The following is a 57,671-nucleotide window of genomic DNA, read 5'->3' as shown; positions in this document are numbered from 1 at the left end:
ATCTTTTGCATGAATGGGCGTTCCCTGCAAGTACGACCCCGGCTACGACCCCAATGCCCAATATCCGACCCCGGTGAAAAAATCCTCTCAGCCCGCATTGCGGGTTGATGTTAGCCGAGTCGGGGAAGTTTTTGACCCCGGCTCTTTAACCTGCATCATTTTAATTACCATGGTTCACCTCTGTTTTAGTAGGAAAATAGAGTGAAAATCATCTGGTGTTAAATTTTAAAAATGGTTGCGATTGTGCGACTTTGAGAATATGAGAATCCGGCCTATATGCGACATTTTTCTGAAAAAACAACAGGATGACGAACAGGAGGCAACAGCAATCCAAACATTTATCAGGTACAAAGTAAGAAAGTCATCCTTTTTTATTTGCCCTACAAGGCTTTTTAATTGCTTGAATGGCATACATGTTCCACCATCAGTTTTAAAGGCCACACAGGGGCTATATTTTGCGACACAAGGCTAACCGGGAATTGGATACCGATTCTACATTGCCAGAAGTGAAAGATAACTGACTACCCCCATGGTTCATGGTGAACCATGGGATTTACAGGAAATTGATTCTATGGTAAACTGGAGCTGCCGGGGGTTACAGGGGGAGAAATACTCTTTCTTTAATTCCCTTTTTCATTCTTTTTTCTGTTGTTTCTTCTCCTGAAAATAAAACCAGAAATGACTTGCAATCCATTTGATACAGAGTTAACATCAACAACCAATAAAAGAAATAACTTGTTCTTCCACCTATTGGTTTGTTGTAGATTGGCTGTCGTCCCCTTGCGGACTCAATAAGAGTTAACGCTGTCATCTGAGGTTGCCAGTACGGGAACTGATAGGTTGGAAACAAGATCTGGAGGGAGAGAATTGCAGAGAAGAGAAAATCTGCTTTATGTGGGGATAGACCTGCATAAGGAAAGTCATACCGCTGTGATGGTGAACTGCTGGAATGAAAAGTACATGAAAAAAATAGTTATAAAGTTAGAGTATAAATGTTATCCAATGTGGATCTATGATAATAAATCTGTAGATAATCATTTGGTTGAAGAATTAATTAATGATAAAGTCATAGATAATAAATTAATGGATATTCAAAATAAATATGACGCTTTATTTATTGATGATGGGATTGAATTTTCTTTTAAAGGTTTTGCAAGTATTGAAGAAAAGATAATGTTTCAAAAACAAGTGAATGATGCTATAACATATGTAAAAGATAAAACAGGTGGTAAATATATCGTTGAAGATGGAATAAATTATGATGAACTCTAAAGAATGACGATAAATTATGAGGTATACCTGCACTGACACCTTAGAAAGCCTTGAATTTGGCTGATTTCAGAGTTGTTACAGCCACCTGAGGGGTGACTTTTGCCTTATTGACAGCCACCTGGTAAAAAAGAAGTGTTTTGACCAGAAATCCTTAAGCAGTCGGCATTGCCGGCTGCTGTGAATTGGCAGGAGCGTCGTAAGGTGCACCTGCCTTTAACCAGCATCATTTTAATTATCATGGTTCACCCTGTTTTGTTGTGCCATGTATTTCTGGGAGACATACCCGTCCCCTATACATTTGCTGGGAAAGACGGCAGACGAATTAACCGATGAATTTAAAGTAATATCTCCAATCATCAGAAAAGATAAAGCGGAATTAATTCTGGATTATGTCCAGAATGACGGAAATACCATAAGAGAATATCACTTTTGAAATTGGCGGGGTGGGGCTTTTTATTACCCAGATGGCATACTTGTTCCACCATCGGTTTACAAGACCGCAAAGGGGGATTTGTTATAGTAAAACTTTAATTGTTATATGCATACCTCGGAAGCCAGCAGACGTAAAAATCTACTGGCCTTTTTCTATACCCATAAATAAGCTCTTGCGCTCACAATTTTTCATACGGCCCCGTAACGGGGGACATTCTACTCTATTGAAAGCAAATTTTATGATATCCATACCAGTATAAAACAGTAAATAAGGTTAAATACTATTCTATAAAGGAAAAATTAATATATGGAGGCAGAATGAAAACTGAAAAACGGCTGACGAGAGCCTTTAAAAATGCCGATACGGTATCCTTTGATAAAAGCTCAAAATATATTTTCTTTAGTGATTGTCATAGAGGCGATGACAGTGTATCCGATGAATTTATACGGAATCAGAACATATTTTTGCATGCACTGAATTATTATTATAAAGAAGGCTATGTTTATGTTGAAGCAGGCGATGGCGATGAACTTTGGGAGTACAAGAATTTCAGTGTGATCCGGCTGGCTCACACCGATGTGTTTACCGTAATGAAAAAATTCTATGATGCGGACCGCTTTATCATGCTATATGGCAATCATAATATTTATTTAAAATCAAAGCGTTTTGTAAAAGAAAACTATTATCAATACTACGATGAATATAATCAAAAAAAGGTTGAACTGTTCAAAGGTTTAGAACCTAAGGAAGCCTTAGTCCTTAAATATAAGAATAGTAAGCAGAAGATCCTTGTGCTCCATGGTCACCAGGGTGACATTATGAACGATCAGCTCTGGTTTCTGTCCATGTTATTGCTCCGCTATTTTTGGAGATACCTGCATCTTGTTGGCTTCGATAATCCTACAAGCCCTGCCCGTAATTTATTTAAAAGGCATAAAGTAGAAAAGGTATACGATGAATGGATAGAAAGGCATAAAATGATGCTGATCTGCGGTCATACCCACAGACCCAAATACCCCAAAGCAGATGATCTTCCATATTTTAATACAGGGTGCTGCATTCGAACCCGCGGAATAACCGGCATTGAGATAATAAATGGTGAAATTTTAATGGTTGACTGGAGAATAGCTTCAGATGAAAACGGCAATCTGCGTGTTCTGCGTACTGTTGTCAGAGGTCCGAACCCCATTGAAAAATATGACAGAAAAAATAATCCCTATTCCAAACCTTGTAAAACATATGATGATGAATAAGAATTTAACCTTATCAAGGAAGTCCCCCCGCTTCTTAAAGCGGGGGTCCAAACTCCTGCGGAAATACCGCGAAGTGGTAATAAGGTTATGCATTCTATCACTGTATAAAGACAAAACATATTTATACTAAATATCATGAAACACAGGCTTCATTCTTTCGTAAGTGCAAAAACTATGAAATCCCAAATCCCGCAGTATCTCTTTTGTTTCTTGTATATATGCGCCTAAATGCTCTGGCTTATGGCTATCGCTGCCTATCGTAATTATTTTTCCTCCAAGATCACGGTATAATTTCATTATATCCCTGGAAGGTGTCATATCCCTTAAGCCATACCTATGGGATGAAGTATTTACTTCAATCCCTTTTCCGTCTTCTATGACAATCTTCAAAATTTTCTCAACATACGGTTTCACCTTCTCAAATGGATATATCCCAGCTTTGTCATAGCGCACGATCAAATCCATATGACCGAGTACACTGTAATTCTTATAATTTTTTACCAAATTAAGCATTTCCTTATAGTATCGCTCGTTGCACTCCTGCTGTGTCCTGTCTTTTTGAAAATCCTGTGTCCAGAACTCCTTATCCTCCACCTGATGAACAGAAAGTATAATAAAATCAAAAGGGTACCTTTGAAAGAGCTTTTCATACTGTTCCATTGTATGCATCTGCATTCCAAATTCCATTCCCATTTTAATTGAAATCCGATCTCCATATAAATATTGTAATTCCCTGATGCTCGCTTCATACATAGGATAATTTACGTTTGCAAGCGGCTCTTCGCCCCGATATTGGATTTCCTTCCCCGAATCCCAGTCAAGCTTTATGCCATAATCCACATGATCTGTAAAACAAATTTCATCCATATTCATGGCAATCGCATCCTTTACCACATCTTCCATTGGATAAATTGAGTCATCGCTAAATTCCGTATGCACATGATAATCTGCCAGCATTCTTCTCACCTCAAATCTCATATATTTTATGTAATTCTATCACAATTTTCTTTATTTATCTTCCATTATATTGTATTATTATATATCAATCTTCCATTTTCAGTATTAAAGGAGGCTTTTATGAAACCATGTTCTACACTCAACAGCGATTTATCCGAAAATGTGGCATATAACAATCCATCATTTCAAGTCTATGCAAGACGTGGTCTGTTATCCTCATATCCTAATTACTCTGCCATGAGTCACTGGCATGACGATTTAGAATTTATTGTTATCCTGGACGGAAGTATGACTTATAATGTGAATGGTGAATTGATTGAACTTACAAAAGGAAATGGTATTTTTGTCAATAGCCGCAATCTGCACTATGGTTTTTCAGAAGTTCATAATCAATGCGATTTTTTATGTGTACTATTACACCCTTCTCTCCTGCATGTGACCGATGATTTTTACAGTCGGTATGTGGAGCATATTTTATACGATAAAAATCATCCCTATATGCTGCTGAACAGTGATATATCCTGGCAAAGTCATTGTTTGGCACTGATTGCGGACATATATCAAAACATAGAAAAAGAATTGGCACCTTTTATGATAATGCGCCATTTCCTTGAAATTTTTGAGTATTTATTTTCTTATGTGTCACCTGATACACCAATAGACAGTACAAGCACTTCGGACCTTACCCCTTTAAAAAGCATGCTTCGCTACATACAGGGCAATTATCAGAATAAAATTACCTTAGTTGAAATTGCAAACTCTGGTTCCTGCTGCAAAAGTAAATGCGCTGCTTTTTTCAAGAAATACTTAAAAGAGTCTCCCATTACCTACCTGACCAGGTACAGGCTAAGTCAGAGCCTTAATTATTTAAACGCTACCGATAAGACTGTAACAGAAATTGCTTATGATTGCGGTTTTGGTGGTGCCAGTTATTATTGTGAAATATTTAACAAATATTACGGGATGACTCCGCTTGAATATAGGAGAAAACAACAACTTTCCTCCGCTTATAAATAAATTTCCTCTATTGCATAAACGAAGGGCGGTTCACTGAAATGCCAAAACTGCTTTTTCGTTTCCCAATCATTGATTCTAACCGAAAGAATTTATGGGGTATAGTAAAATCGGGGGAATTTGAAATTTTATTATTAAAATTAGCAGGTACCCCAAAAAAATTAATAAATTTACCGAATTAAAATATATAGTATAAAAAATATAAATCATCGGACCGATAGAGGGTATAAAAGGATATACAAGCAAAATTGGATAACAATGAAATCGTATAAGGAGGTATTGTCCTGAGAGAATTGGATTATCTGGCTTTGGAAGCAGCCCGGAATGAAAATACATTAAACCGTTTTATCGAACAGCATGAAACGGTCATTTTAAATATAGCATCAAAGGTTACGGGTCATTACATAACAAAGAGCGATGACGAGTGGTCGATTGCCTTAAGCGCTTTTGTCCAGGCAGTGAGTGATTATGATTTAACAAAAGGCAGTTTTTTTAGGTTTGCAAAATTAGTAGTACAAAGACGGTTAATTGACTATATCAGACAGCAGTATAAATACAAACAGGAGATAAGTGTGAATCCGATTGTATTTGATTTGGATTCGGATGAGGAAGAGGACAATCATATCCAATATGCAGTTACCAAAAAATCAATGGAGTCTCAAAAACAGGAAAGCCTTGCTTTTGAGATCAATGCGGTAAATGAAATTTTAAAGGAATATGGTTTTACCTTTTTTGATTTAACAAAATGTTCTCCCAAAGCGGCAAAAACAAAATCAGCCTGCGGGAAAATCATTCTCTTCTGCCTTGAGGATCCTGTGGCTATAAGTGTACTGAAAATCACGAAATTATTACCCGTAAAAATACTTGAAAAAAACACAAAAGTACCCCGGAAAATAATAGAGCGCCATCGAAAATATATAATAGCAGCCATAGTGATACTATCCGGAGAGTATCCAGAACTTGCAGAATATCTGCGACATATCAGGGAGGAGATGAGGCAATGAAATCAGTTGTAGTTGAAATAAAAGGGCGATTTGCAGCAGTACTGTCTGATGATGGCAGCATAAAAAAAATAAAAAATAAAAATTATGCGGTAGGTCAGGAGATTCAAATAACAGAAACAGTTTCCCCTGGTAAGATACCTGGCTTACTGATCCGACAAAGGGAAGATGGGATAAAAATGAAAAACTTAAAAAAATCAGTATTATGTACGGTGTGTGTGGCGGTCATGTTATTATGTTCCGGTGTAGGAGTATGGGCCTATGAAACTCCTTATTCCTATGTCAGTCTTGATGTGAATCCTTCTATTGAATACACATTGAACCGTTTTAAACGGGTAATCAGGGTTTATGCAGTAAACGATGACGGACAGGCCATATTAAATGAGATCGGTATTTCGGATTTAAATCATAAATCCATTGAAGATGCAATCATGGCAACGGTACGGCAGATCTCAAAAAAGGGTTATTTCACAGGGGGTAACGCCAGCCCGGTTACTGCCACAGCAAGTGAAGCGGCGGAGGACAGTCATACCGGGGAAGCTCCGGCTAATGATTCTGTAAAATATATGGCTGGAGGCATTGTTATTACAGTTTCAAGCGGTAATGCAGAATTGGCCGATGAATTTGTTATTGAAATACGTGAGGCGGTCAGTGAATTTGTAAATGAAAATGTTGAAGTTGAGGTTTCGAGTGTCGGATTAGAGCGGGTCGAAGAAGCAAGGGAGCTGGGAGTAACACCTGGAAAGCTGAATCTGGTTAAGAAGCTGAGAGCAGGTGCCAGTGATCCGGAAAGTATAGTAATTGAGGAGTGGCTTAATAAACCTGTAAAAGACATTATGAAAGAAATAAAAAAGAATAGAAAAGCAGCAGATACGGATCATTCCGAAATCCCATATGATAAAGCGACCGATTCTTCTGCAAAAGCCAAGGAACCGGCAGATGTCAGCACCCTTTCCGGCAAAGATGATGAAAGCACCGGTAAAACAAAGAAGGAAAAAGCCCCGGAGAAAGGCCAGGAAAAATCGGACAGTGCGGATAAAACCAACGGGAGTGCAAAGCCTGATTCGGAGATAAAAGTGCAGAACAAGGTAGAAAAGGGAGTGGAAAAGGCAGAATCCAAGGCTGAAAAAGCAGAAGCAAAAGAACAGTCAATGAATGAAAAAGAGAAGGAAAATGCCATAACAGAAACTCCGAGAAGTACCGAAAGTTCTGGGAAAGAGAGTAATGATAAAACTGGAAATAATAAAAATAATTCCGGCGCGGGAAAAGAAAAGCAGGAGTCATCCGTTAAAAAATCAAATTCGGGTAATTCAAAAAAAGATTCTTAAAAAAAGAATTTGAAATAAAAAATAATATATGCAAAGTAAGGATCCGGTAGACATAAATCTGCCGGATCCTTTTTTGCTTCCAATAAAATATTTGCTTATATCAGAGCGTAAAGTGCAAATTTTGGAACTCAAAGTGTATAATTTTGGCACTTGGGTTGAAATTTGTCAAATTTGAGTATATGCTGGAAGCGTTAGTAATAAAAAGGAATATTTTGCAGAAATTGCAGTAAAAGCTGTGATGCATGCAGAGAAAAGTACTTCTAATCCAATAGGAAAGTACGTTGAAAAATGAAATGAAATATCTTTAGCGATTGCATGATAGTGGGGGGAAGGCCATGTTAGAAATTGGAATTTGTGACGATGACCGTCTGCTGCTGTGGGAACTGGAAAAGCGTCTGTATGAATTGGGTTATGAAAATGGAGTAAACCTGGAGATTGATGTTTATACAGACGGGGAAGAGATCGTTAAGGCAGTGTATGAGGGAAAGCGTTTTGATATCATTTATATGGATATTGAGATGAACCATTTAAACGGTTTGACGGCAGCAGGAATGATTCGTGAAGCGGACCGGACCGTACAGATGGTTTTTGTGACGTCCTATGACAGTTATATGAAGGAGGCATTTAAAGCTGCTCCGATTGGTTTTATTGTTAAGCCCATAGAGAATAAAGAGTTTACTTCGACATTTAACCACATCTTAAAGCTGATCGGAAAGGAAGATCAATACTACCGTTTCCGTTATGACCGGTCGGATTATAAGGTATTGTTAAAAGATGTGATGTATTTTGAAAGCAAGCGCCGGATGACGGAGATCGCGTGGGAAGGCGGGCGCTATAAGCTGTATAAGAATCTGGAAACCGTAGAGGAAGAATTAAAAGTCCATAAAACGCGTTTTTTAAGAATCCATAAATCATACCTGGTCAATTACTGGTACATTGCCAGATTTTCGGCCGACATTGTGGAACTGATGAATGGGACCCGCCTTCCGGTCAGCCGGAGCCGGCGGAAAGAAGTGGAAGAGAATCTGTATGAGACAATGGAATGGTGTCATATATGAGATATGAGGTCAGGATCATAGTAAGTGCATGCACAACCCTGTACAGCATGGCACTTTTGAAATTATATCTGGAGCTGTTTTTAACAGAAATAAAAGGGAAGAGAAAGGCAGCAGGATGGCTGCTTTTCTTTTTCGGGCAGATGTACATGAACATGAACGCAGCCGGGCATATGTGGATAAGGAATCTGTTGATGACTCTGGTCGCGGCAGAGCTTGCGGGACTTTTGGGATATACAGCTCCTTTGTGGAAACGCTGTACTTTTTCCATGCTGTTTGCTGCCTTGTGGGGACTGGCGGAGCTGCTCGCTCTGCTGGGATTTGAAATATACACGGGTAAAGACGGTGCCGGCACAATAGCCCCATTGCTGCTGTCAAAAGCGGCAATGCTGCCGCTGGTTATGGGGATCCGGGCTTTTATGAAGAAGAAAGGGCTGGAAAAGGAGATTTGCGGGGAAGGTATCTCCATGATTTTACCCCTGATGGCTGCAATGACGGTATATTACTCTTTTTACATGACAGTGGAGCAGGCAGGGAGCCGGAGGGGGGAATTATCCTGGTGGCTGTTCTTAGGGACTGCAGCGATGATGATACTTCATTTAAGCGTTTATCCGTTTTATGTTCACAGGGCAGAAGATGCCCGGATAAAGAACAATGAACGTATATACATAAAACAGATGGAATTATACCGGAAACAGAGACAATTGGAAGAAGAGGAAGCGGTCGAGCTTCATACGAAGCGCCATGACTTAAAGCAGAAACTGATTTATATTCAGGAGCTTGCGAGGCATGAAGAGAAGGAAAAGCTGATGGAAATATTGGCTGAAATGATCGGAGAGACAGGAAAAAGGGAAAGGCTGGAGGGAAGAACCGGAAATCTGGTGGTAGATGCCCTTGTGAACAATTTAAGTACGGAAGCCCGGTTAAAGGGGATTCGCATGAACACAAGGATAAAGCTGCCGAGAGAACTGAATATTGATGACAGTGATCTGTGTGTTCTGCAGGGAAATGCGTTTGATAATGCAGTGGAAGCACTGGAGGAGGTGGAAGAAGAAAATCGGGAAATGTGGCTTGAAATGAAATATGAAAGGGGAAGCCTTTTATTCAATATCAAAAACCGGTATACGGGTGAACTGGAGCAGGTGGAAGGCGGAGGGTTCAAAAGCAGAAAAAAGGATGGCATACATGGTTTTGGATTACGCTCTATGAAAAAGGTGGCAGAAAAATACCATGGAATCCTGGCCGCAGAGGGGAAAAACGGGATTTTCACATTGAAGGTTATTTTGTATGAACGCTTTTAAAGTTAACTGTTAAATAGGATAAAACGTAGATCCCATGGCTAAACCGGCAATCTGGTTTTATGTTATAGCATAAAAAAAGATAAAAATGCAGAAATATTACCAAAAGTTACATATAAACCGTTATTTTTTACATGTTAAATTTTTCCGTCGAATTTTGGTGTATATTGTAATTAATAAAAGACAGAAACAAAGGTGTGTAAAAATCTATGAGAAGATTAAAAGCAGTTGTATTTGTACTATTTTGTTTTGTTTTTATTTCAAACTCCTTTGGAGTATCGGCGGAGGAAATTGCCAGTGAGAAGAATGGGCTGGATGTTACTTTTGTTATGGATTACAGCGGCTCTATGGCAGCCAACGATCCGGACCACACTGCAATTGGAATGGTAAAGGCATTTGTAGATACGGTTCATAGTGCTGATATCCGGATCGGTTTTGTGGCATATAATGACCACATCATGTCATCTGCGGCCCCTGTTTCTGTAAGAACCCAGGAAGAGCGGGACTCGTTAAAGGCACTGATGGATTCAACCGGTTATTCCGGTAATACAGATATTGGCTTGGGCTTAAGCTACGCATACGGATTGACAGGGCAGGAAAGCGGACGGAAACGTATGATTGTTTTAATTTCTGATGGAGAGTCGGATTTGAACGGATCTTCAACGGGAAGAACATTAGAAAGCTCCAACCTGGATTTAAAGAATACTGTAGAAGCCTGCCAGTCCCAGGGAATACCGGTTTATACCGTTGCATTCGGCAAATACGATGGAAACAAGGATGTTCTGAAGGAGATTTCCGGACAGACAAATGCCCGGAATTATACGGTTGAAAAGCCGGAAACATTAATTGAAGTTTTGTACGGGATATTTAATTCGAATATGGCCTACCGCATTCAGGAGATCACGAACAGTATTTATGCAGAAGGCAGCCAGAGTATCCGCATTAAATTAGATGATTCCTATCTGGATGAAATGGATGTATTGATGATTTCGGCGCAGCAGATCGGAGACACCACAGTATTCTACGGAGACCAGCAGATAAAGCCGGTCAATCTGGTCCATTATTCCGTGGCTAAGATATCAGAAGTAAAAAATGATATCAAGGAATTGACGATACAAACAAATACGCTGAAAAACCAGGAGCTAAAGATTTATCTGATCAGCTACAGAGGCTTAATTCCTGTTATGGAAATAGAAACGGCGGCGGGAAGAAACCAGCCATTGCCTTATCGGATTTATTTCAAAGATAAGAACGGAACTGTGATAACGGACGAAACGTTTTATAAAAATTTCACTCCCAAAATGGAAATTTATGCGGACGGGCAAGCGGAAAACGGCAGGAAAAGTCTGGAAACTGCCATAGAAGGCGGTGTAATTGCAGGACAGGTGGTTTTGCCCCAGTCAGGAACTTATTACATAGACTCCCGTTTGGATGACGTGATGGAATCCTGCGTTTTCGAAACGGCAAGAATTCAGGTTATTAATACTCCGCCGGCAGGAGAGCTTCCTGACCAGGTACGCTATAACCCTTTCAGCAAGGAAAAACAGTTTGTACTTGATGATTATTTTACCGATTTTGACGGAGATCCGCTTCTTTATACGTTGGACCAGGATGCGGGAGACTTAGCAGAAATCGGCTTGGAAGGCGGAGTCCTTACCATAAAACCATTGAAATCCGGTAACGGGAATATTCTGTTAAAAATCTCCGACGGAGAGGCAGCAATCTCTTATACCTACAGCATTACGGTAATGCCCTTATGGAAAGCATACTGGTGGGTCATTGTCCTGGTTCTTGCAGCGTTGGGTGCAGCTCTTTGGAGGATTTTCCATAAACCGAAACCCGAGCTGGAAGTAATAACCGAAAAGAAAGCCAGTAACCGTTTCCAGGGGAAAATGGATGCTTATTTTATTTCACAGCCGGAGGGAGAAGATGAGATCCCGCCGCTTACGTTTCCGATGTATAAAATCAAGGATAACCGGGTAAGCCTCGGCGATCTGATGAAAGAATATCCCAATGCGTCAGCCGCTTTAGGGCTGGATGGCATTTTCCTGATAGCCGATGAAGACAGGCGGATGATTTTGTATCATTCTTCGGACTCTTCGATCATGATCGGAAGTTCTATCGTATGCAGGAAGATCCAGTACAGCGTAAGCTTTGGTGACATCATTTCCATTACGTCACCGGATGGAGCTTATGACCTGGAGGTTCACTATATTTCAATGCTTCAGTAAAAGCGGGCATGACTGCCTGCGGCAATGATAACGTTGTTCACGTTTCTGATCCTTTTTACAGGGGAAGAACGAATGAATAAAAGTAAGAAAGAGGGAGTGGTGCCTATGGAAACTATCACACAAACGAACCGGACAATTCTATTTTCTGAAATTAATCCTGAAAAGCTGAACCTTCTGACCCTGATCGGGGATGTGAGAGGAAAGACCAGCTTGGATGATGACAAAATCAAGGAAATTAACGAAGTGCTTCTGGTAGAAAGTTTTGAAGAATTTTTAGAAAAATTCTCGCCGGTTGTTTACTCCTGGTGTGATGCTAAAACTGGAAGCATCCAGTACAGCCTGATCAAACCAGAGAATATACCGGATAACTGTATTACGGAAATACCGCTCAATGAAATGAATGACCTGCTGAATATGCTGATCACCTTACAGGATGCAAAAGGCGCCCTGGGAGTGGCAAATGTGGACTTTAAGTTCAGCAATGTCCTGGATATGATATCTCCGAAAAAGATTATGGAAGATATCCGCCAGGTGCGCAGAGAGATCCAGTATACTTATGGGAAATACATGGAGTTAGAGGAGGAAGATCCCAAGCGTCTTGACATGGGAGATAAGCTGAATTACCAGTTTGAACAGGCGAGCCATAATTATAATAATGTATTGGCCATGCTTCCGCTTGCAATCGAAGACATCAAGACCCGACTGCTATTAGGAAACGGTGAAACGGCTCAAAGCGGCCAGGAATTTAAGGCGGGGCTTTTAAGCATGGGGGATGACGGAGAACTGAAAATCCTGGAAATGAAACAGGAAGAAGGAACCCAGCTTGCCGTGGTGGACGATCACATTAATACAAGCCTGATCCAGACATTCCGGGATGACTACGATGCTCTGAATGAGAACCCGTCTGATTATGTCAGAGAACTGGTGGTCAGGACCTTCTGCCCGCTTACTTCCACAGTGGAAAGTACGGTGGACCGGGAGGTAGAAGTACATAATTACAATACCTATCTTGAATTTTATAAAAAAAGTAAAGATGATTTCGTAAAAGCGGTAAAGCCTCTGATTGAAAAGATTCTGGGGGTAAAGGCTTTCTTTGACCAGTATCAGGTAAAAGAAAAAGGGATGCAGCCAAAGCTTCTTATTACAAACACGCCTTTGGAAATGATGGTGAAATCAAGCAATCTGCCAAGACTTCTGACTTATTTAAATACGACAAATGATAAAAATGAGTTTGAAAATACTCTTTGGTTTGGAATCGTTCCGGATGTGGAACTGAACCAGTCCGGAGGCGGAAAACTTCAGAGAATGCGGTTTGCAGGCAATCAGAAGGAGAGGAAGCCGGGGACCAATTCCATGGAGAGCCTTGCTACGCTGATGAATGCGGTCAATCCGTATAAGATCACAACCTTTTTCAGCTTTTCCACCGGAGAGGAAAGCACATTCAGTTATGTGGCTACGGAAGGAATCGGTATTTTCAAAGACAAATGTACTCCGTTAATGAAGAAGGATTACAGTGAGTTTGTAGTCCCCTGCATTCCCAATGTTACCATTATACCAAAAGATAAATCCGGATTGATTCTGGATAAGCGTATGGTCATTGACAACGACGGAAATGTAGCTCTTTCGGAAGAAAAAGAAGACATTATGAAGATGTGGATTGAGGGAGTCTATGTGGGGGCTGCCTATGGTGCCGCAGGAATCGCTGCCGCATGGCAGTGTCCGGAATATTTAAAGCAGAGGTTCCCCAACACCACCAAGGAGTATCCGGGTGTGCGTTATGACATAGAGGCGGGCGACAACGCTCTTCTGGTCACCACCAGTATGACGAAGGAAATCTCCGGATTTACCAACGCCATTAAAAATTCCATTAACCACACAGGCTTCGGATTTGTTTTTACATCAGACAATGCCCAGCATAAGGGCCGCGATATTAAAAACATCATGGTTTATAAAGCGAGGAATCTATTAAGCAATGGCTCAGAATATGAACCTATTTATAAAACGCTTGTAGTTACTTACATCGAGCGGATGCTGCGGTTCTACAGCGGAGATTTCAAGCAGGATAAGATTTTGAAATTTTTCAGTAATAATCCGAACAGCCAGAAGAGCAAATGGGATGCAAACCGCCAGTATGTTAATTCCCTGCTTCAGGACGGAGATGAGCTGGATTTCGATATTGATGAGAAGAACGGTATCTGCAATGTACAGCTGACATTCAGCAATACCACCAGAAATCTTAAGGTGGAACTGACCAGAAAAGGGCAGACCGCATAGGTTATACCGGGTAGATTTTAAAAATCAGGTAACTGAAAGCCGGTAACAAACGGCTTATGGATTACAAAATTATTTATTAAGAATGGAGGATGAAATATGGGACTTAGAATGAAAATCACAGGTAGTGAATCGGTAGAACTGCGCGAAACAAGTATCACGAAAGTGGTATTTGGAGCAGATATTCCCCATGATTCCAATGCCAGATCAACAGATCTTGGTTCAACGGTCCTGGTAGAAGGAAAGATACTGGCTGCAGTCGGCGGGGAAACCGCAGATGACACCAGCAAGCTGGCCAGATGGGCTTTGGTCCCGGCAGAAAATTCGGACTGCTACCGGAATGTTCAGATCGATGTTGTAAGTGCATCTCAGGTGGTCAGACAGATCACTGTTCCCAATGCATTCGTAGTGGATTACACAGAGGATTTTACGGATGAAACCGGAGCCGGTGTATTTAAGCTTCTCCTGAAACAGAAGAAGGACAAGATGACTTCCCTGAAGTTTGAAGGCGGATTCAGCGGAGAATAATCAAAAACAATAAAAGAAAGGAAGGAACAGATTATGGGATTTACATTAAAAGTAGAAGGGCCGTCTACCATCGACCTGGGAACCATCAGCATTACAGGAGTAAAATTCAGGACAGATATTCCTCTTGATTCCAACGCGCGTTCCACCGATCTGGGAAGTACTGTTGAAATCTCAGGAAAGATTTTAACAGCAGTGGATGGAGATCCTTTTGATTCTACAAGGCAGTTGGGACTCTGGTCTCTGGTTCCTGCAGAAAAGTCAGACTGCTACCGGAAAGTAACCATTGAAGTGATCGCAGCCTCCCAGGTAGTACGTAAATATACATATCCCAATGCATTTATAGTGGACTATAAGGAAAACTATGGGGATACGGAAGGTGTCGGAACGTTCCGGCTGATCATCAAACAGAAAAAAGATAAAATGGCGCAGATCGCTGTGGAAGGCGGATACAGCGTATAAACATGCAGGGGCTGCCTAACTGGCAGCCCTTTTCTATAAGGGAAGAAAAAGATGCTCGATTACTACAGAATCCTCGGGGTAACTCCTCAGGCAACAGAAAAGGATATTAAGTCTGCCTATCGGAAGCTGGCAAAGAAATATCATCCGGATGTGGTCAAAGATGATCCGGACGGAAATAAAAAAATGTATGAAATCCAGGAAGCTTATGGGGTTCTGGGTGATGAAGAAAAAAGAAAGCAGTACGACTCCATCCTGGAGGCGGGACGGGAAAGAAGCAGGACCGGAAGCGGAACAGGGGATCCAGCCCCGGATATGAGCCGGTTTGAACGTTTTTTTGGATTTCAGCCGGGAAAAGGTATGGAGACGTACCGTGGAACCGGGGCCGGTTCCGGGAAAAGCACAGGGCCGGTAGATCCGGATGATTTGTTTGCTTCTTTCTTTGGTGTGAAAAAACGATAAAGGGGCAGATGAAACATGGAACGCAATAAAAAAATGAAAATAGGATTTGATATCGCGATTCTTATATGTGCGGCATTTTTAAGCCTGGGCTTCCTTTCCCTGAAAAACGGCCGGATGTGGATTTATGCCCTGGTTGCAGCAGCAGGGCTGGCGGCAGTGATTGATTTGATTTTGCAGCTGACTGCAAAAAATGCCGCGGCCAAAAAGAGTCCGGCAGTATTCCTGGAAGCAGCAAAAGTCCGGGAGCTCATGCTTTTAGACGAGCATGATAAACCATTAAAATCCTGGGATTTAGCGGGAAAAACAGCCCTTATTATAGGAAAGAAAAATGAAGATGAGGATGTAGATGTGGATCTTGAAGACTGCGAATACAGCACATTCATCGACGGTCAGCATGCTGTTTTAAATTATTGCCTGGATTCCTGGTATCTGGAGGATCTGGGGTCAAAAAACGGCGTAAAGATCAGAAAAGTGGAGGATGGCGGCTGCTATCAGGTGACCAACCGGCCATGCAGGCTTTCGGCGGGAGATGTAATTTACATTGCCAATACCCGCCTCTTATTGACATAAGAACAAAGATGGGAGATTGAGACATGAGTTTAGTGAGATGCCCCAATGGACATGTTTTTAACGCAAGGCGTTATGGGAATACCTGCCCCTACTGCCAGATGAAGCTAAAAGAGGAAACAGAGGATAAAAAACCTCTGGGATTCGAACCAACCGTAGAACTTTTGCAGGAAGAGATCAGGCCGGTCTGCGGCTGGCTCGTGTGTATATCCGGTGCAAGAGTCGGTATGGATTACAAGATCCACAGCGGTAAAAACTTTGTCGGACGCGGGGATGACATGGACATACAGATTTTAGGAGACAATGAAATTAACCGGAAGAATCATACCATCATTGTCTATGACCAGAAAAAAAGAAATACGGTCATACTGCCGGGAGATGCGGCAGGATTGGCATATTTAAATGAAGAGGCGGTCTATGTACCCACAGAATTAAAGCCTTATGATGTGATCGAACTGGGAAAAAGCCGGTTTCTGTTTGTACCTCTGTGCGGAGAAAATTTTGAATGGAATGATCAGAAATGACAATGACAATAATGGGTGGTCTGGGAATTCTTTTGTTTGCTTCTGTTGCAGGGAGAGTGGCTCTGCTTGCCGCAGACAAAAAAACGGAAGAAAAAAATGAGAGAGAAACAAAGGGCGGAGAGGCTGTCAGTCAGACTACGGGGAATCAGGAGATACAGGCGGATGTAGCCGGAATCCAGACAAGCAGTGCGGGAACTTTGGCTGTGCTGTCTGATGGAATCGGGAGAGCAAATACCGGAAGGGTATGCGCCGGGATTGCGGCAGACACTCTGCTTGATGCTTATCAGCCGTACCGGGTTTTGCATAATCCCGAATATTTTTTTAAAACTTCCTTTTATGAGGCGAACCGAAGGATTCAGAAAACCATAGGAGAACGGCGGGGAGGAGCCTGTCTGGCGGCTGTCTTTGTAAATGGAAGGACATTGCATTATGGCCTGGCCGGTGATATCCGTATCGCTTTACTGAGAAATCAGGAATTGATCCCCTTAAGCAAAGGGCAGACATTGGATGTTCTGGCTTTGAATGCTTATGAAGAGGGAATCCTGTCCAAAGCGGAAACAGTCTGGACCATGGAGGAAAAGCGGGTCTGGAATTACCTGGGGTTAGACGGATTCCATGAAATTGAAATCAGTGAAAAACCGATCCGCTTAAAACCCGGGGATGTGATCCTGCTTATGACGAAAGGAATTTTTGAAGTGCTGTCCTGGGCGGAAATAGAAGATATCCTGCTAAAGGATTTTACTTTAAAGGAAAAAGCAGACAGTATGGTCATGGAAGCGGAAAAGAAAACGGGTTTGGAGAAAGAAAATGGAAGCGTTCTGCTTCTGAGGGCGGAGGTGCTTTATGAGAAGAATGAATTCTGAATTCCGAACGCAATATATTTCAGAGGAAGGGCAGAAGCTTAAGAATCGGGATTATTTCGGCTTTGTAGAGATGGATGACTATGCCTGCTACGTACTTGCTGACAGTCTGGATGGAGAACTGGAGACAAACAGTGCAAGATTTGTGGTGGAAAGTCTGATCCGAAGCTTTGTAGAAGGCCCTTCCATGAGAGCAGGTAAGCTGAAACGCGACATGAACCGGGCTCACAGGGAGCTGTTAAAGCAGCGGGGCGGGATGCACTTAAAGGCTTCTGTCATCATGGTAGTTACGGATTATAAAAAGCTTCGGTACTGCTATGTGGGAAACAGCCGATTTTATCTGCTTCGTAACGCAAGGATCCTGATTAAGACAAGGGACCAGTCCCTGACCCAGAATTTGCTGGAGGAGGAGAAGGTCACGCTTGACCAGGCGGCCGCCCATGAGGAACGGAATAACCTCTATTCTTTTCTGGGGGAACGGGGGCAGCCGGAAATTCTTACGTCAAAAAGGCTGAAACTGGAAAACGGGGACAGCTTTGCCCTGTTGACCAGGGGAGCCTGGGAGAACTTAAACGAGGATGAATTCCTGGAAATTTCCGGGGAGGCCAAGGAACCGGGGGAGATTCTGGAAAAGGCGGAAGATATCATTTTAGGGAAACAGGAGACGGACGAGGTTGATAATTACAGCCTTGCAGTGACCTTTGTTGACAAGGTTTACCAGTCTCCCAAAAAGAAACTGTCCATAAAAACGATCCTTCTTATTGCGCTTCCCGTCGTTTTGGCAGTTGGGGGGATCAGTCTTGGCTTTTATCTGCGCCACAGGAGCATAAAAAACAAAGAAGAGAGTCTGGAAAAATACTTAAACAGCGGACAGGAATACCTAAAATATGATAATTATCAGAAAGCTTCCGAGGATTACGGAGAAGCAAAAAAACTGGCGGATAATCTAAAGAAAAAAGACGAGTCAAAAGAGGCGGACCAGTATAAAAAACTGGCGGAGCAGATTCTCTTAGCGGATGAGGCCATGACGGGAGGAGAGTACCAGAAGGCCCAGAGCCTTTATTTAAAGGCCAGGGAATTGTCCATGGATGCGGGGAACGTGGGAAAGCAGTATATAGACGCCCAGTTAAAGCAGACCAGGGATTACATCGATGTATTTGATTTGATCGAAATGGGTCAGCAGAAAGAGAATTACGGCGACATGGAAGGAGCCGTGGAATCCTACCGGCAGGCAAGGGACAAAGCGGCAGCCCTTTATTTCTCAGCGGGAAAGGACGAAGCCCTGGCAAAGCAGGCGGCAGCTGAGGAGAAGATGGAAAAGGACAGCCAGAAATCAGCGGAAGCGGCGGCAGCGGTCAACGAAGAATCTCAGGCGGCGAAGCAGGCGGAGGAGGAATCCAGGCAGGCCGATGAAGAGAAAACCAAAAAAGAGGAAGAAGAAAAACGGGAGCTGGAAAACCAGCAGAAGTTAAATGACCAGAAAAATGCCATTGATTTGGAGAATAAAGGAAATGAACTCCTGGCGGAGGGGAAATATGAGAGCGCCATTACCTATTACCAGACAGCTCAGGCGATTTATGTCCGCCTGGAAATGACCGAGCTGGCGGATGGGATCAACAGTAAGATTGCGGCAGCAAAGGCCGGGATTAAGGCAAAGAGTAAAGAGACGTCCGGGACAGACAGCGGGACGGAAACCGGAAATGGAAACACCGGGGAATTCGGCCCGGGAGTGAACCGTTAAGAGACCGGACAGTCATTTGTGGGAAATAAATAGCAAAGTGAGGAATGTACATGAGCCGATATACCTATACCTTACACCCGGGAAGGAAAGAACCGGAAAAGAATACCTATAAAAGAAGCAAACTTGAGAAAATGACAACATTCCAGCTGAAGGAGGTCTGCCGGAAGGAGAAGCTAGTCCTGCCTTCCGGAAATTCCATGGACCGGGAAGGACTTCTCCGGCTGATCATGCGATTCCGGGGACAGAAGGATTATCGGCATATCGATACAGAGTATGAAGGCGGGCTGGAGCGCCTTCAGGAGTTTTTTGACCGGAATCTGATAGACATCAGCTCCAGCCAGAATGTAAGGATTCCGGGAACGATCGTAATTTACCAGGGTACCGGTCTGAGTGAATTGGATCATTATAAGGTGGAATCGGATGTCCCGTTATACGAAGGGAATTTATTGCTTATAGACGAAAACTTTCAGGTTTATACCTGTTTTTACATAAAAGAAATAGATGATAAATGCTTTCTGTTTCAGGGAAAAGATATGCCCATCCTGCCGCTCGGAAAGCACCAGTATTTTATTCTGTATTTCCCGAATGAACGGGATTCAGAATTCCTTTATGACTGCTACCAGGGGACTTATTCCGCCATTCCGGGGCATATGGATGGAATCCGGATTCCGCTTCTCGATATAGAGGTCCGGGAAGTGACGGACACAGACCTTCCTCTGGTCATTGACTTCGGAAGCTCCAACACGACCATGGGCATATGTTTGCCTGACGGCACTACAAGAATTGCCAGGGCCGGGAATGGCCATATCATTCCCAGTGTGATTGGAGTGGAGGAAAGCAGGGAAGGCAGGCATGGATTTGTATTCGGGTATGAGGCGCTTACAATGGGCGGCCAGAATTATCAGGATGAGGATGTCCCTGTATTCTTCGACATCAAGCGGTGGATCAGCGATGCAGGGCGGCAGGAAGGCGTTATCTTAAAAAGCGGTTTTAAGTACCAGATTTCCCGCAGGGATATGTTGAAAGCCTTTTTGGAGTATTTGATCGATCTGGCAAAGCAGCAGTTTAAATGCCGGTTTAAAAATATCCAGTTCCTGGCGCCTATCCGGCAGAAGGAAAAGTTTCAGGAGCTGTTTAAAGAACTGCTTCCGGAATATAATGTCAGCTGCGAACTGGATGAAGGGATGGCTGTGCTTTTTAACAGCATTTACGGAATGATCAGCCAGAACCGGTATGAGAGGGAACGCTGGTACCATGCGCTGATCATTGACTGCGGAGGCGGAACCACGGATTTGACCTCCGGCAGGTTCTGCATTGACAACAGCCGGGTGTCCTATACCATTGATTTAGAGACAAGATATGAAAACGGAGATACGAATTTCGGAGGCAATAACCTGACTTTCCGTATTCTGCAGATGTTAAAAATCAAGATTGCAGCGGCATTGGGATATCTGGAAGAGGAGAATCTTGACATTCCATCAGAGGGAAACTACTGCCAGAGGCTAAACCAGGGATACGGAAAGGCGGAGGATTTTCTTCCGACCCGTTTTAAGGATTATGAGGAACGGAGCCGGGAGCAGTATTTTAATGTAAAGAACAACTATTATTATCTGTTCCAGCTGGCGGAAGAGGTGAAGAAGTCATTTTTCCAGACCAGGTTCCAGTATGAGCTTTGGATCGGTACCAGCAAGGAAACAGAAAGGAAGGGGATGTTTTTGGACAAATGGAAATTGTCGGTTCTTCAGGAAGGACATTTTACCCATATCGGCCAGGAGATCTGCTTTCCATTGTATTTAAATGAAATTGAGATGGTTTTAAGGCCGGATATTTACAACCTGATGGAGCGTTTTCTGGATCAGAAATTTGAACAGGGGGAGCTTCAGGAATATGAAATGATCAAGCTGACCGGGCAATCCTGTAAATCCAGTTTGTTTACCGAGGCTTTGAAACAATATGTCCCCGGAAAGCTGATCCAGAGCGCGAAGAGAGAAGCGGATGAGTCGGAGCTTAAAATGTGCTGCCTGGAAGGAGCGCTCGCTTATTTTATGAACTGTAAGCGCGGCTATATGAAGGTGAACCAGGATTATCAGGTGCGGACGCTTCCCTATGAGATCATGGCGTACACCCACGAAAACCAGGAAAAGATCCTGATCCGCAGCCTGGACCGGGAAGAGCATATCGGCTGTATTTCCCGTTTCATGGTCGGGAAGCAGCTGGATCTTTATTTAAATGATGAGAAGGGAAAACGCTTAAAAACCTATTATTTTGAATACGATACCGCAAAGTTTGAGCGGACCACCCAGGAGGAGATCGACGAAGAATACGCGGGAAGCGTGATTCAGGAGGAAACGGATACCATACTGGAAGGGGAAATGAAGTTCTTTGTATGGGTATCCAGAAAGCGCTGGGGCTTCCTCGTGCTTCCGGTGCTGCGGGAGAATGAAGTGCTTTACAAAGGAAGGGAGACCTTCTTTGATTTTGAGGATGATACGTGGGAAGAGAACTTTTTTGATGGAAGGAAGTAGGGATTCCATGGAAAGAATGGATATAGATTTATACTTGGCTGGTATTGAAAGGACAGAAGAAGCAAAGGATAGGGTTGAGGAAAGTACAGAGGATATTAAAAAAAATGCATTAAAGAAGCTGGAAAGAGTTCGAAAAGAAATCAATCAAGCTGTAAATTTGAATTTGGAGCGCAAAGATTTTTTTGATTTATTTTCAATGTGCCTTCCTTTAAATCTAATTCAAAATCAAATCAAAGAAGAAAACCTGATTATGTTTCGTTCTCAGTCAGAGCATCTGGCACTGGTGATTAAAGAGATTGATTATGATGAATCCATTGATCTGGAGTCCATTAAAAAATATTATCAGGAACAAATGCTGCGGTCGAAACAGCAAACACAATTTGACCAGTCTGGAAGCAGAAAAGTTAACGGGATCGAAGTTTTTTATTTTACGGCTGCTCATTCAATGCCAGAGCAAAAGCAGATTGATTATATTATTTTATTTACCATGTGCAGCAGGACAATCATCCTTGATTTTAATATGAGAGAAAGTAACTATTCATTTTGGAAAATTGTAATGAATGCAATGATCGGATCATTGCGGCAGGAGGGGAAACATGGAATGTGAAGGGATTATAAGCTGTGGCGAATTAAAGACAGAACCAGTTCATTTTATAGAAATAGATGAGATAGAAATCAACAGGAACATAAACGAACATATGCTTTTTGAAGTGGCGGGAAGGATCAATGAGGAGGAAAAAGGTCATTATACCAGAGAATTGAATTTTGGCACTGAAATGATAGTGAGATATAAAAACGGAAAAATTTTATTCAGAGGATTAATCACTGAAACAGAACTGAAGCACCAGGGAGAGTTTTACGTACTTCGGGTAAAGGGCTGTTCTCATACGGTTTTGCTGGACATGACCAAAAGGACCAGACCATTTCATAATACTGATGGTACATATACACAGATCTTTCAATCCATTGCTTCAGAATATACAGGAGCGAATGCTGTTATAAGTGATAATTATTTAACAAAGACAGACCAGTTTCTAATGCAGTATAGGGAAACGGACTGGGAATTTATGAAACGTCTGGCTTCCCATAAGCAGCAGGGGATCATTGCTGACTGTACAGTTGCCCATCCGGCATATTATGTTGGTACTCCGAAATTGTACACAGATGTGGAAAATTCAAAAGGCGGATATCAGATTAAAAAAGATTTAAAAGCGTATAAAAAAGCATTAGACGTTCCTGAATATAGAGCGGTTGATGCTGAATATATTACATATACCGTTTGCATGGATGAATGGCTCAATTTAGGGGAAGAAGTAATTTATAAAGGATTGAAATTGTGCGTAAAATCAGCCCATAGTGTATTGGAACATGCGGTTCTGGTTCATCGTTATGAGTTATGCGTAAAAGAAGGACTGAACCAAAGGAAAACATACAATGAGATGTTAGCGGGAAAATCCGTTATGGGAAAGGTTGAAGCTGTGAACAGGGATATCGTGAAAGTCCGGGTACAGGAGGAACAAAGTGGGCAGAATACTGACTCAAATACAGGCGTTGGAGAATCATGCCGGTTCCCATATTCTACCGTATATGCCACCAGAGACGGAAGCGGCTGGTATTGCATGCCGGAAACAGGAGATAAGGTAAGGATCATATTTCCTGATTCGGATGAGAAGAATGCCTATGCTTCCAGTTCTGTAAGCGAATATCAGCCGGGGCCGCAGGAAAAAGACAGGATGGCAGACTACAGAAGACGGTATATCCGTAATCCGCAGGGGATGGAAGTGGCCTGGACTCCGGAACAAATCAACATATCGGCGAATGGGGCCTGTGTTGCAACATTTGATCAGAAAGGAGTCCTGACTCTTTCCGCTAATTCGAAAATCATCCTTCATTCAGCCGGAGATATTTTTATAGAGGCCGGTAATCAGATAAAGATGAATGCGTCAGATTGTATCAATATGGTATGCGGAGGAAAAGGAGAGATCAATATCAGTCAGGATGGTGTGATTGAGCTGAAAGGAAATGAAGTTTATACAAATTAATGAAATGAGGATTACATATGGAACGGGAGAAGTTATTAAAGCAATTTGATTTTGGCAGTGTTCTTATCCAGGGGACAGAGAAGATGATGGAACTGGACCGGTTTTGCCGTGAAAACATGGATCCGCTGAGTAAAGAATTAAGCCGGTCATTTGAACGTTTAATAGAACGGATTGAAGAAGAACAGAGGAAGTATCCGGAAAGAAACATTTTTTGTATCAGCATATGTGTTTTAAGGAGCAGATACGTAAAGAGGGATGGACGAGTAAAAATCTATGCATATGATGAGAAGTTTTACCTTGATTCCAATGCAATATGGACAGAATGGGATGCTGAAGTTTTATTTAAATACCTGTGGGAATTAGAAGATAATCTACATCAATGTTTAAGAGATTTTAAAGGAGAAGTTACCGGCGCTGACTTAAAAAACATTATGTTGACTGAGTATATTCCATATATTATCCGGTATATAACAGAGATAGCCAGATTTGCAATAAGAAAAAAATATATCCATAAGCTGTCGAAGCTGAAGGTGATGGATGATTTTTGTATTACAGCCGGTGAGTATAAAGGAAGCTTTGATGAGGTTTATATAACAGAGAGGTTAAGTGATAATAACCAGGAACTGCAGAAACTTCTGGAAAATTACAGAGAAAGTAACATTCAATTTTATAGTAAGATATATGAAAACATGAAATTAAGGAATTTTCAGTTAATTGGAATAAATTTTACGAAAAGCAATTTTTATCGCATGGATATGTCGGATTCGAACTTTGATGGGGGCTTTTTTTTAAAAGCATGCTTCCATCATTGCGATCTGAAGAATACATCCTGGAAGGAAGCTTTGTTATTTGACGCAGATTTTTCGGACAGTGATTTATCAGAAGGAGACTTTACAAATTCAATGGCTTCTATTACACCTCCCAATTTGTTCAATTGTAATATTTTTAGCCTCATAGGAGCGGATTTTACGAATACAAATCTGACAAATGCAGATTTTACGGGAGCGGATTTTCGAGGGGCGGATTTCAGGGAAGCAATATTGAAAAATACAGTATTTGCAGAAACCAGATTGTCTGGTGCAAAGTTTAAGAAGGAGGAACTGCATCATCTGGCGCTTACGGAAGAACAGTTAAGCGGCATCCGGATATACGATTAGGGGGTGAGGGATTGGAATACTTCGTATTGTCACAAGATGAAACCTTTAAGAATACGGTTACTATTGATGAAGACCGATTACCTGAGGAGTTTAAAACTATCCGGTCTCCGGGACGGAAAATTAATCTGGATTTGCAGAATGTACCTTTTAAAGAGAGAAGCTTTAATTTTATGGTGAAAGGTAATGTTGATAATTACTATCCGGATTTAATTGAAATACCTCTTTTGTTGATTTCAGATCAGTTAAAAATGATATTTTGCAGTTATGAGACCAGGCTGCAATGTAATTGCACCATTCTAAGCGACAGGGTCAATAAGATACAGAAGGTTTACTGGCTTTGTGTACTGGAAAAGGTAGATTGCCTTGGAGAAGATACAGAATTTTATCCGGATCATTCACTGAAAAAACTGGTGTTGGATGAGGAGAAAATAGGGAACAGAAAGATTTTTCAGGTATCTGGGATAAGAGAGCGTAAGATTATTGTCAACCTTGATGTAGTGGAGAGCATATTGCGAAGACCGTTTACAGGGATACATATGGAAAAGGCATGTCTGGACTACGCAATTTGTACTGATGATTAAAAAATAAATTATGGATTTCGGGGGAGGTATGAATAAAAGCTTAGTTAATAGAGCGGTGGAATTTATGGTAAAGATGATGATTGGCTTTGCTATAATATTTGGGGTAATTGTTTTTTACTTATAGTGTTTTTTATAAAAGAATTAAGAGATGAAGCTGAGTTAGACCATAAGAACACAGGAATACATATGACGTATCCTGATGTTGTAAAAAATTATCTGGAGAGAAAGTATGGAAAAAAATTTATTGTTGATCCCAAGGACTACAGTTATGGAGGCTCACCAATTCCGTTCTATCATGGTTGTTATACAGCGACATATTATGTATATGAAAATGACGATCCAGATTATACATTTATTGTAGAGGTTACTCCTGTATCTGTGTCTGATGCCAGCATAAAAGAGATAAGAGATAGTTATTGCTGGAAATTTTTGCGTGAAAAGTTAAGAAGAAAGATTGAAAAGAAAATTGATGAGACATTGACTGAGGAGTATAAGGTATTTGTTAGTATATATGGGGGTACAACATTTGAAAATTACGTTACTCCTGATTCGCAAATAGAAGATAAACTTCAGCCAAGAATTAGTATATGCGTATTTGCATCTGAAAATAAAAAAGTGCAGAACAAAAAGTAAAAAATGATATAACCCAGCTATTAAAAGAGTTAAAAGAAAATAATAATAACGTAAGTATAAATTTTATTTATTATGTAACAAAAATAAAGAAGAATTTGCGTATATTGATGTGGAAAATGAAGAAAGAAAAGATTTTATAGTATATGAAGATGATAATCCTAAAGTATACAAGAAATCAATTTGGTCTATAGATATGGATGAAAAATTTGAGATAAAGATTGATACTGATGATAAATAATGAGTATGCATTGTTAGTAAATGAGGAAGGTGAAGTAGTTTGAGGAAATAAAAGATAAAGATGCAGCTAAGCTTGTTAGCTTAATATATGGAACAACAGCATATAATGATTGGAAGCAAATTTAAAAAATAATAAGAATGTTACAGTAATAAGATAAGTGGTATGGTTTCTATTATGGAGAATGACGTATCAAAATTAAGACATCAACGGAGTAACGACCTTCTAGCATAATAAAGATTGTTTATGGAAGGATGATTATAGATATGAATAAAGATTCTATTAATAATGCAGTAGAAATTATGGTAAAAGTACTCGTGGTAGTTGGGGCAGTAATTGGAGTGATTATTTTTATAATACTTTTATTTACAATAAAATATTTAAAAAATAATTTAAGAAATAAACCTGATAACGTACAAATACACGAAGGTTACTCTGATAAAGCTAAAAGTCATCTGGAAGGAAAATATGGTAAAAAATTTATAATTAATCCAAAAGGAGCCAATGATGGAGTATTGAAAAAGAAACAGAACGGAAGATTTATTTGCTTCTTAATGAGTTTAGAGAAAAAGCTAATAATATGAGTATGAAGTTTTCATATTATCTAGTTGAAGATAGAGAAAAGTTTCAACTTATTGATGTAAATGAGCTTGAGAAAAGAAGTTTGATAATATATGGAAGCAATTATCCTGAATCGATTCATCAAATGAAAAAAGAAAAGAAATTTCAAACAGAAATTAATACAAATGATAAGTAGAGTAGAGATAAGAATTTAATTTTAGTAAAAATTATAAATAAGAATAGTTGGTGAAAAAAATGAAAATATAAACGATAAAGACGGAGCAAAACTTGTCAGTTTAATATATGATCGCACCATATATCAAGATTGGGAAAAGTTAGGGAAAATCGGAACTGTAAGCGATTTAGTTGAAATGGTGGATGAACATATATTTAATTCAAATGTAACTGATACATTTGGCGGCGAAATGGCCAAAGAAGAGTTCCTATAAGCCATCTTTAAGCTGAAACTGGACTTAATAAAATTAAACTGAATATATAGAACAAATATATTGATAATCAGTACTAATTTTAAGAGAAAAGGAAGGTAAAAAATGTAATATGAATAAAAATTCAATTAATAATATGGTGGTATTTATGGTCAAAGTTCTGGTAATGGCAGGAATAGTTGTTGGTATAATCATTTTCACTTTAGTTATCTTATTTGTAAAAGAGGTAAGAGATTACCATAAAAGGGGTAAAGAAAAAGTACAAGTTATAACAGATCAGTATCCGAATGCAATTAAGAAACATCTGGAAGAAAAGTATGGAAAGAAGTTTAACATAAATCCAAATTGGAAGAATACTGGCGGAGGATCACCCATCCCCTTTTCGGAAGATGGTTCTTCTATTTATTATGAAGTTTATGCAGAAGATGCCTCGGATTTCCCATTTCGTGTTTATGTATATCCGATATCTGAAAAAGACCGCAGCATAGAGGAAATACGCGACAGTTATTGTTGGAAATTTCTTCGAGAAGAATTAAGAAAAAGGTTCAAGGATAGGTTAGACGGAGTATTACCAGAGGGATACAAGTTATCAATTGAAACCGTTGGAAACATAACATTTGAAAATTATGTTACTCCGGCTTCATCAATAGAGGAATATTTTAAGAGTTATAGGTTTCAACCAACAATATATATATACATATATACACATAACAGTGAAAAAACAGTAGAACAAAAATCAGAAGAAAGTGCTTTTTTACTACTTAATGAATTTAAAGATAATATTGATAATATAAGTATGAAGTTTATCTACTATGTCATAGAAAACAAAGACGATTTTGATTCTATTGATGTGATAAGAGAAGAAAAAAAGAATTTGGCGGTATATTCGGATGATACCGAAACATCATACAAACGAATTCGATCAATGGAAAAGGAAGAAAAATTTAAAATAGAAATTAACAGTAATGATAAGGGAAATTAAGGATATATATTCTGTCAGGTGAAGCCTGAGATCAATAAATAATAATTTACTTATGAAAAAATTTGATTACAAAACAAAAGGAGAAAAAATTTGGCAGAAATAACAAATAAAGATGCAGCAAAACTTGTTAGTTTAATATATGGAACCACTATGAATGAAAATTATGAAGAACTAAAAAGTAATAAGTTGAGTGATTTAGTAGATTTAATGGAGAGTAATGTATCAAGCTTAGATGTAGAAGAAAAAATCGGCGGTGAAATGACCAAAGAAGAATTCCTGGATGTCATCGACCAAATCAAAGATTCCGATACATTAATGCGAATGGAAATCAAAGATTTTAGTAATAATGAAAAAACCGATTTCCGGGCCATGACGCTTGTAGATCCGGAAAATGAGGTAAATCCCACCATCGTATTCCGTGGTACTGCAGGTGACAGTCAATGGGATGACAATCTTGCAGCTATTTTTTCCTCCCAAACTCCATCACAAAAAGAAGCAGCAGCTTACGTGATAAAATCCGGGTTGGATCACATAACTTTAGCCGGTCATTCAAAAGGCGGAAATATGGCTGCTTCCTGTGCCTATCTGCTGCCGGAGGGTCTCATTGATAAGGTATATTCTTATGACGGACAGGGAGAATCACAAACTTTCCTGAGTGAAATATCAGCCGGAAAACAAAAATATGCCAAGAGTATCATTTACAACATTAATGAATACAGAGATCCTGTAAGCCAGCTCTTGGCTAAAACAGGACTTGATAAAAATTCAATTTATTTTGACTCCGGTGTAGATTATATAAATGCGGATCTGCAAGATAAAAATTTTAATTTCAAAATGTATTTTTTTCATGTCCATAAGCCCAACTACTATTTAAAATCTGAAGTTAAAGTAGTAAACCGTACCTTTGTTCCATCCAGGATAGCAAATAAGATTTCAATGATGAATGAGATTGATGCGTTGCCGGAAGGAGTGAAAAGAACCATTGCCCAGAAAATATCTGGACTTTTGTATGCAAAAGACGGAAGTAATTCAACTAAGTGGAATGACCATTACTGGGATTGTGTTCTTGAGGCGGAGGAAGTCTACTCCAGAGTAAATAAGAGCAGAGAAGATGCCATATGCAGAAAACTTTCAGAAATGTACCATGTGGATTTTTCAAAATTTAAACTGGATCAGGAGGATACCAGTTTTGTGGTGGAGGGAGCCATCCTGATGTGTCCTTACTGCGGTGGTTTAGGAGATTTAAAAAACATAGAGAACCATGGAAACATGATCCAGCACAAAGCAGTCGCTTCCAAAAAAGACAACAAACCGGGGGAAAATATTGCTATGCAGGATTGTGAGTGTTCTGCCGATGCGCCTGGTTTGATCATGGATGACAGTGAATCAGGCGGAGTAGAACCATGTATGCCGGAAATCTATCATGAATGGGTAATTACTGAACCGGATAAGGTATTATACATTGATGGAGAAAAGGTAGAGGCAGTTTTAAAAAAATCGGTGTTAGGCTGTTGCCGGGGCGGAATCATCACTGTGGAAGATAACGGTCAGATGGATTTAAGTGCGGTTAAGAAGCTTTCACTTGCAGAGAGAGTAAAAAAGGCTGTAGAAAATAATAAAATCATTCAGTCTAAACCAGCAAAGTATTGGATCAATTCCCAAAAAGGACTGTTTGATAAGACCTTTATGGATAATAAGCTGAAAAAAATGGCAGATCAGATTAATCTGAATATAGATCTGGCTGAAACGGCTATTAACGGGGTAACGTATTCCTTAGGTAAAGCAAAAGAAAGTGCAGACAAATTTATTGATAAAACAATGGATAGTATAAAACAGGAAACTGATTCTATAATCAACCGGTTAGAAGATGAGAAAGATAAATGGATTGAGGATGTTATCAATTACCAATTGCAGTTTAAATGATAAACAGGTTCATTTTTAGGACCAGAGAGGAAGCCTATGGACTATACATACAAAGAGTTTACAATATCACTGGAAATGGAATTGACCAATATTTATGATTTAATAATCATGGAAGAAATCAATCAGCATGCACATCTGACGTTAAATGGGATTTGTCAGGAAGAACGTTTTAACCAACTGGTATCACAATTAGACGAAAAGAAAAAGGTAATAGTTAAGGATCAAAACCAACATTTGATTTTTTGCGGACTGATCACCGATTTGCATTTGGAAGAAAGAATGCAGGTTTGTTATTTTTATCTGGAAGCGCTTACGGTTACCTACCATATGGATATGATAAAACGCAAAAGAGTATTTCAAAACCTGGATATGACATATCAGGAGGTTATCGGCACAATTCTAAAAGAATATCCAAATTCCTCATTTATAGATAAAGTGACAGAAAATAAAAAAATCCCTCACCTCTTAATTCAGTATGATGAAACGGACTGGGAGTTTATAAAAAGGCTTGCTTCTCACTTTCACGATGGGATTAATCCTGATCCTGCTGGCGAGACAATTCAATTTTCATTTGGCAGACCCCTTCATGAGGAAATCCATGAGATAAACAAACAACCGGAAACAATAAAAATTAACCTTTTAAAGAAGCAGGAAACAGATTGGATCAGTTCTTATTTAAAATATAAAATCGGTGATACGGTAAAAAATCAAAGTAGAACATGTTTTGTTAAATCCGTCAGTCTGGTTACGAATCGAGAAGATATTCAGTACAATATGCAGCTGATCTACAGCAAGGAAGCAGAATTTTCATATTTACCAAATTACCATATAGCCCATGCAAGGGAGTGGGCATCGATTATTGATATTGAGCGTAACAAACTAAAGCTTCATTTTTTAATGGAAGACATCACTGGTCAAAATATGCCATATTTTCCATTTGAAGCAGGAGAAAATAATGAGATAGGTTATTATATGTCTGAGGTAGGGGCAAAAGTTGAAGTTCATTTTCCTGATGAAGAAGAAGGGAATGGATTTGCAGCCTCTGCCATGAGGGAAGGCACTGTCCCACAAACTGACGATCCACCAATCAGGATTCAGTCTATGAGGAATGAGAATGGCAATGAACTTTGCATGGATATGCAAAGCGTCAGATTTTCAACGGGGAAAGAAAATGCAGCAGTTAAAATGACATCAGATGGTATTTTACGTTTGGATTCTGCCGGAACCCTGAAATTATCAGCTTCAGGGAATATAATAGCGGGGGAGGGTCTTAAGCGCCTGCAGATAAAAGCTGGTAATGGAATTCAATTGAAAGCCGGAAAAACCGGAAATAATGCAATCGAATTTGACGAGTCCGGAAATATTGAGTGCAGATGTACGGGCAAAGTATTGTATAAAAAAACAGGAAAAGGAGGGAACGCCGGAGCGGATTCAACCATAGAAGGAGGCAGCGGCGGAGCATCCGAAGTGAGAGATGTAACACTGGCATTGGCTGGGGTTGAATTTATCTCACAGTCTATGACAGGGAAACAGGATTATAGTGCGGCAGAAAAAGTAATGAGCCAGTTTGTAAAACCAAATACAACACCAGCAGAAAAAAGTGAATATCAGGATAACCAGAATCCAATAAAAGCAGGACTGTTTCAGAATAGTGATGCATTGTTCCATTCATTCTCATATGGAGAAAACAGGAATGGAAATAAGAGGCAGGAGGCGAAGAAGTGATGGATCAGATCGAAGAAATGAAGGCAATGATCCGGGAGGAAATCCGGTCAATCAGCAATTTAGAGGAACGGATCGTATTTAAAAATTTAATGGAGGGCGTATTTCTGGAGCTATATGAAACCAACGTCCGGATGTACCGGATGCTGGAGGAACGGGTGATGAACGATCTGGTATACGATATCAACCGTTATCTGATCCGGACCGGACTGATGGAGCGGACGTTTCTGGATCAATCCCATCATCTGATGTCTCCCATGTGTGAAGAAGATTTGGAGAATCCCTCCTATGAGATTTCCGATGTGAGGAAGAAGCTGAAGGAAGAGGGGAAATTCCGTCTGGCTACCGTATTCCTTGAGTGTGATGCCCTAAAGGTGGCGGAGGTATTAAAAAACCAGGAAGACTATACCGGAATATTGAAAGCAGGCGAAGAATATCCGGTAAGTATCCGGCTGGAACCAAGCGGGCGTTATCGGAAAGAAATGGAACATCTTTATCACCTGTTTATGAAAAACGGCATCCCGTGGAAAACCATCAATGCTCCCTATCTTTTTAAAATGGCAGACATCTGTATTACCAGCCTTCCGGACGAGGCAAAGGACGGGGAAACTGTGACAAATTTCGGAGCCGATTTTGGGGAGTACAACCGGTTTATCCATTACGACATGGTACCCATATGGAACATACGGCATTTAAAGCTGGAAAGTGTGGGGTTTCCTGTGGCCTGCGGTGACTATGAAAATTTTGAACATGTCATATCCATCCGGGATTATGGAACGGAACATGCTTACCTGGTAGAAGAAAAGGCAGGGATCCGGAATGTCCGCCAGAGCGGAGACAAGCTTTTGGTTACCGGTCAGGTTGCAAATGCAAAGAAATGGGATGTGTACATGATCCGGAGCGGCGTGGACCATAAGATCGACCGTTATACATATCCGGTCATGGAGAATTTAAGAAAAGACGGATTTGCGGAGCGTTTTCAGAGAAAAACAGGGCAGATGGTTAAAACAAAAGGAGAACTGGAACGGTTTATCCGCGGATTTGGCCTGGAGGATTATATTGAATACCAGGATTGTGCCCTGACAGAAAAAGGTCAGGAATCATTGGAAACCTACCCCATGAATTTTTTTATGGAAGATGAGATCCGGGACAGGGAAGGAAAAAAGCAGCTTACCGTATATTTTAAGCCAAAAGGAAAGGAAACATGGCTTTTAAGGGATCTGGCAAGCTTTATTACCTCAGAAGTACAGGAACTGTATCCCGAGTATGAATGCGGAGGCAGGCTTGTATGAACTATTTATGGGAATTAATGCTGCAATTAAAAAAGCAGGAAGTGCCGGAAAAGAGCATCCGGTTTCAGATGCCCCATGAATTCAGCACTTATATGGAATTATCGAGTCCCTATCTGAATCAAAAAGAGGTGGAAGAGGGGGCGGCCGTTGAAATCAATCCATATTATCGGTTTTACAACATTTTTAAGGATTTCTTCCAGCCGGATTTAAAGGAGTTTCCAAAGCTCAGGGAAAATCTTTTTCATTTGATTTTTCACCAGCTGATGCAGAATGATGCACTTTCCGGCATGACCAGGGAGGAATATCATAAAAAACTTCTTTACCGTGATTTCACGGAACACGCGTTTGGCACGCTGGCGAGTGAAGCCATAACTCTCTTTAACCGGGATGAAAGGGAAACCGTTTTAAGCGGTTTGCTTAAGCAGTATGAAACGGGAAGCTCCCTGGATCTGTTTAAGGATATGATGGAGGCGCTGATTCCCAATAACATTGTATACCACAGCAATCAGAATTCCTTTGAGATTCTGGTCTATATCGGTGTTAAGAAGGATAAGGTCATTGTGGAGAAAATGGATTTTTTAATTAAAATGTTTGTGGAACTGCCTTATCATGTGGATATTTATTATGAATACCATTTTGGAATTATGGGAATGGAAGAAACCATGTTAATGGATGAGATTATTTTGTGCTGATGGGAGGCGATGGGATGTTTCAGTATGATTATCCCCAATTTGAAAAGAAACGGCTTCTAAGGGTTGAGATGCTGGACAAACTGAGGGATTACCCGAAAAACTTTATTGATTTGTCATTTCAGGGATTTGGCGATGGGGTAGTAAGCGGATGCCAAATTACCTGGGATGACGGAAGGCTGACGATCTCTCCGGGCATGATTTACCGGAAGGGAAGCCTTTATTTTATGGAGCAGCCTTATGTGTTGGAATGCAAAGCAGAGGACAGAGTACGTTATTTAAAGGTGCAATTTCTGGCTGAGGTCAGAGAGGCAGGAAAGATCGTGGGAAACACAAGAATCCTTTTGGAGGATAAGAAACCGGATCCGGCGTGTGAGATTGAACTTTGCAGGTTCCGGCTTCAGGAAGGTGCCAGGCTCCGGGACAGTCATGAGAATCTTGAGGACTATTCCACGGAATATGATACCATAAATCTGGTTCACCAGCCCTATGCTGCGGCTGGAGGAAGCACGTTAAATCCGCAGATCGTCAGACAGTTTTCAAAGGAAATGATGCGAAGCCGGCCATCAGATCCCTTAGACGCAAGCTTTTCCATGACCGCACTGTCGAGCCATGGCCTTGTAACGGCTGACTGCCTCCGGGAATATCTTTCCGCCCGGCAGGGAGAGGATTATGAAAACAAAGGAAATGCAGGGATATACAGAGGACTTTTGGAAACTTTGAAAAATCAGAGAAACGGAGAAACTAGACGAGGCTTAAGCAGCCAGGGAAAGAGAAGCGTTATGCTGCTGTAGACAGGAGGGGAAAAGATGAATCTGGATGAAAAGATTGCACTTTTGGAACGTGCAAGGAGGCAAAAAGAAAAGGAAGAAAGGGAGCAGTCGGAGAGGGAAAAAGAAAAGGCACCGGAAAAGAAACTGACCTTAGAAGAAGCTCTCGATGGTATCATGGCGGGGAAAATGCGGCTTGAAAACGGAGAACTGTTTGAATTTGAGACGCGGGAATACTCGGGCGGTCATATTCCTCTTGTAGTTTTTAAAAGTTTTTACCAGGCATCTAAGGAGGATCAGGAAGGGATTATTTATGTCAATCATACCCATGAAGTAAGCCAGATCATATCCTGGCCCAGGGAACGCATAAAGCCCATGTCTTTAAACCAATGGGCCAACATGCTCGTTAACGGTATGGCAGCCAACCGGATGCACGCCAGAATCGTAAAGAAAAAGCAGCTGGATCACGTGGAGTATATCTGTTTCGACGTACCGACAGGAAAAGGCTGGCTATATAATATCGTATTTCGAATGAGAGGAAAGGAAGAGCAGCTTACAGGAAATTACAATTGCATGAAGGAGGAACAGGATACTTATGGAATCTTCCTGGAAGCTATGGTGGTGGCGCTTAACAACTGTCTGACTGACAGAGAAGGGGGTGGCTTAAGTGGAGAGCATGGAAAAGAAGGACGATCCGAATGACAATGGGGCAGTTACCTACAAAGACCTCTTTCTGGGGGCCATGGGGATCGCTTATTTCCGAAGGATCAGGATCAATGAAAAACCGGGAGAACATGCATCTTTGTATGTGGAAGCTGTTTTAGACAGTGAGATGGATGAAAATGATTTTCATGAAATCAGGGATAACGTTTCCCTGGTATACCGGAAAGACGGGAAGGATCACGTACTGTTCTACGGTGTGCTGGACAGGATCGCAATGGATAAGGATGGCGATGAACATGTGGTCATAATGGAAGCCTGGGATGGAACCCGTCAGATGGATGTGGAACGGAGAAAACGCATCTTTCAAAACCCTCAGATGGGAGTCCGCCAGCTGATCGGCCAGGTAATGAGTACTTATGCAGGTTCTGACTACATGATCCATATACCGGATACACCAATCGGTCAGCTGGTTGTCCAGTATGAGGAAACGGACTGGGAGTTTTTAAAGCGTTTTTTATCCAAATACAAGGAGAATCTTTATCCGGACCCTGCATTTCCTGATATCCGTTTTGAGGCTGGACTGTCTCCAAAGCCGGAAGACCGGGATTGGAACAGGCTTCCCTATAAGCTTTCCCAGGACTTTATACAGCTTGAGGCGATGAAGGAAAATGGGCTCGGAGAAGTGACAAAATCCCAAAATACAGTTTACGAGGTAGAAACCTACGACATTGCTTCCATTGGAAGCCAGATTATCTATAAAGGTACTTCCTGGTACATAGAATCGGCAGTGCGGAGACTGGAGGATGGACTGCTAAAAAACCGGTACCGTCTCAGACAGAAAGAGAGCCTGAAAATACTGCCATATTACAACGGGAAAATTACAGGGATTTCCATTGACGGCGTAATCGCTGCCGTAAAGAGAAATCAGGTGCAGGTGAATATGGATATAGAGGCGGGTAACGGAGAAAAATACTGGTTCCCCTTTTCTACCGTTGCGGCTTCCTCCGACGGAAGCGGTTGGTATTGTATGCCGGAGAACGGAGAGAGCGTCCGGGTTTATTTCCCGGTTGACGATGAAAAGGAAGCTTACGTGGTGACAAACGTTAAGGGACATGAGCCACAGGCGGGAAATTCATCAGATTCCATGGGAAATCCCAATCACAGAAACATCCAGACGGCTCAGGGAAACCAGGTGCAGATGACAGAAGAGGGGGTCCTAATTGCGGCAGGGAAGAGCCAGGGAAGCATTCTTCTAAAGAAAAATGGAGAAGTGATCCTGAACGCATTGAAAGATATCACGGTCCTGGCTGCAGAGAGTTTAAACATTACGGCTAAAAAAGACCTGACGATCAAATCACAGACTGCAATCCAGGTATCCTGCCAGTCAGGAGCTGATATTGAGGTAAAAAAGGGAACGGTGGGACTTCACGGAGATGAGATTCATGAGAATTAGGAGGCGGTTTTATGGCATATGCGGTGGAACAGATTGTTATAAATGGAATTCCGGTAAAGGATCTGACAGAGCTTAAAATAGACTGTTCGCCGGGTGGTCATGGGAATCTGTGGCTTAGCGGCTATCTCGCCGGAGAGAATGGAGAAGAGACATTGTTCCGGTTTTCGGAAAATGATTCCATAACCGTATGCGTAGGAGAGGGAAATCTTTTATTTTCCGGGATTTTAACAAAAGTAAGTGTGGCCGGAGCAGGGGAGACGGTTAAGATTTCGGCAGAGGTCAAGAGCAGAAGCATACTGATGGATCAAAAAAAGCGGTCCAGATCTTTCCAGGATGTGAACATGACTTACAGCCAGCTGTTTCAGACGATCCTGTCTGAATATCCGGGAAGTGACATCAAACTGTCCATACCGGACCGGCCATTGGGAGAAATTGCAGTCCAGTATAAGGAAACAGATTGGGAATTTCTAAAGCGAATGCTCTCCATGCTGAATGCTGTCCTTGCATGCCGTCCCGGGGCAGATTCCATAAAGCTGTACGGAGGAGTTCCGGAAATTCCCCAGGGAAAATGGGAATATGAAAAGACAGGATTCCGGAAAGAAATGGGAGAGTACAGCTATTGGCTTTTGCAGGGAGGAACGGTTCATGATAATGATTTCCTTATAATGGACATTGAGACCAACCATGTACCGGAATTTTTTGAGCAGATAGAGGATAAAGGACGGAAGTTTGTAATCCGCAGCTTTTCCTATGAACTGGTACGGGGGCTGATATATTGCCGATGCCAGCTTCAAAAGAAAGAGGGGATCCTTGCCAGAATGAAATATCCCATGCACCTGATTGGAGTGGCTCTTCAGGGAACCGTCCTGGAGGTGGCAGGAACCAGGATCAAGATTCATTTGGACATTGATCATGAGTCAGGAACCGAAGATGTGTACTGGTTTCCGTTCTCAACTCTGTCCGCATCAACCGATGGGAGCGGTTGGTATTATATGCCGGAAAAGGGGGACAACGTCCGGGTTTATTTTCCTTCGAAATACACAAAGGATGCCATTGCAGTCAGCGCAGTCAGCTCCTATGACGGAAAGAACGGTGGAGTGCCTGACCGAATGGGAAGTCCTTCTACAAAGTATTTGAGCAATCCTTACGGTCAGGAAATGAAGCTGGCGGAAGACGGCGTTTATCTTGCATGCAGCGGCGGTTCGGCCAGTGTAAAGATCGGAAAGGACGGGGATGTTACCCTTAATGCAAAAGGAACCATTAACATTGCGGCTGAAAATAATCTGGAAATAGCAGCAGAGGAAGCAGTTTCATTAAAGGCACTTGAGACTGCAGTAGTATCTTGTGTCAAGGGAGGTACGATACAGATGCCTGCCGATGGCAAGTTATATATCCAGGGAACTGAGGTAAAAGTGGATTAGGAGGTTTGCATGACAAGACAGGAAGCATTGGAGAAATGGAAAGAGGAAGAAAAAGACTATCTGGAAGAGAAAAAAAGGCAGTTTTTCATGGAACTGCAGGAAAAGGCAGAGGAAGTGTCAAACGTGATCAAACAGGCTTTTTCTTCTCTTAGGGAAGAGATAACCCGGGGAGAGAAAGAAAAAATCATGTTTTTCTATTTTTCACTTCTGCGGATTGACATATTGAAGAAAGAATATAACGTGCTGGCTCAGGCAATGGATGCCAGGTGGTATATGGATAGGTCGCCTGCAGAGGTGACGTTTTCCTTAGATTTTCTCTTTTCCATGCTCGATGAAATCAGGGAGCGTCTGGAACTGGACGAAAGGAAATATATGGGTAAGGTCGGCCGCCATGATATATCCAATTTTCTGCTGGAGACTGCCATGGAGTGGAATCAGATATTGGCAGGGCAGCTTCGGTTCCTATTCCGCGATATTGAAGAAAACCGGGATTTCGCCGACATTCCAAAACTTGATACCTGGGGGATCTACTGGGGGGAATACCGGGATGCAAGCGAGCTCATTGCCTGCGTGGACCGGGAGAAAAAAGAGCAGAAGGACTGGGACAGGGCACTTCGTCTGACCGGTGAGCAGGAGACTGCAATGGTTTCTAAATTTTGGTATCAGGCGGAATTAAGAGATTCGGACTGCAGGGGAAAGCTATTGCTTTTCAGCCAGTTTGAGAACTGCTCTCTGACAAATTTGCGTTTTACTGAGGCAGATTTATCCGGTGCACAGTTTAAAAACTGTACGATAAAGGCCTGCAGCTTCCAGAATGCGGTGATGCGACAGGCAGACTTCGTCAATTGCGTATGGGAAGACAATGATTTTAGTGGTGCAGACCTGTCCTATTCTATCTTTATGGAGAAGGATGTGCCTTTTCTTCACCTGGAGCCGGAACAGCTTCAGACAATTTTGATCGACAGGGGGGCAAAATAATGAGATTTTTTACGATGGAGCAGGACAAGTCCCTGCAGGATCAGATCCGTTTCCGTGACTTTGATATCTGCGGCCCCAGACATATCTTCTATAAGGAGGATGCAGAAAAACTGGCGGAATCAAACATGATGTATCTGACAGAGGACAGCGGGGAAACAGCGCCTGATTTCATACAGAGTCCGGTTTACTTAGTCTCGGATAAGGTAAAAAAAGTGCTGGATATGTATGAGGACGATATGATATTTAAGACAGTAACCGTTGCAAGTAAGGAACAGGAGACGATTATGGTTTACCACCACCTCCTACTGGAACGTCTGGACATGTTTTCCGGTCAGACGGAATTTTATTCCAACGGAAGTGTAAAGAGGCTGGTTCTGGACCCGAAAAAGGTTGGGGAACATAAGGTGTTCCTGCTGAATGATAAGAGATTTCCCAATCCGCTTGTTAGCTTAGAGGTAGTGGAAAGCCTGCTGCGCAGAAATGTGATCGGAGTTATATGGAAGGAAGTTGAGGTGGAAGCATGGCAGAATTGACGGATACTTACGTTGTTCACGGAGCGTGTTCGACTTGCAGCAAGGGGATGAGGGCAAGTCAGGTTGTGCTTCAGAAAACACATGGAGTTTTCTTAAGGGGACAGGCCCAGATGACCGTAAAGGACTGCAAAGGTGAAGATAACGTGATCTGCTTCGGAGGCTGTTACAGCATGGAAAATCCCAGTACGGCTGCTGAGGCGGAAAAGATTCAGAAGGCAGTAGAAGAAGCCTGCCCGGATACCTTTTTAGATAAGGTGATGGGTTTCTTCACCGGAGGGAAGAAGGAAAAGAAACAGGAAGCACCTGCGGAGGAAGGAGTGCCGCAGGTGGTGGGAGTCTGCACGCCTCATATCATAGCGCAGGAATGGGACCATGGACAGGATGGAGTGGAAACTGGTGGAAAACGCCCTATGATGGGCGGTGCTAAGTTGTACTGCATCTATGGGGGAGAAATCGAAATCGTTGAGTCAGGGCAGCCGGAGGCAGGGAGCGGAAAAACATCTGCTAATCAGGACGATTCTGATAATAATGATATGGCTTCGCAGCTTTTAACTGCAGCGGCAGGTTTGGGATTAGGGATTGCTAAGTTGGGAAAGGCGGGAATTGCTCTTGCATTGGAGAATATGGAGGCTTGTGTCAGGGGACGTATTCATCAATTGCTTCATTGGGATGAAAAAATTAAGGGAAACATACAAATGGGTTTTTCTGTTATTCCTAGTGATTCGATGAATTCAAAAGCTAAATTATTTCAAAATGAGGATCTGAAAGAGATGGATCAGATAATCGCTCAATATGAAAACAAAATTTATGTGAAGTATAAAGAGGAATTTGATAATTATAAAGTAATTCGAGATAAATATGAGAGGGGTGAGGAAATTTCACAAAAAGATATGGATAGGATTCATGAACTGTTTGCTAATACTAATATTATAAGCGATTTAGAAGAATTAGGTGAAGAATTAAGTTCTATGGAAGCTGTTACAGGTCATAAGAATGATTTGGTAAACTTTTTTAATATGGTGTACACCGACAACCCTATAGATTTAAAATCCAGAGGTTTCAGGTACCCAGGAACAACGATTTCATCTGGATTTTCCATTTGGGCAGCACCCTGGCCAAAAGAGGGAGGAGGATATTTTGAGCCGGATTATGCAGGAAACTGGCTGTATGGGTATGTAGGAGACGAATATTTCACAACACCGGTGGATGATGCAGTTTTAAAATATGGGGCAGGAGCAGCACAATTACTTTCAGACCTGATAAAAGATAAAGATAAAAAAGAGGCAGCAGCAAAATATTTACAAAGTGTTCTCACAGGGAATTATGGCGATAATACAAATGAGGGAACACAGTCTGATGCAGAAATGATACAGGAGGGGATTGATGCTCGTCGTAAAAAGAAAAACAGGTAAATTGTCAATTATTCTACTATGGTTTTCTGTTTTAATTACTCTGACAGGGTGCTTTGGAAATCCTCCGCCAGAGGTGCGTTTTAAATATTCAGAGGATGAGGGAAACGGATATGATATTTATGGCGGTTATGATGTTAGAGAGATGGCAGAGCAGGTAGATGGATATTGGGATTATTACAGGGAGAATGAAAAACAAAAGAAAAGGAGACTACTGCAAATTGATAGTTGGTCGGGGGAATGGATAAAGGCGGGAAAATATACCGTCGGTAAAGATATTCAAGAAGGGCTTTATCTAGGCAAAAATATAGATGATGGTTATACGCTTGATGTCACAGTAAATAGGAAGGACGAGAATAAAGAAGATCGTTGGCTTAGTTCTCTGTCATATTTTTTATTAAATGAAGGAGATATAGTTTCTATAGACGATGGTACTTTTATGACTCCGATAGATAAGTTTGACTTTTCGCTGCCCAGTCGTGACGGAATATATTATGAAGGCTCATACAAAGTTGGGGAAGAAATACCTGAGGGAGAGTATTTTGTACTTTCAATGGGAATATTAGAGGGAAGCAGCGCGATATCAAACGAGAGAGATGAATTAATTGGAGCAATCAGTCGTTTTGGATATGTGACTATTAGAGATGAATTAGCTGTAAATTTAGAGGGATGTATCTTAATTTCATTGGATCAAGAGCCAAAAATTTCTCCCATTCGGTACCAGGGAGAAGATGGGGAGAAAGGAAAGCTGGTTTTTGCCACAGGAATGTATAAGGTGGGAAAGGATTTGCCAGTTGGTACTTATAAAATGAAAAATGAGATCTATACAAGTATATCGGATTTATCTTACGAAGGATACCACGGAAATAAAACGGATTATTATGCTGGTTATTGGAATTTTTGTGGCCTCACGGTTAAAAATAAAAAACAGACAAAACAATTGGGATGGTCAGAGGTGGAATTAGATTCCTATATTGGAAGCAAAAAAAGGTATATCAAAATTACCGATCCGGAAGGTAAAATTAGCTATAAAGAGTTTGACGGGCTTCCGGAAGTTACATTTACAGAGAAGGATATTGGCAGTAATGTGAAAGTAACTCGCTGTGTTTTGATTCCGGAAACAAATTGAGGAATGATATAACTTTCGGTAATGGTCGGGAAGGAATCTATGCACATAGGAATCATCTTTTTAGTGGGGGACCTTATCTTAGAAATGAAACAATGGGGAAGCTTCTGACATGATAGAAAAAAATAAAAAAACATTTTATTTTCTATTAGTGTCTTGCATACTTTCACTCATGATTTTTATCATGTTCATATGGTGGGGAAGGAACGCACTGAATTATAATACAAAGAGCAATGGATTGCAAGATGTTATAGAAAATTTAAACAATTATTCGGATTTTTTTAAAGAGAATAGCACAAGTGTCAGCGTCGTATCCGAGGACGGGAGACAATATTTGAAAATTATATTTGATTCTGGCGCTGAAGCCTTATATGGAACAACGCTAATAAAGGTTTGTACTAACGTCAGTTGGAAGTACTACCCGGAATGTTATGAGGTGAATGTCGAAATCTACGATATTAGTGAGGATAAAAAAACAGCGCAGGTTTCCACGAGTTATGATGGCGGATATGGTACAAGAGTATGTTATTATCTCCCTGATTTTTATGATATTAAACCAGACTGGGGGGATTATTTGCAGGCAGATTTGGATGTAAAGAAAATTATATCAAAGGAAGAATTACAGAAAATGTACAGTGAAGCTATACATATGGAACAGAAAATTAATGAAGAATATATACGTCTTCATGACGGTCGGGAAACTAACAGGGGAAATGACAAAGATGAATTGATAAAACAAAAAGATAAGTGATATAGCTACCAAATGATGAGAATGACCTTCTATCTCATGATAAAGGAGGCAATGAAATATGATATTGGCATATAAAGAATTGGAAATTGAACTGGCACTTGAAGGCGTGATTCAAGTGGAAACATTTCGGCTTACGCAGGCACTTAACAGCCACGGCTTCCTTTCCATGAAGCTATTGACAGATGGAGAGAAAGCGGAGGAATTTGTAAATATGGCATCTGTCCTTCCCGTGATAATCCGGGAAACCGAATGCACCGGAGGTCAGGTTATTTTTCAGGGGAAGATCGAAAACGTCTATTTAAAAGTGGAGAAAGGGCTGCCATTTTTGTATCTGGAGGCTTATTCCTATACAAAGGATTGGGAGCGTACGGAAAAAAGCAGGAGCTTTCTGGATGGAGCTATGACGTATATGGACGTGGCACGGAAAATACTTGCTGATTATGACCGTTTTGATGTTAAGGATGAAATCACAAAGGATGCCCGGATTCCTGAAATGCTTTTGCAGTATGAGGAAAGCGACTGGGTGTTCCTTCGCAGGCTTGCCAGCCACTTTGGGACCTATCTCCTGGTCGATGCTTCTGAAGACCGCGGAAAGGTGTATTTTGGCATTCCGGATATTTGTTTTGGAACGGAGCTCCATAAAGAGGATTATATCCTGGAGAAGGATTTGGCACATTATGCAAAAGTGCTGGAGCCGTTGGGAATCCTTTCCCAGGAAGCCTCCCAATGGAAGATTCATACACGCCGGTACCTGCACATGGGTGAAGGAATTTCCTTTCATAAGGTATCAGCCGTAGTCACAGGAATGGAAATTTCCACCAGAAAGGGAGAATTGGTTTACCGTTATGAGCTTTCCAGAAAGGAAGGCCTCCGCAGAGAAAAAGAAAAAAATCCCAGAATATACGGAATGAGCATTCCGGCAACGGTAAAAGAGCGGAGCGGGAACCGTATACGGGTGCAGTTTGATATTGATCCGGTCTATGAGCCGGCGGCAGGGCTGAAATATTTCACATATGCCATTGAAAGCAGCAGCTTTTACTGTATGCCGGAAGAAGGAAGCAGGGTACATATTTATTTTCCGGAGCATGATGAACAGAGCGCAGTTGCCGTTCATGCCATCGGAAGCGGAAGCGGCGGCGGGGAGAGCAGAAATCCGGATAATAAGAGTTTTTCAGATCCCAGCGGCAGCGCCATGGATATGACAGCGGATGCTTTAAGTTATGCTCCCGATTCCAGTGGTTCTATCCTTCTTAAACTGAATAAGGGAGGATACCTTTCTCTGACCGGAATGGACATCAATATAAAAACCCAGAAGGGAATGATGGCCGGAGGGGAAGTGCCGGTCCGGAATCTGATGATCTCCGGAGAGAATAAGGTAGTGCTCCAGATCGGGGACGGGGGAGATGATATGGTCACTCTGGAAGAGAGGACAGATATTAAATCAGACCTTGTGTCTCATAAGGCAGATTCCTGCCTTGAGGCGGTGCCCTCGGCAGGAGATATAAAAGCAGAGCTGACAAAGGATGATGCATCTGCCCGCGATTCCCAGAACAGCGAATTAACTTCTGCACTTGTAGCGCGGAAACAACAGAGCAAGCAGAAATTTTTTAACGGTGTAGTAAGTATAGCCACTGTGGTGGGTCTGACTGCCCTGACCGTATGTACCGGCGGAGCATCCGCCCCGTTGTTAGTGGCAGCAGGTGTAAAAGCGACCTTTGCGGTGGCGGATATGGCGGAAGGATTGGATGGATACAGTAAGGTAAATGCGCTGGATGCCTCCAGGCCTGCGAACTTTCTCAGGGATACAGTCTTTATGGGAAATGAAAATGTCTATAATATCGCCTCCATGGTAACCGATGTGGTATTTGATGTAGTCAGCGGAAAGGCATTAAAGAATCTTGCCAGTGCAGGAAAACTCAGTAAATTAATGTGTCCTAAATCGCAGGTTGTCAATTTTGTTACCCAGACAGGAGGTTCCGTCATATTTGGAGCGATTAATGAATATGAGACAACAGGAACCATTAATATAACGAACATGGCGGTCAATGCAGGGCTCGGTATGTTCAAGGGATCGGCAGGTACGGCCTTTATCGGAAAAGCACAGGGCCTGGTTAAATCTGATTCCAGACTCGTAAATAAATTAGTGGGGACAGTGGCAGGTACCGCATTTGGAACGGTAGTGGATGTTGCTTCAGATGCTCTGCTTCCTGACAGAAAGGTTGATGTATGGCAGTCCCTGCAGAATAACTTCATTACAAGCGGACTGGGGCAGCTCATTGCGGAGCCGGTGGATGTCGCTTCCGGTGCATTCCTGATAAGTGCCACGGATTTTGTCCTGCCGGATATCCGGGAGTCCATCCGTATCACCAGAAAATATCATTCCACCAGGAAACAGGAAGGCATCATGGGAACCGGCTGGAGTTTCCCATATGAAGGGAAACTTTATCAGGATGGCAGCAGGCGCCACGTGACGCTTGATACAGGATATTACCTGATTTTCGAATGGGATGGGGAGAAAGCGCATAATGAGACCTATGGCTGCGGCTGGTTTGAGCTTTTAAAGGATCATGAAGAATGGCTCATAAAAGACAGGAAGGAGCACCGGACATACCGCTACAGCTCCCATGGATTGCTTTTGTCCATTATGGACCGGAACGAACAGACCATCCGATTTACTTATCATGGAGAAAATCTGGAAGGGATCACAACTGCTCTCGGTTATCATTTAAACGTAACCATAAGAGCGGGACATCTGGTCCAGCTGACTGATAACATGGGCCGGACCATGCAATACCGGTACGAGGGCGGACTTTTAACTGATGTGATCCATATGGATCAGGGCATCACCCATTATGAGTATGATGAGAAGGGCTACTTAACCAGGGCAGTGGACCAGGCAAAGGTAACCTATCTGGAAAACCGGTATGATAACAGGGGAAGAATGGTGCTTCAGACCCTTGCCAGCGGGGATACCTATGAAGCAGAGTATCTGGACGGGGAAGGTCAGGTCAGAGTTCACAGCAGTGTAGGAGATAAAACCGTTGTTTATGGGATTGGGAAAAAAATGGAGATCGTATCAATCCTTTATGAAGATGGAACCGGAACCTTCTATGACTATAATGAAAACGGTTACCGGATACGGGAAAAGGACCGGCTGGGACATATCAAAGAACGGACCTATGATGAAACAGGCCGGGTGAGAGAGGAGCACAGGAACGGATGGCTTACGACCTCTTATTTCTATAATGAATCAGATGATCTGGTCGAAGAAACAGATAATGCCGGAAGAAAATTCTGCTATGAGTACGACAAAAACCATAATCTCATTGAAAAAAAGGAAAAGGCGCAGGATGGGGAGAAGTGGTTCCGTCATTCCTACATCTATGACCGGAAGGGCAGACTTTTAGAGGAGACGAATGCAGCAGGAAATACGACCGTTTACCATTATGAAGAAAATTCCGGAATGCCGTCTGTCATTACCTATCCGGATGGGGAGGAAGCCCGTTTTGAATATGATACCATGGGCCGCATGATGGCCGAAGAGGATGACTGCGGTCGTACGGAATATGGTTATAATGCAAAGAATTACCGGACCCTGGTAAGAGACGGGGAAGGAAATGAGTCTCGTTTCTTATACGACGGTATGGGAAGGCTTTTAGCCATGTATCCCCCCAAGGCATGGAAGGAGCAGAAGGGCGAGTATACCTACCGGTATGATTTCCTGGACCGGTTAATTGATACCGTCTATCCGGACGAAGGCCATGAGAGGCAGATGCGGGATGGGGAAGGAAATGTACTGAAAAAGGTTCACCCCAACGCATACGACAGAGCTGCAGACAACGGAGAAGGAATCGTCTATGATTATGACGGTGACGGAAATCAGATCCGGATCCATTATCCGGATGGAGGCTGTGAAAGGATATTCTATGATGCAAATGGGAACCGGATTAAACATGTACTGCCGGAATTTTATGATGCCCGGACCGATGACGGGGAGGGGTGGCTGTATACCTATGATGATGCAGGACATTTAGAAACGGTGACTGGTCCGGACGGAGGCATTCAGGCGGGGTATACCTATGACATATCAGGGAATCCAACCAGGAAAACGGATGCTATGGGGCGGACAACCTGGTATACCTATAATTGGAGAAACCAGCTTTGTGAAACTTTGCGTCCGGCAAAGGAGAAAGGGGAAGAAGTATTTTACCAAAAGATAACCTATTCCTACGATGCCAATGGAAACAAAGTGGAAGAGCAGCGCCACGGTGGATACTGGAATCTGGATGGACAGCTTCGGGAAGAAGATGGACCGGCACTGTGCTTAAAGTTTTTTTATGATAAAAGAGACCGCCTGATCCGGGTGGAGGACGGCCTGGGTGCGGTTATCCGGTTCCGCTATGATATTCGGGGAAAACGGATTTATGAAGAAAAGGGCATATCGGAAGGTATAAAACAGATTATTCATTATGGTTATGACAGGGCAGGAAGGCTGATAGAGACGAAGGAAGAACTGGATAGTGGACTTGTGCCGGTACAGGGAGAATCAAAATTTGCCGTAACCAGATACAGCTATGACGAAAACGGAAACCGCACGCAGATCCGGACGCCTGAGGGGTATGAGATCCTGCGGGAATACGACTCCTGTGACCGTTTGATTACGGAACGGACGATAGATAAGCAGAACGGGATTAACCGTACCGTATCGGTTTCCTATGATAAGGCAGGAAATATTACAAGGATCGCCCGTCAGGGAAAAGGCGGAGAGGTTTGGGAGCTTGAATATGATTATGATTTGAAGGACCGGATCATTCACGTAAGTGACTGCCTGGGACCGGTTTTCCGGTATGAGTATGATCGGAATGACCGACTGGAGAGGGAAATATTACCACAGACCGAGGAAAACGCTAATAAGTGCTACAGCTTTACGTATTCTTACGACCATTATGGGAATGTTCTATCCCGGACGGATGGTATCGGAACTGTACTGGAAGAGAATCAATATCTTCCAAACGGAAATCTGTCATTTAAGCGGACCGCAGATGGGAATGAGCTTACATATACATATGGAATCAATGACCTGGAAGCAGAGATTCATACTACCAGGAGCAGAAAACAGGAAAAGGCGGCCCAGGCATTTACCTATGATGCCAATGGACGGATCATCGGAATCGTGGATGGGAACCAGAATCAGACCGGTATAGACACAGACATCTGGGGACGGATTCAGCGCGTTCATAATGCGGACGGAGGAAAAGAGAAGTACACTTACGATAACATGGGAAATGTTACCAGCACCACGGATGCCAATGGTGGTGTAATCACTTACCGCTACAATAGCCGGGGAAAGGTCTGTGAGATAATTGATCCGGATGGAAACAGCGAGACCTTCCATTATGACAGAGAGGGCCGGAGCGTGTTACATATTGACCGGGATGGGAACCAGATCAGGACCACCTATAATGTGGATGGGAATCCGGTTCTGGAGACTGGCTGTGATGCAGAAGGAAAGAATCCGGTTACAAGAAGCTGGGAATATGATACATCCGGCATGAGGAAGAAGGCAGTGGCAGGTGGCTTCTGCTATACCTATGAATACCGGCCGGACGGGAAGCTGAAGAAAAAATCATCCTCTGGCCGGACGCTTATTTCCTGTACCTATCACCCGGATGGAAGTCTTAAGACCCTGACAGATGTTACGGGTAAAACCATACACTATGGATATGACTGGAGAGGAAATCTAAGCAGTATCAGGGAGGAGGCTGGGAATGAGATCGTCCGATATGGCCACCGGGCAGACGGGAAGCTGGAAGCTATTACACATCAAAATGGGGTGAAAACCGTTTATGAGTATGATACGGATGGGAACATCAGCCGTCTGGCAACTTTTCTGGCGGATGATAAGCCGTTGTTTGATTTCCGGTATGAGTATGATTTAAATGGGAACCGGATGGCAAAGGCTGGAGTAAGGACATTATCGGAAGAGACCGGAACAAGGGAAACGGTAATTGGTTACCGTTATGATAAGATGAACCGTCTGACGGAAGAGATGTATGACGGGGAAGCTATACAGTATATATATGATTTATGTGGAAACCGAATGGAGAAGAACTCTGTTGCGGGGAAAGAGACGTACTGCTATAATAGAAGAAACCAGCTCATAGAGAGAAAAATGTCTGGGGAGAGTTATGCGTACCGGTATGATAAACAGGGAAATATCATGGAAGAAGCCGGGAACGGAGAGGAATGGAGGTATCATTATAATCCGTTCGGTCAACAGACCGCAGTGGAAGGAAATGGATTTAAGCTGGAGAATTTCTACGATGGAGAGCAGTTAAGAGCCGGGAAGTCAGTGAATGGAAAGGTTTCCCGTTTCATCTTCTATAATGGAGAGCTTCAGGCGGAAACAGGCGAGGCTGGGAATGTTGGGAACAGATATATCCTGGGCTATGGAATAGCAGCCAGCGAGGTAGCAGAGAGTAACGGTTATCATGCGTATCATCTGGATGAGAAGAATAATACGGCGTATATAACGGGGAACCAGAGGAAGGTAGAGAACTTTTATGAGTATGATGCCTTTGGAGTTATCCGCAGTCAGTCAGAAGAAGTCCGGAACAGAACCTTATATACGGGTCAGCAGTATGACCAGGAGACAGGGCAGTATTATCTTCGTGCAAGATTTTATAATCCGGTGGTTGGAAGATTTTTGCAAGAAGATGTGTATCGTGGAGATGGGCTGAACCTATATGCGTATTGTGCGAACAATCCGGTGGTGTATTATGATCCCAGTGGATATAATGCTCTAACTGATTGTGAGGGTAAAGATGGAGGAACACCGGCTAAAGAAGGTACTACGCCTAGTGGTAAGGTTAGTCAGGAAAGCAATAGTACTAAGGGTTCGGGCTATAAAGTATTAGGCGGACGGTTTGCTGATGTAGATGCTACTAGAGGGGCAGATGAAGTAGGGCACCATGTAGCTCAGAATAGATACAATCAGGACATTGGTATATCAAGAGCTGATGGTCCAGCATTGCTAATGTCTAAAGAAGATCATGCATTAACAAGAACATTTAGAGGTAGAGGGAAAGCAGCAATGATAAATGATGCAGGATTAACCGCAAGGCAAAGGATGGTTCTTGATATTGTTGATATTAGGAAGAATTTTGGGACAAAGTATAACAAAGGTATGCTAGATATGATATCTTATGCAAAAACCTTACCACAATATTCAAAATAGGGAGATTAGTGATGAAACTGTCAAATTTGATAAAAACTGTTCAAGTTCCTACGGATAATTATATTTTGATTGAATACGATTTGTTTTTTAATGAAGATTTAGGGAGATTTAATAGGTTTTCAATAGATGACCAAAAAGATATTAAGATATTAATGATTATAATAAATGAGTTAAAAAGATTAGATGAGGCAATGGATTTATATGTATTAGCATATAGTTACGAAACGATTGATTATAAAGGAAATAATAGTATATATGCAGATTGTCTCTGGTTAAATACTACAACTAGTGTAGATGTAATAGATAAAATGTTTGAAGGTTACAAAAGTATACAGCCGAGTAGTATTAGTGATTTAAAAGAAATGGAGGAATATAATCAAGAACATTTTTATTTGTTTAAAAGTACTGGTGATGTTATTGACCTAAAGAATAGCCAGAGTTCAATGCATGAATTTGATAATGTTAAGATTTTATATTGGGATTAAATGGAGTCGCTTATAACCCCGTAATTCTTTCGAATAAATGCGTATTTTCTGTAAGTGTAACCCCGGTTACGACCCCAATGCAAAGAATTCAACCCCGATAAAAAAGTCCTCTCAGTCCGCATTGCGGGCTGATGTAAGCCGAGCCGGGGAAGTTTTTGACCCCGGCTCTTTAACCTGCATCATTTTCGACCCCATGGTTCACCTTTGTTTTAGGGCAAGAAATGAGAGTAGATTTTTCCTTATCAGATTTTACAACTGCTTGCAGATATGTGACCTGGAACATTGTAAAAATATGCATATATTCGACACTTTTTCGATAGCGCAACAGGAAGATGAACAGTCATAAGCATCAATCCAAACATTTATCAGATAAAAAGGAAAACGCAATTCTTTTCAAATTTGGCCAACAAGGCTTAGTAATGCTTGAATGGCATACATGCTCTGCCATCGGTTTCAAAGGTCATACAGGGGCGATATTTTGCGATACAGAGCTAACTGGAAATGGGACATCAAATCTGCATTGCCATTGCTTTAAAGATATCTGCCTACCTCCATGGTTCATGGTGAACCATGGGATTTACAGGGAATTGGTTCTATGGTAAAATGGGGCTGCCGGGGGTTACAGGGGGTAAAAGCACTCTTTCTGTAGCTCCCTTTTCCATTCTTTTTTCTGCTGTTTTTTTCCTGAAAATAAAACCAGAAATGACTTGCAATTCATTTGATACAGAGTTAACATCAACAACCAATAAAATAAATAACTTGTCCTTTCATCCATTGGTTTGTTGTAGATAGGCTGTCGAACCCTTGCGGACTCATTAGAGTTAACGCTGTCATCTGAGGTTGCCGGTACGGGAACTGATTGGTTGGAAACAAGATCAGGAGGGAGAGAATTGCAGAAAAGAGAAAATCTGCTATATGTAGGGATTGACCTGCATAAGGAAACCCATACCGCAGTGATGGTGAACTGCTGGAATGAAAAGTTAGAGGTAGTTGTGATAGAAAACAAGCCCAGTGAAATTAAAAAGCTGGCGGAAAAGGTAAACAGAAAATCACGTATTCTTGGACTTGAACCCATTTATGGATTGGAAAACGCTTACGGCTATGGCAGAAGTTTAGCTGTCTGGCTGATTGAAAATGGTTATATTGTAAAAGACATTAATCCTGCTCTGGCTTATGACCAGAGAAAAAGTGCACCCATGTACCGAAAAAATGATGAGCATGATGCGTATTGTGTGGCAACGGTTTTGATTAATCAGTTACATACCTTGCCGGATGCAAAGCCAAAAGATAATGAATGGACACTGGCACAACTGGTGAATCGGAGAGATTTACTGGTGAAAGATGGTATCCGCTTTAAGAACGGACTCCATGAGCAGATATCCATGGCATATCCCAGTTATAGTAAATTTTTCAGCGAAATAGACGGGAAATGTGCCATGTATTTCTGGAAAACCTACCCGTCCCCTGTCCATTTGCAAGAAAAAACGGCAGAAGAACTAACAATGGAATTCAAAGAAATATTTCGTATTACCAAAAAAGATAAAGCGGAATTGATTCTGGATTGTGTAAAGAATGATGGAAACACCTTTCGGGAATATCAGGAATCCAGAGATTTCATTACAACAAGTCTGGTAAGAGACTTGAAACATCAGAAAGAAGAATTAGCAGGGCTTGATAAAGAAATCGAGAAAATCCTGCTTAGTTTTGATTATAAACTGACCAGTATGCCGGGAATCGGAACGTCTATCGCAAGCAAGTTAATCGCAGAAATCGGAGATATCCGAAGATTTCCCAGTGCAGACAAGTTGGCAAGATTTGCAGGAGTGGCTCCTGTAAAGTTCAGTTCTGCCGGAAAAGGTAAGGAACAAAGCTCCAGACAGGGAAACCGCCAGTTGCATGGACTGTTTTATTTCCTGGCGGTAACCATGGTATCCAGACCAAAGAACGGAAAACCCAATCATCCGGTATTTTATGACTATTACATGCGAAAAATCGGTGAAGGAAAGACAAAGTCACAGGCACTGGTCTGCATCATGCGTCGCTTGGTGAACATAGTGTACGGAATGATGAAAAATAAGACGGAATACCGAGAACCATTGCCAGAAAAAGAACAGTAATTTATTTCTTAAAAATAGCGCGAAGATGTGCTATACTTTTTTTAAACAAATACGAATTTTCACCGTTTGTCGGATACCTCAGTACTCCACCTGAGGGTTCGGGGCAGGGTATTAATGGTGGTAAAAATAGCAAATTTCAAGAGGTTTTTGATGCGGCAGATAATTACACTTTGAGTGATAATACCTTTAATAACCATATATTAGATAGACATGGACCAAAATCAGCATATGGGAATAAATCTCACTTTAACTCTGATTTTGACATAAAAATGGGCATTGACAGTACATTAAAAGGTGATAAATTTGTATTAAAACCAAATACGAGCGGAAGAGAAGGATACATTTTTGAACAAACATTTTCTAATCCGATTGGAACAAATAATAATGGAAAAGTACTTAATACATTAAAAGTAGTCATTGATAAAACTGGGAATGTAATTACGGCATTCCCTAAGAAGTAGGAGGACAAATATGAATTTTTATATTGGTGATTCAATAGATAATATGGAGTTGAGTGATTCCAATGTAGAATTTAATGATGAACTGATTAATTTTATTTATAAACTGAGAGATAAAAGTTCATTTGATATGAGTAAATTATATGAAATTGATCCTTATGATGATATTGAAATTCCTAATAAAGATGTGTTTGAAATTATTAAAATTTGCAGATATATTTTAGATTTATCATTACTCGAAGATTATGAAGAATATGATGAGGGAAATCAAATGCTAAAAGAATTGCTCAAGCTTGCTGAATGCGCTATAAAAAAAGGCAAGGGACTAATATCAATAGGTGATTGATATCAAAAAAACAATTTATTAACGTAAAACACAGCAATCATGCAATTTGCTGTGTTTTACGTTTGAAAAGAAAAAATTACAATTTGCCGATATATTTTAGAATTTTTATACCGTCCATAAATCCATGCCGATACAGAAAAGCTTCTTCTAAAGCAAGTTGGCTTATAATAGAGTCAATGTAATTTTCAACTAGCTCTTTTTCCTTACAGGGTAAATTTTTAATAAAAATCTCGGTCTGTAGAATCCTTTCCTCTTCCTGTTTAGATTTTTCAGGTTGGTTTTTATGAAATACATCAATTAACATGTTGATTCGTTCCTGAATAAACATATCCGATAATTCCTGTTCGGTCATAATGCTTCCCTCCTTTGAGAACATACGATACCGAAACAGTGTCAGAAAGTCGATACCAGAAACTACTAAAAATAGATGCTTTGAATTGGGTAAATAGATCAAATGAATTCACGAAATGCCTATTGTCTTGATTCACTGGTTATGGATTTAAAGGAGTCGCTCATGACCCCGTAACTTTTTTGTGTAAATGGGATTTACACACAAGTGTAACCCCGATCACGACCCCAAAGCCAGGAATCCGACCCCGCTGAAAAAGTCCTTTCAGTCCGCATTGCGGGCTGATGTAACCCGAGCCGGGGAGGGTTTTGACCCCGGCTCTTTAACCTGCATCATTTTCGACCCCATGGTTCATGGTGAACCATGGATTTACAGGAAATTAGTTCTATGGTAAAATGGGGCTGCCGGGGGTTACAGGGGGAAAATCCTCCTTTCTGTAGCTCCCTTTTCTATTCTTTTTCTGCTGTTTTTTCTCCTGAAAATAAAACCAGAAATGACTTGCAATCCATTCCATACAGAGTTAACATCAACAACCAATAAAATAAATAACTTGTCCTTTCATCCATTGGTTTGTTGTAGATAGGCTGTCGAACCCTTGCGGACTCATTAGAGTTAACGCTGTCATCTGAGGTTGCCGGTACGGGAACTGATTGGTTGGAAACAAGATCAGGAGGGAGAGAATTGCAGAAAAGAGAAAATCTGCTATATGTAGGGATTGACCTGCATAAGGAAACCCATACCGCAGTGATGGTGAACTGCTGGAATGAAAAGTTAGAGGTAGTTGTGATAGAAAACAAGCCCAGTGAAATTAAAAAGCTGGCGGAAAAGGTAAACAGAAAATCACGTATTCTTGGACTTGAACCCATTTATGGATTGGAAAACGCTTACGGCTACGGCAGAAGCTTAGCTGTCTGGCTGATTGAAAATGGTTATATTGTAAAAGACATTAATCCTGCTCTGGCTTATGACCAGAGAAAAAGTGCACCCATGTACCGAAAAAATGATGAGCATGATGCGTATTGTGTGGCAACGGTTTTGATTAATCAGTTACATACCTTGCCGGATGCAAAGCCAAAAGATAATGAATGGACACTGGCACAACTGGTGAATCGGAGAGATTTACTGGTGAAAGATGGTATCCGCTTTAAGAACGGACTCCATGAGCAGATATCCATGGCATATCCCAGTTATAGTAAATTTTTCAGCGAAATAGACGGGAAATGTGCCATGTATTTCTGGAAAACCTACCCGTCCCCTGTCCATTTGCAAGAAAAAACGGCAGAAGAACTAACAATGGAATTCAAAGAAATATTTCGTATTACCAAAAAAGATAAAGCGGAATTGATTCTGGATTGTGTAAAGAATGATGGAAACACCTTTCGGGAATATCAGGAATCCAGAGATTTCATTACAACAAGTCTGGTAAGAGACTTGAAACATCAGAAAGAAGAATTAGCAGGGCTTGATAAAGAAATCGAGAAAATCCTGCTTAGTTTTGATTATAAACTGACCAGTATGCCGGGAATCGGAACGTCTATCGCAAGCAAGTTAATCGCAGAAATCGGAGATATCCGAAGATTTCCCAGTGCAGACAAGTTGGCAAGATTTGCAGGAGTGGCTCCTGTAAAGTTCAGTTCTGCCGGAAAAGGTAAGGAACAAAGCTCCAGACAGGGAAACCGCCAGTTGCATGGACTGTTTTATTTCCTGGCGGTAACCATGGTATCCAGACCAAAGAACGGAAAACCCAATCATCCGGTATTTTATGACTATTACATGCGAAAAATCGGTGAAGGAAAGACAAAGTCACAGGCACTGGTCTGCATCATGCGTCGCTTGGTGAACATAGTGTACGGAATGATGAAAAATAAGACGGAATACCAAGAACCATTGCCAGAAAAAGAACAGTAATTTTTCTATTTAAAAATAGCACAAAGACGTGCTATAATTTTTTTAATTGAATAAAGATTTTTACCGTTTGTCGGATATGTCAGTACTCCACCTGAGGGTTCGGGGCAGTCTGGATTAAGTGAAGCAGAACCAGTAAAAGTATATTGAGCGGTTGGACCTGAGGAATTTGATGATATATTTGATTATAAAGGATTTAGGGGTAGACTAGATGGACGTTCATATGAAGCTAAGCAATTTGGTAATAATTTTGATGAAATATTGGATTTAGCTAATCAACCTATAATGAGAGATACTACCGCAATTGTCGAAGTGACAATACCCCAAAATGTCTATAACCAATTAAATCACATGCCATTAGATGTGGGAATTTTAAAGTCTGGTGCAGTAACTGTTGAACCAGATATGTTGGATATATTTAACAGGAGCATAATTAATATTGAACATGTTTATTAAAAGGAGTTATAGTAATGCTAATTTTTGAAGCAAACGTGATATTATATAGTAAATATGTGTCAGGACCATCAATAATGTCTGGTGTAAGATGTTCATTAAATATAGATGGAAATGACCATATTTGTCAAATTGAAATCGTAGATGGTGAAGATATTCCTTTAGATACTGAAACTTGTGTTAAAATTACGACAATAAGTGGAGAAATCAGTCTTTTGTCATTAGTAAATAATGCCGATTTTATGTTACTAAGAGGAAAAGAAATAGGAAAAGGGCATATAACTAGATTAGTAGAGGCTTATTTAGAAAAGAAATATTTGGAAACAATAGCGGATAAAACATTGCTCAAAAAAATAATTGATTATGCAGAAAATATGCCTAATGCATTAGTGTATGATGATGTCTATGAATTATTAAAGTGATAAAATAAGGAAGTTCTAAAATTTTGTTTTGTTTGTAAACTCTCTATACTTTCAAATTGAGTAATTATATTAGTTTGGAAGTATAGAGAATATATAGTCGTTATTTTTTATAAATATTATAGTTGATAAAAAAATTTTACAATCCTAATAGCATCCATAAATCCATTCTGGTATAGAAAACTTTCTTCTAAGGCGAGTAGGCGTACGAAAGAGTCCATGTAATTTTCAATTAATGCTTTTTCTTTGCTTGGCAAATTTTCAATGAAAATCTCAGCCTGTAGAATCTGTTCCTCTTCCTGTTTAGATTTATCAGGCTGGTTTTTATGAAATGTGTCAATTATCATGTTGATACGTTCCAGAATAAACATATCCAGTAGTTCCTGTTCGGTCATAATGTTTCCTGAGTATTCCGGGGCAAAATGCCCCGTCTGTCCGGTCTCAGGAAACCGCCATTCCGTTTTATAGGAAACCGCTGTTCCGGAACTGGAAACCGTAGCTATAGTTCCCTTATACTGTGTTTATGCGTCAATGACGTAAATACAGTATAAGGAGGTCACACTATGACCAAGTATCGTGAGATACTCAGAATCGCAAGTCTGAATCTCAGTCAGACAAACATTGCATTAAGTTGCAGTGTTTCATAGAAAACTGTCAACAAGGTTCTCAAAGCAGCCAGAGAAAAACACCTTGAATGGCCGCTTTCAGAGAACCTGACTGACGACGTCTTGGCAAATCAGCTTTTTCCAGATACAAAGA

At 41.3% G+C, this 57,671-nt stretch carries 47 protein-coding genes; 44 read left to right on the top strand and 3 right to left on the bottom strand.

The window, feature by feature from the left end; genetic code table 11:
* Nucleotides 1-867: 867 nt before the first annotated feature.
* A complete protein-coding gene (locus tag BQ9856_RS24340) occupies nt 868-1,272 on the top strand; it encodes a hypothetical protein (protein ID WP_077611765.1) in 405 nt (134 codons plus the stop codon).
* Nucleotides 1,273-2,022: 750 nt separating this feature from the next.
* On the top strand, nt 2,023-2,958 hold the full coding sequence (locus BQ9856_RS15065) for a metallophosphoesterase (protein ID WP_077611764.1): 936 nt from the start codon (nt 2,023-2,025) through the stop codon (nt 2,956-2,958).
* Nucleotides 2,959-3,084: 126 nt separating this feature from the next.
* On the opposite strand, the gene BQ9856_RS15060 is transcribed toward BQ9856_RS15065, so the two are convergent.
* On the bottom strand, nt 3,085-3,915 hold the full coding sequence (locus BQ9856_RS15060) for a histidinol-phosphatase HisJ family protein (RefSeq protein ID WP_077611763.1): 831 nt from the start codon (nt 3,913-3,915) through the stop codon (nt 3,085-3,087).
* 120 nt (nt 3,916-4,035) lie between these two features.
* On the opposite strand from BQ9856_RS15060, the gene BQ9856_RS15055 reads away from it, so the two are divergent.
* The 40 genes from BQ9856_RS15055 (at nt 4,036) to BQ9856_RS14860 (ending at nt 53,786) form a co-directional block, all read left to right on the top strand.
* A complete protein-coding gene (locus BQ9856_RS15055) occupies nt 4,036-4,932 on the top strand; it encodes a helix-turn-helix transcriptional regulator (RefSeq protein WP_159442008.1) in 897 nt (298 codons plus the stop codon).
* 290 nt (nt 4,933-5,222) lie between these two features.
* Entirely contained in the window at nt 5,223-5,933 is a 711-nt protein-coding gene (locus tag BQ9856_RS15050; protein WP_159442007.1) for a sigma factor, read from the top strand.
* Nucleotides 5,930-7,258 (top strand): anti-sigma-I factor RsgI family protein, encoded by a 1,329-nt coding sequence (locus BQ9856_RS15045; protein ID WP_077611760.1) that lies wholly within the window; start codon nt 5,930-5,932, stop codon nt 7,256-7,258. Before BQ9856_RS15050 ends, BQ9856_RS15045 begins: the two co-directional genes overlap by 4 nt.
* Nucleotides 7,259-7,593: 335 nt before the next feature.
* On the top strand, nt 7,594-8,316 hold the full coding sequence (locus tag BQ9856_RS15040) for a LytR/AlgR family response regulator transcription factor (protein ID WP_077611759.1): 723 nt from the start codon (nt 7,594-7,596) through the stop codon (nt 8,314-8,316).
* A complete protein-coding gene (locus tag BQ9856_RS15035) occupies nt 8,301-9,614 on the top strand; it encodes an ATP-binding protein (protein WP_077611758.1) in 1,314 nt (437 codons plus the stop codon). The genes BQ9856_RS15040 and BQ9856_RS15035 overlap by 16 nt, the downstream gene beginning before the upstream one ends.
* A 206-nt stretch (nt 9,615-9,820) precedes the next feature.
* Nucleotides 9,821-11,842 (top strand): vWA domain-containing protein, encoded by a 2,022-nt coding sequence (locus tag BQ9856_RS15030; protein WP_077611757.1) that lies wholly within the window; start codon nt 9,821-9,823, stop codon nt 11,840-11,842.
* Nucleotides 11,843-11,914: 72 nt separating this feature from the next.
* On the top strand, nt 11,915-14,116 hold the full coding sequence (locus tag BQ9856_RS15025; protein WP_442855534.1) for a transcriptional regulator: 2,202 nt from the start codon (nt 11,915-11,917) through the stop codon (nt 14,114-14,116).
* 96 nt (nt 14,117-14,212) lie between these two features.
* Nucleotides 14,213-14,641 (top strand): membrane-associated protease 1, encoded by a 429-nt coding sequence (locus BQ9856_RS15020; RefSeq protein ID WP_077611756.1) that lies wholly within the window; start codon nt 14,213-14,215, stop codon nt 14,639-14,641.
* Nucleotides 14,642-14,674: 33 nt separating this feature from the next.
* Nucleotides 14,675-15,100, top strand: coding sequence for a membrane-associated protease 1 (locus tag BQ9856_RS15015; protein WP_077611755.1), 426 nt, complete (start codon nt 14,675-14,677; stop codon nt 15,098-15,100).
* A gap of 51 nt (nt 15,101-15,151) precedes the next feature.
* Nucleotides 15,152-15,559 (top strand): DnaJ domain-containing protein, encoded by a 408-nt coding sequence (locus BQ9856_RS15010; RefSeq protein WP_077611754.1) that lies wholly within the window; start codon nt 15,152-15,154, stop codon nt 15,557-15,559.
* A gap of 15 nt (nt 15,560-15,574) precedes the next feature.
* Entirely contained in the window at nt 15,575-16,129 is a 555-nt protein-coding gene (locus BQ9856_RS15005) for an FHA domain-containing protein (RefSeq protein ID WP_077611753.1), read from the top strand.
* 23 nt (nt 16,130-16,152) lie between these two features.
* Complete coding sequence (locus tag BQ9856_RS15000; RefSeq protein ID WP_077611752.1) at nt 16,153-16,650, top strand: FHA domain-containing protein; 498 nt, start codon at nt 16,153-16,155, stop codon at nt 16,648-16,650.
* Nucleotides 16,647-17,513 carry a PP2C family protein-serine/threonine phosphatase gene (locus tag BQ9856_RS14995; RefSeq protein ID WP_077611751.1) on the top strand — a complete coding sequence of 289 codons (867 nt, stop codon included), beginning with the start codon at nt 16,647-16,649 and terminating at the stop codon, nt 17,511-17,513. The genes BQ9856_RS15000 and BQ9856_RS14995 overlap by 4 nt, the downstream gene beginning before the upstream one ends.
* The gene (locus BQ9856_RS14990) at nt 17,494-19,251 is read left to right on the top strand and encodes a PP2C family protein-serine/threonine phosphatase (RefSeq protein WP_077611750.1); all 1,758 of its coding nucleotides are present in this window, start codon (nt 17,494-17,496) and stop codon (nt 19,249-19,251) included. The genes BQ9856_RS14995 and BQ9856_RS14990 overlap by 20 nt, the downstream gene beginning before the upstream one ends.
* Before the next feature lie 50 nt (nt 19,252-19,301).
* Complete coding sequence (locus BQ9856_RS14985; RefSeq protein ID WP_077611749.1) at nt 19,302-21,776, top strand: hypothetical protein; 2,475 nt, start codon at nt 19,302-19,304, stop codon at nt 21,774-21,776.
* 7 nt (nt 21,777-21,783) lie between these two features.
* The gene (locus tag BQ9856_RS14980; protein ID WP_139348712.1) at nt 21,784-22,383 is read left to right on the top strand and encodes a hypothetical protein; all 600 of its coding nucleotides are present in this window, start codon (nt 21,784-21,786) and stop codon (nt 22,381-22,383) included.
* A complete protein-coding gene (locus BQ9856_RS14975; protein WP_077611747.1) occupies nt 22,373-23,818 on the top strand; it encodes a contractile injection system protein, VgrG/Pvc8 family in 1,446 nt (481 codons plus the stop codon). Before BQ9856_RS14980 ends, BQ9856_RS14975 begins: the two co-directional genes overlap by 11 nt.
* A 17-nt stretch (nt 23,819-23,835) precedes the next feature.
* Nucleotides 23,836-24,975 carry a pentapeptide repeat-containing protein gene (locus BQ9856_RS14970; protein WP_077611746.1) on the top strand — a complete coding sequence of 380 codons (1,140 nt, stop codon included), beginning with the start codon at nt 23,836-23,838 and terminating at the stop codon, nt 24,973-24,975.
* Nucleotides 24,976-24,986: 11 nt separating this feature from the next.
* A complete protein-coding gene (locus BQ9856_RS14965) occupies nt 24,987-25,556 on the top strand; it encodes an imm11 family protein (RefSeq protein WP_077611745.1) in 570 nt (189 codons plus the stop codon).
* Between the two features lie 186 nt (nt 25,557-25,742).
* Nucleotides 25,743-26,189, top strand: coding sequence for a hypothetical protein (locus tag BQ9856_RS14960; protein ID WP_077611744.1), 447 nt, complete (start codon nt 25,743-25,745; stop codon nt 26,187-26,189).
* Between the two features lie 501 nt (nt 26,190-26,690).
* Nucleotides 26,691-27,008, top strand: coding sequence for a hypothetical protein (locus BQ9856_RS14955; protein ID WP_077611743.1), 318 nt, complete (start codon nt 26,691-26,693; stop codon nt 27,006-27,008).
* 535 nt (nt 27,009-27,543) lie between these two features.
* A complete protein-coding gene (locus BQ9856_RS14950; RefSeq protein WP_077611742.1) occupies nt 27,544-28,413 on the top strand; it encodes a hypothetical protein in 870 nt (289 codons plus the stop codon).
* A gap of 90 nt (nt 28,414-28,503) precedes the next feature.
* Nucleotides 28,504-30,336: a PAAR-like protein gene (locus BQ9856_RS14945; protein ID WP_077611741.1), complete on the top strand. Its 1,833-nt coding sequence runs from the start codon at nt 28,504-28,506 to the stop codon at nt 30,334-30,336.
* Nucleotides 30,337-30,372: 36 nt separating this feature from the next.
* On the top strand, nt 30,373-32,061 hold the full coding sequence (locus BQ9856_RS14940; RefSeq protein WP_077611740.1) for a contractile injection system protein, VgrG/Pvc8 family: 1,689 nt from the start codon (nt 30,373-30,375) through the stop codon (nt 32,059-32,061).
* The gene (locus tag BQ9856_RS14935; protein ID WP_077611739.1) at nt 32,061-33,350 is read left to right on the top strand and encodes a hypothetical protein; all 1,290 of its coding nucleotides are present in this window, start codon (nt 32,061-32,063) and stop codon (nt 33,348-33,350) included. Before BQ9856_RS14940 ends, BQ9856_RS14935 begins: the two co-directional genes overlap by 1 nt.
* On the top strand, nt 33,347-34,042 hold the full coding sequence (locus BQ9856_RS14930; RefSeq protein WP_077611738.1) for a hypothetical protein: 696 nt from the start codon (nt 33,347-33,349) through the stop codon (nt 34,040-34,042). Before BQ9856_RS14935 ends, BQ9856_RS14930 begins: the two co-directional genes overlap by 4 nt.
* Nucleotides 34,043-34,056: 14 nt before the next feature.
* Nucleotides 34,057-34,833: a hypothetical protein gene (locus BQ9856_RS14925; protein ID WP_077611737.1), complete on the top strand. Its 777-nt coding sequence runs from the start codon at nt 34,057-34,059 to the stop codon at nt 34,831-34,833.
* A gap of 15 nt (nt 34,834-34,848) precedes the next feature.
* Entirely contained in the window at nt 34,849-35,511 is a 663-nt protein-coding gene (locus BQ9856_RS14920) for a hypothetical protein (RefSeq protein WP_077611736.1), read from the top strand.
* Entirely contained in the window at nt 35,486-36,925 is a 1,440-nt protein-coding gene (locus BQ9856_RS14915; RefSeq protein WP_139348711.1) for a contractile injection system protein, VgrG/Pvc8 family, read from the top strand. Before BQ9856_RS14920 ends, BQ9856_RS14915 begins: the two co-directional genes overlap by 26 nt.
* An 11-nt stretch (nt 36,926-36,936) precedes the next feature.
* Entirely contained in the window at nt 36,937-38,346 is a 1,410-nt protein-coding gene (locus BQ9856_RS14910; RefSeq protein WP_077611734.1) for a contractile injection system protein, VgrG/Pvc8 family, read from the top strand.
* A 9-nt stretch (nt 38,347-38,355) separates the two neighbouring features.
* Entirely contained in the window at nt 38,356-39,324 is a 969-nt protein-coding gene (locus BQ9856_RS14905; protein WP_077611733.1) for a pentapeptide repeat-containing protein, read from the top strand.
* On the top strand, nt 39,324-39,857 hold the full coding sequence (locus tag BQ9856_RS14900) for a hypothetical protein (protein WP_077611732.1): 534 nt from the start codon (nt 39,324-39,326) through the stop codon (nt 39,855-39,857). The genes BQ9856_RS14905 and BQ9856_RS14900 overlap by 1 nt, the downstream gene beginning before the upstream one ends.
* Nucleotides 39,845-41,269, top strand: coding sequence for a DUF4280 domain-containing protein (locus tag BQ9856_RS14895; RefSeq protein ID WP_077611731.1), 1,425 nt, complete (start codon nt 39,845-39,847; stop codon nt 41,267-41,269). Before BQ9856_RS14900 ends, BQ9856_RS14895 begins: the two co-directional genes overlap by 13 nt.
* A complete protein-coding gene (locus BQ9856_RS14890; protein ID WP_077611730.1) occupies nt 41,241-42,395 on the top strand; it encodes a hypothetical protein in 1,155 nt (384 codons plus the stop codon). The genes BQ9856_RS14895 and BQ9856_RS14890 overlap by 29 nt, the downstream gene beginning before the upstream one ends.
* A gap of 109 nt (nt 42,396-42,504) precedes the next feature.
* Nucleotides 42,505-43,143 carry a hypothetical protein gene (locus BQ9856_RS14885; protein ID WP_077611729.1) on the top strand — a complete coding sequence of 213 codons (639 nt, stop codon included), beginning with the start codon at nt 42,505-42,507 and terminating at the stop codon, nt 43,141-43,143.
* Nucleotides 43,144-43,201: 58 nt separating this feature from the next.
* On the top strand, nt 43,202-50,380 hold the full coding sequence (locus BQ9856_RS14880) for an RHS repeat-associated core domain-containing protein (protein WP_077611728.1): 7,179 nt from the start codon (nt 43,202-43,204) through the stop codon (nt 50,378-50,380).
* 11 nt (nt 50,381-50,391) lie between these two features.
* A complete protein-coding gene (locus tag BQ9856_RS14875; protein WP_077611727.1) occupies nt 50,392-50,865 on the top strand; it encodes a hypothetical protein in 474 nt (157 codons plus the stop codon).
* 890 nt (nt 50,866-51,755) lie between these two features.
* A complete protein-coding gene (locus tag BQ9856_RS14870) occupies nt 51,756-52,982 on the top strand; it encodes an IS110 family transposase (protein ID WP_077611726.1) in 1,227 nt (408 codons plus the stop codon).
* Between the two features lie 170 nt (nt 52,983-53,152).
* Nucleotides 53,153-53,443 (top strand): hypothetical protein, encoded by a 291-nt coding sequence (locus BQ9856_RS14865; protein WP_139348617.1) that lies wholly within the window; start codon nt 53,153-53,155, stop codon nt 53,441-53,443.
* A gap of 10 nt (nt 53,444-53,453) precedes the next feature.
* Nucleotides 53,454-53,786, top strand: a complete 333-nt coding sequence (locus tag BQ9856_RS14860; protein ID WP_077609163.1) for a hypothetical protein — start codon at nt 53,454-53,456, stop codon at nt 53,784-53,786.
* Nucleotides 53,787-53,862: 76 nt separating this feature from the next.
* Here the strand turns inward: BQ9856_RS14860 and BQ9856_RS14855 are convergent, their stop codons facing one another.
* Nucleotides 53,863-54,138: a hypothetical protein gene (locus BQ9856_RS14855; protein ID WP_077609162.1), complete on the bottom strand. Its 276-nt coding sequence runs from the start codon at nt 54,136-54,138 to the stop codon at nt 53,863-53,865.
* Between the two features lie 678 nt (nt 54,139-54,816).
* On the opposite strand from BQ9856_RS14855, the gene BQ9856_RS14850 reads away from it, so the two are divergent.
* Both BQ9856_RS14850 and BQ9856_RS14845 read left to right on the top strand, forming a co-directional pair.
* Entirely contained in the window at nt 54,817-56,043 is a 1,227-nt protein-coding gene (locus BQ9856_RS14850) for an IS110 family transposase (RefSeq protein WP_077611725.1), read from the top strand.
* A 467-nt stretch (nt 56,044-56,510) separates the two neighbouring features.
* Nucleotides 56,511-56,915, top strand: a complete 405-nt coding sequence (locus tag BQ9856_RS14845) for a hypothetical protein (RefSeq protein ID WP_077611724.1) — start codon at nt 56,511-56,513, stop codon at nt 56,913-56,915.
* Between the two features lie 116 nt (nt 56,916-57,031).
* Here BQ9856_RS14845 and BQ9856_RS14840 read toward each other — a convergent pair whose 3' ends face one another.
* On the bottom strand, nt 57,032-57,307 hold the full coding sequence (locus BQ9856_RS14840; protein ID WP_077611723.1) for a hypothetical protein: 276 nt from the start codon (nt 57,305-57,307) through the stop codon (nt 57,032-57,034).
* Between the last annotated feature and the right edge of the window lie 364 nt (nt 57,308-57,671).

This window comes from Clostridium sp. Marseille-P2415 (assembly GCF_900155545.1).
Lineage (GTDB): Bacteria > Bacillota > Clostridia > Lachnospirales > Lachnospiraceae > Lacrimispora.
Note: the sequence above shows the minus strand (reverse complement) of the source record. Positions and strands in the feature narration are given on the sequence as shown.

What these genes read in the sequence shown, in the direction of transcription:
- BQ9856_RS15065 (WP_077611764.1), top strand. Translation starts at nt 2,023, where the DNA reads ATGAAAACTGAAAAACGGCTGACGAGAGCCTTTAAAAATGCCGATACG.
- BQ9856_RS15060 (WP_077611763.1), bottom strand. Translation starts at nt 3,915, where the DNA reads ATGCTGGCAGATTATCATGTGCATACGGAATTTAGCGATGACTCAATT.
- BQ9856_RS15055 (WP_159442008.1), top strand. Translation starts at nt 4,036, where the DNA reads ATGAAACCATGTTCTACACTCAACAGCGATTTATCCGAAAATGTGGCA.
- BQ9856_RS15045 (WP_077611760.1), top strand. Translation starts at nt 5,930, where the DNA reads ATGAAATCAGTTGTAGTTGAAATAAAAGGGCGATTTGCAGCAGTACTG.
- BQ9856_RS15040 (WP_077611759.1), top strand. Translation starts at nt 7,594, where the DNA reads ATGTTAGAAATTGGAATTTGTGACGATGACCGTCTGCTGCTGTGGGAA.
- BQ9856_RS15035 (WP_077611758.1), top strand. Translation starts at nt 8,301, where the DNA reads ATGGTGTCATATATGAGATATGAGGTCAGGATCATAGTAAGTGCATGC.
- BQ9856_RS15030 (WP_077611757.1), top strand. Translation starts at nt 9,821, where the DNA reads ATGAGAAGATTAAAAGCAGTTGTATTTGTACTATTTTGTTTTGTTTTT.
- BQ9856_RS15025 (WP_442855534.1), top strand. Translation starts at nt 11,915, where the DNA reads ATGAATAAAAGTAAGAAAGAGGGAGTGGTGCCTATGGAAACTATCACA.
- BQ9856_RS15020 (WP_077611756.1), top strand. Translation starts at nt 14,213, where the DNA reads ATGGGACTTAGAATGAAAATCACAGGTAGTGAATCGGTAGAACTGCGC.
- BQ9856_RS15015 (WP_077611755.1), top strand. Translation starts at nt 14,675, where the DNA reads ATGGGATTTACATTAAAAGTAGAAGGGCCGTCTACCATCGACCTGGGA.
- BQ9856_RS15010 (WP_077611754.1), top strand. Translation starts at nt 15,152, where the DNA reads ATGCTCGATTACTACAGAATCCTCGGGGTAACTCCTCAGGCAACAGAA.
- BQ9856_RS15005 (WP_077611753.1), top strand. Translation starts at nt 15,575, where the DNA reads ATGGAACGCAATAAAAAAATGAAAATAGGATTTGATATCGCGATTCTT.
- BQ9856_RS15000 (WP_077611752.1), top strand. Translation starts at nt 16,153, where the DNA reads ATGAGTTTAGTGAGATGCCCCAATGGACATGTTTTTAACGCAAGGCGT.
- BQ9856_RS14995 (WP_077611751.1), top strand. Translation starts at nt 16,647, where the DNA reads ATGACAATGACAATAATGGGTGGTCTGGGAATTCTTTTGTTTGCTTCT.
- BQ9856_RS14990 (WP_077611750.1), top strand. Translation starts at nt 17,494, where the DNA reads ATGAGAAGAATGAATTCTGAATTCCGAACGCAATATATTTCAGAGGAA.
- BQ9856_RS14985 (WP_077611749.1), top strand. Translation starts at nt 19,302, where the DNA reads ATGAGCCGATATACCTATACCTTACACCCGGGAAGGAAAGAACCGGAA.
- BQ9856_RS14980 (WP_139348712.1), top strand. Translation starts at nt 21,784, where the DNA reads ATGGAAAGAATGGATATAGATTTATACTTGGCTGGTATTGAAAGGACA.
- BQ9856_RS14975 (WP_077611747.1), top strand. Translation starts at nt 22,373, where the DNA reads ATGGAATGTGAAGGGATTATAAGCTGTGGCGAATTAAAGACAGAACCA.
- BQ9856_RS14970 (WP_077611746.1), top strand. Translation starts at nt 23,836, where the DNA reads ATGGAACGGGAGAAGTTATTAAAGCAATTTGATTTTGGCAGTGTTCTT.
- BQ9856_RS14960 (WP_077611744.1), top strand. Translation starts at nt 25,743, where the DNA reads ATGACGTATCCTGATGTTGTAAAAAATTATCTGGAGAGAAAGTATGGA.
- BQ9856_RS14955 (WP_077611743.1), top strand. Translation starts at nt 26,691, where the DNA reads ATGAATAAAGATTCTATTAATAATGCAGTAGAAATTATGGTAAAAGTA.
- BQ9856_RS14950 (WP_077611742.1), top strand. Translation starts at nt 27,544, where the DNA reads ATGAATAAAAATTCAATTAATAATATGGTGGTATTTATGGTCAAAGTT.
- BQ9856_RS14940 (WP_077611740.1), top strand. Translation starts at nt 30,373, where the DNA reads ATGGACTATACATACAAAGAGTTTACAATATCACTGGAAATGGAATTG.
- BQ9856_RS14935 (WP_077611739.1), top strand. Translation starts at nt 32,061, where the DNA reads ATGGATCAGATCGAAGAAATGAAGGCAATGATCCGGGAGGAAATCCGG.
- BQ9856_RS14930 (WP_077611738.1), top strand. Translation starts at nt 33,347, where the DNA reads ATGAACTATTTATGGGAATTAATGCTGCAATTAAAAAAGCAGGAAGTG.
- BQ9856_RS14925 (WP_077611737.1), top strand. Translation starts at nt 34,057, where the DNA reads ATGTTTCAGTATGATTATCCCCAATTTGAAAAGAAACGGCTTCTAAGG.
- BQ9856_RS14920 (WP_077611736.1), top strand. Translation starts at nt 34,849, where the DNA reads ATGAATCTGGATGAAAAGATTGCACTTTTGGAACGTGCAAGGAGGCAA.
- BQ9856_RS14915 (WP_139348711.1), top strand. Translation starts at nt 35,486, where the DNA reads ATGGAAAAGAAGGACGATCCGAATGACAATGGGGCAGTTACCTACAAA.
- BQ9856_RS14910 (WP_077611734.1), top strand. Translation starts at nt 36,937, where the DNA reads ATGGCATATGCGGTGGAACAGATTGTTATAAATGGAATTCCGGTAAAG.
- BQ9856_RS14905 (WP_077611733.1), top strand. Translation starts at nt 38,356, where the DNA reads ATGACAAGACAGGAAGCATTGGAGAAATGGAAAGAGGAAGAAAAAGAC.
- BQ9856_RS14900 (WP_077611732.1), top strand. Translation starts at nt 39,324, where the DNA reads ATGAGATTTTTTACGATGGAGCAGGACAAGTCCCTGCAGGATCAGATC.
- BQ9856_RS14895 (WP_077611731.1), top strand. Translation starts at nt 39,845, where the DNA reads ATGGCAGAATTGACGGATACTTACGTTGTTCACGGAGCGTGTTCGACT.
- BQ9856_RS14890 (WP_077611730.1), top strand. Translation starts at nt 41,241, where the DNA reads ATGCTCGTCGTAAAAAGAAAAACAGGTAAATTGTCAATTATTCTACTA.
- BQ9856_RS14885 (WP_077611729.1), top strand. Translation starts at nt 42,505, where the DNA reads ATGATAGAAAAAAATAAAAAAACATTTTATTTTCTATTAGTGTCTTGC.
- BQ9856_RS14880 (WP_077611728.1), top strand. Translation starts at nt 43,202, where the DNA reads ATGATATTGGCATATAAAGAATTGGAAATTGAACTGGCACTTGAAGGC.
- BQ9856_RS14875 (WP_077611727.1), top strand. Translation starts at nt 50,392, where the DNA reads ATGAAACTGTCAAATTTGATAAAAACTGTTCAAGTTCCTACGGATAAT.
- BQ9856_RS14860 (WP_077609163.1), top strand. Translation starts at nt 53,454, where the DNA reads ATGAATTTTTATATTGGTGATTCAATAGATAATATGGAGTTGAGTGAT.
- BQ9856_RS14855 (WP_077609162.1), bottom strand. Translation starts at nt 54,138, where the DNA reads ATGACCGAACAGGAATTATCGGATATGTTTATTCAGGAACGAATCAAC.
- BQ9856_RS14845 (WP_077611724.1), top strand. Translation starts at nt 56,511, where the DNA reads ATGCTAATTTTTGAAGCAAACGTGATATTATATAGTAAATATGTGTCA.
- BQ9856_RS14840 (WP_077611723.1), bottom strand. Translation starts at nt 57,307, where the DNA reads ATGACCGAACAGGAACTACTGGATATGTTTATTCTGGAACGTATCAAC.